This window comes from Paenibacillus xylanexedens (genome assembly GCF_017874615.1).
Lineage (GTDB): Bacteria > Bacillota > Bacilli > Paenibacillales > Paenibacillaceae > Paenibacillus > Paenibacillus xylanexedens.
Window position 1 is genome coordinate 230,686 of record NZ_JAGIKV010000008.1, and the last position, 57,671, is coordinate 288,356.

The 57,671-nt window shown below is 44.9% G+C and carries 53 protein-coding genes and 1 tRNA gene; 7 read left to right on the forward strand and 47 right to left on the reverse strand.

The genetic code is table 11. From position 1 onward, the window contains the following. Positions 1-181: 181 nt before the first annotated feature. Together J2Z28_RS13055 and J2Z28_RS13060 are read right to left on the reverse strand one after the other, a co-directional pair. A complete protein-coding gene (locus tag J2Z28_RS13055; RefSeq protein ID WP_211082837.1) occupies positions 182-727 on the reverse strand; it encodes a 50S ribosomal protein L25 in 546 nt (181 codons plus the stop codon). Positions 728-1,078: 351 nt separating this feature from the next. Beyond that, positions 1,079-3,202, reverse strand: coding sequence for a 5'-nucleotidase C-terminal domain-containing protein (locus J2Z28_RS13060; protein WP_211082838.1), 2,124 nt, complete (start codon positions 3,200-3,202; stop codon positions 1,079-1,081). 516 nt (positions 3,203-3,718) lie between these two features. Here J2Z28_RS13060 and J2Z28_RS13065 point away from each other — a divergent pair. Continuing rightward, positions 3,719-4,345, forward strand: coding sequence for a hypothetical protein (locus J2Z28_RS13065; RefSeq protein ID WP_211082839.1), 627 nt, complete (start codon positions 3,719-3,721; stop codon positions 4,343-4,345). A gap of 244 nt (positions 4,346-4,589) precedes the next feature. Here the strand turns inward: J2Z28_RS13065 and J2Z28_RS13070 are convergent, their stop codons facing one another. Both J2Z28_RS13070 and J2Z28_RS31800 read right to left on the reverse strand, forming a co-directional pair. Continuing rightward, positions 4,590-5,339: an Imm51 family immunity protein gene (locus J2Z28_RS13070; protein WP_211082840.1), complete on the reverse strand. Its 750-nt coding sequence runs from the start codon at positions 5,337-5,339 to the stop codon at positions 4,590-4,592. 96 nt (positions 5,340-5,435) lie between these two features. Further along, positions 5,436-6,029 (reverse strand): DUF5713 family protein, encoded by a 594-nt coding sequence (locus J2Z28_RS31800; RefSeq protein WP_415841501.1) that lies wholly within the window; start codon positions 6,027-6,029, stop codon positions 5,436-5,438. Between the two features lie 650 nt (positions 6,030-6,679). On the opposite strand from J2Z28_RS31800, the gene J2Z28_RS13080 reads away from it, so the two are divergent. Continuing rightward, a complete protein-coding gene (locus J2Z28_RS13080) occupies positions 6,680-7,654 on the forward strand; it encodes a YndJ family transporter (RefSeq protein ID WP_211082841.1) in 975 nt (324 codons plus the stop codon). Positions 7,655-7,745: 91 nt separating this feature from the next. Then, a complete protein-coding gene (locus J2Z28_RS13085) occupies positions 7,746-8,198 on the forward strand; it encodes a HEAT repeat domain-containing protein (RefSeq protein WP_211082842.1) in 453 nt (150 codons plus the stop codon). A gap of 255 nt (positions 8,199-8,453) precedes the next feature. Here J2Z28_RS13085 and J2Z28_RS13090 read toward each other — a convergent pair whose 3' ends face one another. After that, the gene (locus J2Z28_RS13090) at positions 8,454-9,944 is read right to left on the reverse strand and encodes an aldehyde dehydrogenase family protein (RefSeq protein WP_211082843.1); all 1,491 of its coding nucleotides are present in this window, start codon (positions 9,942-9,944) and stop codon (positions 8,454-8,456) included. Between the two features lie 28 nt (positions 9,945-9,972). Further along, complete coding sequence (locus tag J2Z28_RS13095; RefSeq protein ID WP_211082844.1) at positions 9,973-11,058, reverse strand: 5-methyltetrahydropteroyltriglutamate--homocysteine S-methyltransferase; 1,086 nt, start codon at positions 11,056-11,058, stop codon at positions 9,973-9,975. Positions 11,059-11,334: 276 nt separating this feature from the next. Here J2Z28_RS13095 and J2Z28_RS13100 point away from each other — a divergent pair, with 276 nt between their 5' ends. Continuing rightward, positions 11,335-13,359 carry a right-handed parallel beta-helix repeat-containing protein gene (locus J2Z28_RS13100; protein WP_211082845.1) on the forward strand — a complete coding sequence of 675 codons (2,025 nt, stop codon included), beginning with the start codon at positions 11,335-11,337 and terminating at the stop codon, positions 13,357-13,359. A gap of 90 nt (positions 13,360-13,449) precedes the next feature. On the opposite strand, the gene J2Z28_RS13105 is transcribed toward J2Z28_RS13100, so the two are convergent. From J2Z28_RS13105 to J2Z28_RS13125, 5 genes are all read right to left on the reverse strand, one after another. Continuing rightward, the gene (locus J2Z28_RS13105; protein ID WP_211082846.1) at positions 13,450-14,424 is read right to left on the reverse strand and encodes a phosphotransferase enzyme family protein; all 975 of its coding nucleotides are present in this window, start codon (positions 14,422-14,424) and stop codon (positions 13,450-13,452) included. Between the two features lie 312 nt (positions 14,425-14,736). Continuing rightward, entirely contained in the window at positions 14,737-15,216 is a 480-nt protein-coding gene (rlmH, locus tag J2Z28_RS13110) for a 23S rRNA (pseudouridine(1915)-N(3))-methyltransferase RlmH (RefSeq protein WP_017691463.1), read from the reverse strand. 683 nt (positions 15,217-15,899) lie between these two features. Next, a complete protein-coding gene (locus J2Z28_RS13115; RefSeq protein ID WP_017691462.1) occupies positions 15,900-16,067 on the reverse strand; it encodes a CxxH/CxxC protein in 168 nt (55 codons plus the stop codon). Positions 16,068-16,411: 344 nt separating this feature from the next. Beyond that, entirely contained in the window at positions 16,412-16,936 is a 525-nt protein-coding gene (locus J2Z28_RS31190; protein WP_244988266.1) for a hypothetical protein, read from the reverse strand. 300 nt (positions 16,937-17,236) lie between these two features. Beyond that, positions 17,237-18,514, reverse strand: coding sequence for a S1C family serine protease (locus J2Z28_RS13125; protein ID WP_211082847.1), 1,278 nt, complete (start codon positions 18,512-18,514; stop codon positions 17,237-17,239). A 716-nt stretch (positions 18,515-19,230) separates the two neighbouring features. Here J2Z28_RS13125 and J2Z28_RS13130 point away from each other — a divergent pair. After that, a complete protein-coding gene (locus J2Z28_RS13130; protein WP_036611899.1) occupies positions 19,231-19,443 on the forward strand; it encodes a hypothetical protein in 213 nt (70 codons plus the stop codon). Here the strand turns inward: J2Z28_RS13130 and J2Z28_RS13135 are convergent. The 27 genes from J2Z28_RS13135 to rpsF all read right to left on the reverse strand — a co-directional run bounded on the left by J2Z28_RS13135 (position 19,412) and on the right by rpsF (position 49,828). After that, complete coding sequence (locus J2Z28_RS13135; RefSeq protein ID WP_211082848.1) at positions 19,412-20,218, reverse strand: MBL fold metallo-hydrolase; 807 nt, start codon at positions 20,216-20,218, stop codon at positions 19,412-19,414. The two genes, J2Z28_RS13130 and J2Z28_RS13135, sit on opposite strands and share 32 nt — an antisense overlap. Before the next feature lie 6 nt (positions 20,219-20,224). Then, positions 20,225-20,968 carry a two-component system regulatory protein YycI gene (gene yycI, locus J2Z28_RS13140; RefSeq protein ID WP_047841111.1) on the reverse strand — a complete coding sequence of 248 codons (744 nt, stop codon included), beginning with the start codon at positions 20,966-20,968 and terminating at the stop codon, positions 20,225-20,227. Positions 20,969-21,203: 235 nt separating this feature from the next. Further along, on the reverse strand, positions 21,204-22,484 hold the full coding sequence (locus J2Z28_RS13145; RefSeq protein WP_211082849.1) for a YycH family regulatory protein: 1,281 nt from the start codon (positions 22,482-22,484) through the stop codon (positions 21,204-21,206). Then, the gene (walK, locus tag J2Z28_RS13150; protein WP_017691454.1) at positions 22,468-24,318 is read right to left on the reverse strand and encodes a cell wall metabolism sensor histidine kinase WalK; all 1,851 of its coding nucleotides are present in this window, start codon (positions 24,316-24,318) and stop codon (positions 22,468-22,470) included. Before walK ends, J2Z28_RS13145 begins: the two co-directional genes overlap by 17 nt. Next, entirely contained in the window at positions 24,318-25,040 is a 723-nt protein-coding gene (gene yycF, locus J2Z28_RS13155) for a response regulator YycF (RefSeq protein WP_017691453.1), read from the reverse strand. The genes walK and yycF overlap by 1 nt, the downstream gene beginning before the upstream one ends. 247 nt (positions 25,041-25,287) lie before the next feature. Further along, on the reverse strand, positions 25,288-26,820 hold the full coding sequence (locus J2Z28_RS13160; protein ID WP_211082850.1) for a peptidoglycan DD-metalloendopeptidase family protein: 1,533 nt from the start codon (positions 26,818-26,820) through the stop codon (positions 25,288-25,290). 486 nt (positions 26,821-27,306) lie between these two features. Then, positions 27,307-28,116, reverse strand: a complete 810-nt coding sequence (locus J2Z28_RS13165) for a class I SAM-dependent methyltransferase (protein WP_244988267.1) — start codon at positions 28,114-28,116, stop codon at positions 27,307-27,309. Positions 28,117-28,474: 358 nt separating this feature from the next. Next, complete coding sequence (locus J2Z28_RS13170; RefSeq protein WP_211082851.1) at positions 28,475-29,242, reverse strand: hypothetical protein; 768 nt, start codon at positions 29,240-29,242, stop codon at positions 28,475-28,477. Between the two features lie 222 nt (positions 29,243-29,464). Next, complete coding sequence (locus J2Z28_RS13175) at positions 29,465-30,751, reverse strand: adenylosuccinate synthase (RefSeq protein ID WP_211082852.1); 1,287 nt, start codon at positions 30,749-30,751, stop codon at positions 29,465-29,467. A gap of 444 nt (positions 30,752-31,195) precedes the next feature. Further along, positions 31,196-32,557 (reverse strand): replicative DNA helicase, encoded by a 1,362-nt coding sequence (gene dnaB / locus J2Z28_RS13180; RefSeq protein ID WP_047841021.1) that lies wholly within the window; start codon positions 32,555-32,557, stop codon positions 31,196-31,198. Position 32,558: 1 nt separating this feature from the next. After that, entirely contained in the window at positions 32,559-33,002 is a 444-nt protein-coding gene (gene rplI, locus J2Z28_RS13185) for a 50S ribosomal protein L9 (RefSeq protein ID WP_211082853.1), read from the reverse strand. Beyond that, complete coding sequence (locus J2Z28_RS13190; RefSeq protein WP_211082854.1) at positions 32,999-34,990, reverse strand: DHH family phosphoesterase; 1,992 nt, start codon at positions 34,988-34,990, stop codon at positions 32,999-33,001. Before J2Z28_RS13190 ends, rplI begins: the two co-directional genes overlap by 4 nt. An 11-nt stretch (positions 34,991-35,001) precedes the next feature. After that, complete coding sequence (locus tag J2Z28_RS13195; protein WP_211082855.1) at positions 35,002-35,913, reverse strand: DUF2232 domain-containing protein; 912 nt, start codon at positions 35,911-35,913, stop codon at positions 35,002-35,004. Between the two features lie 5 nt (positions 35,914-35,918). Beyond that, on the reverse strand, positions 35,919-36,221 hold the full coding sequence (locus J2Z28_RS13200; RefSeq protein ID WP_017691445.1) for a MazG-like family protein: 303 nt from the start codon (positions 36,219-36,221) through the stop codon (positions 35,919-35,921). A gap of 264 nt (positions 36,222-36,485) precedes the next feature. After that, the gene (locus tag J2Z28_RS13205; protein WP_017691444.1) at positions 36,486-36,911 is read right to left on the reverse strand and encodes a CBS domain-containing protein; all 426 of its coding nucleotides are present in this window, start codon (positions 36,909-36,911) and stop codon (positions 36,486-36,488) included. A gap of 184 nt (positions 36,912-37,095) precedes the next feature. Further along, positions 37,096-38,130 (reverse strand): LCP family protein, encoded by a 1,035-nt coding sequence (locus J2Z28_RS13210; protein ID WP_036671869.1) that lies wholly within the window; start codon positions 38,128-38,130, stop codon positions 37,096-37,098. A gap of 240 nt (positions 38,131-38,370) precedes the next feature. Further along, entirely contained in the window at positions 38,371-39,960 is a 1,590-nt protein-coding gene (locus J2Z28_RS13220; RefSeq protein WP_211082856.1) for an MFS transporter, read from the reverse strand. 344 nt (positions 39,961-40,304) lie between these two features. Then, positions 40,305-41,195 (reverse strand): D-alanyl-D-alanine carboxypeptidase family protein, encoded by an 891-nt coding sequence (locus J2Z28_RS13225; protein ID WP_074092891.1) that lies wholly within the window; start codon positions 41,193-41,195, stop codon positions 40,305-40,307. 254 nt (positions 41,196-41,449) lie between these two features. Next, a complete protein-coding gene (locus J2Z28_RS13230; protein WP_211082857.1) occupies positions 41,450-43,276 on the reverse strand; it encodes an oligopeptide ABC transporter substrate-binding protein in 1,827 nt (608 codons plus the stop codon). A 19-nt stretch (positions 43,277-43,295) separates the two neighbouring features. Further along, positions 43,296-44,201 (reverse strand): ABC transporter permease, encoded by a 906-nt coding sequence (locus J2Z28_RS13235; RefSeq protein WP_211082858.1) that lies wholly within the window; start codon positions 44,199-44,201, stop codon positions 43,296-43,298. Between the two features lie 27 nt (positions 44,202-44,228). After that, positions 44,229-45,191: an oligopeptide ABC transporter permease gene (gene opp4B, locus J2Z28_RS13240; protein WP_211082859.1), complete on the reverse strand. Its 963-nt coding sequence runs from the start codon at positions 45,189-45,191 to the stop codon at positions 44,229-44,231. Positions 45,192-45,198: 7 nt separating this feature from the next. Continuing rightward, positions 45,199-46,131, reverse strand: a complete 933-nt coding sequence (locus J2Z28_RS13245; RefSeq protein ID WP_047841027.1) for an ABC transporter ATP-binding protein — start codon at positions 46,129-46,131, stop codon at positions 45,199-45,201. A 14-nt stretch (positions 46,132-46,145) separates the two neighbouring features. Then, on the reverse strand, positions 46,146-47,135 hold the full coding sequence (locus J2Z28_RS13250) for an ABC transporter ATP-binding protein (protein ID WP_026081379.1): 990 nt from the start codon (positions 47,133-47,135) through the stop codon (positions 46,146-46,148). Between the two features lie 727 nt (positions 47,136-47,862). Beyond that, on the reverse strand, positions 47,863-48,453 hold the full coding sequence (locus tag J2Z28_RS13255; protein WP_211082860.1) for a M15 family metallopeptidase: 591 nt from the start codon (positions 48,451-48,453) through the stop codon (positions 47,863-47,865). 218 nt (positions 48,454-48,671) lie between these two features. Then, positions 48,672-48,944 carry a 30S ribosomal protein S18 gene (gene rpsR / locus J2Z28_RS13260; RefSeq protein ID WP_017691433.1) on the reverse strand — a complete coding sequence of 91 codons (273 nt, stop codon included), beginning with the start codon at positions 48,942-48,944 and terminating at the stop codon, positions 48,672-48,674. A 56-nt stretch (positions 48,945-49,000) separates the two neighbouring features. Beyond that, positions 49,001-49,486 (reverse strand): single-stranded DNA-binding protein, encoded by a 486-nt coding sequence (gene ssb / locus J2Z28_RS13265; protein ID WP_017691432.1) that lies wholly within the window; start codon positions 49,484-49,486, stop codon positions 49,001-49,003. A 48-nt stretch (positions 49,487-49,534) separates the two neighbouring features. Then, on the reverse strand, positions 49,535-49,828 hold the full coding sequence (gene rpsF, locus J2Z28_RS13270; protein WP_211082861.1) for a 30S ribosomal protein S6: 294 nt from the start codon (positions 49,826-49,828) through the stop codon (positions 49,535-49,537). A gap of 202 nt (positions 49,829-50,030) precedes the next feature. Here rpsF and J2Z28_RS13275 point away from each other — a divergent pair, with 202 nt between their 5' ends. Continuing rightward, positions 50,031-50,225 carry a YjzC family protein gene (locus J2Z28_RS13275; protein ID WP_105406420.1) on the forward strand — a complete coding sequence of 65 codons (195 nt, stop codon included), beginning with the start codon at positions 50,031-50,033 and terminating at the stop codon, positions 50,223-50,225. A gap of 438 nt (positions 50,226-50,663) precedes the next feature. Here the strand turns inward: J2Z28_RS13275 and J2Z28_RS13280 are convergent. The 4 genes from J2Z28_RS13280 to J2Z28_RS13295 form a co-directional block, all read right to left on the reverse strand. Further along, positions 50,664-50,754: transfer RNA gene (locus J2Z28_RS13280), tRNA-Ser, on the reverse strand. A 103-nt stretch (positions 50,755-50,857) separates the two neighbouring features. Beyond that, on the reverse strand, positions 50,858-51,067 hold the full coding sequence (locus J2Z28_RS13285) for a DUF951 domain-containing protein (protein ID WP_211082862.1): 210 nt from the start codon (positions 51,065-51,067) through the stop codon (positions 50,858-50,860). After that, the gene (locus J2Z28_RS13290; protein ID WP_211082863.1) at positions 51,057-51,995 is read right to left on the reverse strand and encodes a mechanosensitive ion channel family protein; all 939 of its coding nucleotides are present in this window, start codon (positions 51,993-51,995) and stop codon (positions 51,057-51,059) included. The genes J2Z28_RS13285 and J2Z28_RS13290 overlap by 11 nt, the downstream gene beginning before the upstream one ends. A 14-nt stretch (positions 51,996-52,009) precedes the next feature. Then, positions 52,010-52,273 carry a putative Se/S carrier protein gene (locus tag J2Z28_RS13295; RefSeq protein ID WP_211082864.1) on the reverse strand — a complete coding sequence of 88 codons (264 nt, stop codon included), beginning with the start codon at positions 52,271-52,273 and terminating at the stop codon, positions 52,010-52,012. A 117-nt stretch (positions 52,274-52,390) separates the two neighbouring features. Between J2Z28_RS13295 and yyaC the strand changes: the two genes are divergently transcribed. Beyond that, the gene (yyaC, locus tag J2Z28_RS13300) at positions 52,391-52,996 is read left to right on the forward strand and encodes a spore protease YyaC (RefSeq protein WP_211082865.1); all 606 of its coding nucleotides are present in this window, start codon (positions 52,391-52,393) and stop codon (positions 52,994-52,996) included. Here the strand turns inward: yyaC and J2Z28_RS13305 are convergent. The 5 genes from J2Z28_RS13305 to noc form a co-directional block, all read right to left on the reverse strand. After that, positions 52,971-53,471 (reverse strand): DUF4446 family protein, encoded by a 501-nt coding sequence (locus tag J2Z28_RS13305; protein ID WP_036611960.1) that lies wholly within the window; start codon positions 53,469-53,471, stop codon positions 52,971-52,973. The genes yyaC and J2Z28_RS13305 overlap by 26 nt on opposite strands. A 140-nt stretch (positions 53,472-53,611) precedes the next feature. Next, complete coding sequence (locus J2Z28_RS13310; RefSeq protein WP_211082866.1) at positions 53,612-54,766, reverse strand: aminotransferase class V-fold PLP-dependent enzyme; 1,155 nt, start codon at positions 54,764-54,766, stop codon at positions 53,612-53,614. Between the two features lie 161 nt (positions 54,767-54,927). Next, complete coding sequence (locus J2Z28_RS13315; protein ID WP_036611964.1) at positions 54,928-55,773, reverse strand: ParB/RepB/Spo0J family partition protein; 846 nt, start codon at positions 55,771-55,773, stop codon at positions 54,928-54,930. Beyond that, positions 55,766-56,527, reverse strand: coding sequence for a ParA family protein (locus tag J2Z28_RS13320; protein WP_036611966.1), 762 nt, complete (start codon positions 56,525-56,527; stop codon positions 55,766-55,768). Before J2Z28_RS13320 ends, J2Z28_RS13315 begins: the two co-directional genes overlap by 8 nt. Before the next feature lie 189 nt (positions 56,528-56,716). After that, positions 56,717-57,535, reverse strand: a complete 819-nt coding sequence (gene noc / locus J2Z28_RS13325) for a nucleoid occlusion protein (protein WP_211082867.1) — start codon at positions 57,533-57,535, stop codon at positions 56,717-56,719. Positions 57,536-57,671: the final 136 nt, after the last annotated feature.

Below are 57,671 nucleotides of genomic sequence, written 5' to 3' on the forward strand. Positions count from 1 at the left end.
GCGAAATATCAGGATCATTGCGCCTGTACGCGAGCAAAAGACATACGTGAGGTGAATTCCAGACTACTCGCCTTGTAAGGATGGGAGCACGGCAACATCTCATAATCAGCAAAAATTAGCCGTACGGATTATCACCCGTACGGCTAATTTTGACTTATTCAGCTTTGCGAATTTGGAATTGTTAAGGTTTAACTACAGAGAGAAGAGACTCATTCCCCTCAGAGATCACCGTCACATCTGGTGTAAACGTTGCATCACTTACATGTAGCGTTTCTCCAAGTTCCATAGTACTAATGTCAAATTCAATCGACGTTGGCAAGTGTCTCGGCAATGCCTCCACTTCAATAGAAGATAATTGAACTTGCACGACTCCGCCCTGTTTTGTACCGATCGGTGTGCCGTTGAACTTCACAGGAATTTTAGTACGCAGGATCTCATTGGTCTGCACCTGCTGAAAATCCACATGAAGTAAATCCCGTGTAACTGGATCACGCTGGAGATCTTCCAACAATACCGTCAATGAGTCTTTCTCTTCAAACTGCAGTTCGATAAAACCAGACGTACCCTGCTTCAACCATTTTTGAAATTGTATTGTTGGAATATGAATCATTTCATTCTCCGTATTTTTGCCAAAAACAATACCTGGCAAACGCCCGGATTTACGTAAATCCCTAAGCCGGGATGTATTTAATGGAATGCGGTTCTCCGCTTGAAAACTAGTAGTCATGCTATGTTCGCTCCTCTTTATTAAATGATATTTTCACATTTTTCATACTCATCCAACCATCCCCTGTTGGGGCTAAAGAGAGAAACATAGCATCACCACCTCCATATACGATCCAATTGATTTTAAAATACATTTAATGTAAGCACCCATAATATACATGAAGGCACTCTACTCCGAAGAGTAGAATGCCTATGGGATGCTTCAACCCTATCATAGAAACATAGATTTGTCGATTTAACCCGAAGTAAATGACAGAACATCGTCTATCACGTCTACACTCCATATGGCAGAAAGGGCCCTTCCTTTGTCAGGAAGAGCCCCTATTAATATAAAATTTGAATAAGTTCTACATTATGAAGCTTTTGCTGCAACAGCTTTTTCAATTAATGCTTTTGCAGCGTTAGTAGTCAGACCTTGTTTAGGTTGAAGTGATTTTTTATCTGTTCCAGCAAAAATACCTTTGTCAATCAGTTTTGCCATAGGTTTAATTGCATAGGCAGACACGGATTTACCATCTTCGAAACTAGCAATAATCGTAGCAGCGTCTTTATCAGTCGCTTGATCTTTTACCAATTTAGCAAGAATGGTAGCAGCTTCTTCACGCGTGATATCCCGATCAGGATAGAAGTTTCCACCATAACCTTGGATGAATCCAGCATGCGTAGCTTCAGCAATCGCATCTGCATATGCAGCATTAGCCGCAACATCCTTGAATGCAGGTGCTGTAGCTACTTCGTTAAGTTTCAACATGTCGACCAGAGCACTTACAAATTCAGCACGAGAAATGACTTCTGTTGTTACAGGTGTTTCTGTTGGCTCGGTAGATGCAGCCAGGTTTGTGATACGTCCTTCATTTTTAGCTACGATGCTACCGCCTTTATACGTATCTACGATGTACTGGTAGAATACATCCAGATCGATAGGACCTGCCAGGGATGATTTAGCATCGAGCAGCACTTTATAGTTATCTCCACCTGCAGCCATAAAGTTGTTAACTACAGCCGTATATGTTTTTGCAGGATCAATCGTTGTGCCATCTTCCAGACTAAGACCCGTAACACGTTCTGCGACCGGCTTATTAAAATCTGCAGTGTATTTCAAACCAGAGATTTGGAGTGTTTTGGTATTAGGTGTACCGTCAGCATTGGTACCCCATTGCTGCTGTAACAAGGTTTTAACCTGTTCGCCAGTCAGCTCAAGTTTTACTAGAGTATTACCAAACGGTTGGATTTTGGCAAGATCAGCAAAGGTCACATCGCCTTGTGGCAGATCCGCACGAATACCGCCTGGATTCATAAATGCAAAGTCAGCAGCACTTGCCTTATCCCCAAAGTCTGCTTCACGCATTGAATCTGCAATGAGATTGCCCAGAGGGGCTTCGTTATTATAAGCATCTGTACGGGTAACAGAACCATCCGTTGTACCTACTGGCTTCGTCAGCTCAGGATGCTTGTCTAATGATTTTTTAATAATCGCTAGAGATTCAGGGTCTTCTTTTACACCCTCTTGGAAAGTCGTTGTAACAGTCGCTGATTTTTCAGTTACATCCCCGGTAGCAGGGTCAATCATCAGCTTGATATCTTCAAAAGCCGTACCATAGGAATAAGCTTGAACGATCAACTTTCCATTCACTTCACCGTTAGCCAAAGCATGATTGTCACCTGCAACGATAACGTCAACAGGGGAATCTGCTGGCAAAGCTTTTGCCAAATCAGCCGCTTCTCCAGTGGTTACGCCTTCTTTGGTTGATGCTGGATCATGCGCCAAAACAATGATCGTTTCTACACCTTGGTCTTGCAATTCTTTGGCATATTTATTAACGGCTTCCACTTCTTCTGCTGCGCTTAAGAAACGTACGCCAGCTGTCCCTGATGGAGATACTTTGGCAGGTGTGGATTTCGTCACTAGTCCGATAAATCCAATTTTGACTCCGCCCACTTCTTTAACCACATACGGCTTAATCAATGTTTTTCCTGTGGCAGTCTCAATGACGTTTGCATTGACGTAATCAAATTTTGCACCGGCATGCGTTACCTTACCTTCTTTTGGATCAAGGCCACCAAAGATCTGTGCCTTTAAAGCAGCGACACCTTGGTCAAATTCATGATTCCCTAAGGACCCTACATCAAAGCCCATCATATTCATCCATTCCATGGTAGGCTCGTCACGATCCAGAGATGAGGCTGGAGCAGAAGCACCAACAGAGTCTCCATTATGGAAGAGTAGGGAATGTTCATATTTGGCTTGAGCTTCTTTGAGATAGGTTGCTAGAATTGGAGCTGATCCTGCCTTCTTATCACCCACGATTGATGTCGTATCTAACTGACCGTGGAAATCATTGATTCCAATCAAGTGTACTTCTACATCGTTACCTGCGGCAGAGACAGAACCTGCTGCGCCCAATAGTTGCGTGAGTAATAGTGCAGCGGTAGCTACACGCAGTGTGCTTTTACCCAAAACTTTTTTCCAAAACATGAATGAAAAAACCCCTCTCCAATTTTAGATCCTGAGATATTTTACCATAGTTCAATTCATAAAAATCATAAAATATATAAAATGGATGTAAAAATTTTGGAAGATTGATAGAGGAAATGAAAAACTGCATCTCGAGCTACGCCAAAATTAGTATTTAGCTTCAAATTATTCAAGCGAATAATAGTTTTTTTCTAACTCAGGAGACGAGAGGTTATGACGCATTGGACATAAGTGATAGATTCAGAATTTCATATAGAAAAATATGGCTTTTACATTTTTCGGTTGCTATAATGGAAAATAAAGTATGTATTTTCGCCTGATGATGCTACTCCTCTACTAAAGAACACTTAGCTTCCATCTCCTAAAAAACACACATCCCATTACATAATATGTATCAAAGATTTTCACACTTTCTATTAAAGGAGGTGACCGTTGGGAGCATTTTAGATCTTAGTTCCCGTTTTACACCAATTGAGGCTAGCTTTAACCATTATAAGAAAAATAGGAGCGTGTCCAATGAACAAACGACTTTTTCCCAGATCTTTTCGAATTCTTATGGCTTGCTTGTTGATTCTTGCATTTGCCGTACCAGCAACAGCTTCTGCTGGCTATCTTGGAGATAAGCTCACGATCGGCCAAAACATGGCGAAGGGTGATTATCTCACCTCCCAAGATGGCAGGTTCTCAGCCATTTGGCAGAATGACGGGAATTTTGTTATCTATCAAAACGGTTCTTCTCTCTGGAGTAGCGGTACCAGTAACAGTGGAGCTCTTTCGTTCAAATTTGAACCACAATACGGGAAACCTGTCATCTATAAATACGGCATGAAATATCAAGATGTATACCAATATGCTAATCGTTTTGGATTCAACCCCGCCACAGGTAAATTCGAATTTTATACAGGTTGGGGATGGGATAAAGTTTTGATGATTGATACTTCTGTACAGGTAGCTGCCTGGTCTCCCAATACCACCTCATGGATTCCAGGTCATCACGGGAGCAGCTTACCGGCTAACACAACGGGTGATACACTGGTCATGCAAAGTGATGGAAATTTAGTTCTCTATAACACAACCCTGACCAATGACTATTATCCGAATAGCTGGATTCCTGTCTGGGCTTCGAATACAGGCGGGCGTTAAAATTAGATCGAGAGCCGCAGGATGCGCGGCTCTTTTTTTGTTTCCCTAGGAAGATAAATTCATCCGTTATCTAAAAGAGGCCAACCGATGATAATCGGCTGACCTCTTTTAGATAACGGAGTACGGTACAAGATCCCTCATATCATCGGTCGGAATAAACTTGGCTAAATCGTAGGACAGTGGAATGCGAGAAAACTTTTTCAATTCTTCATGCAACAGAGAATTATTGTACCTTGATTTCCAATCAATCTAATTCAGCTCGCGAGAATAGGTCTTTTATTAAAAAATCATCTTCACATGCGCCCTTAAAGGCTGTTGCAAAACTAAGTATTGCTTCTCTATCGTCCGAATAGGCAGCGAACATATCAGCTTCAGGATCAAACCGCACGATATGAACTAAATGTGGCATTCGTTCTTTAAGAAACACTGCTGCTAATGAACCCCAATCATAGCCATTGCCCTCAAACCCCTCTTGGGATCGTGTTTGGAAAATTTCATGCTTATATTCGCCAACACCTAAAATCATGGATATGCTTCCATTATTATGTGAAACTAGCCCGAATGGATTTATTTCTTCATTAGCTTCTAACAAACCCTCATCCTGTTCAACGCTAGCGATATGAACCATTTCATTTCCTGCCCTGCCAGCGGCGTTGCGGCTCATTTCTAAAAACCTCCTGCCATGCGCATCTTCAGGGTCTAGTGCTACAACTTGTTCAAAAGTAGCTATCGCTTCCTTATACTGTTTAAGGTAATAATAAGCGTATCCTAATCGAAAATGCCAAAGAGGATCATGCTGGCCTTGCTTTTGCACAGATAAAAAATATTTGATTGCTTCCTTATAATTTTCTTGATTATTCAATGCTCTTGCCAAAAGGCAAACTAAGTCATAGTCCTTGTCTGCTTCGGGTATCTCCATAATTTTGTTAATGATTTTGTCGTGCTGGTTTTTGTTATGCCACAGAGTGAGTTGTTTCAATAGATCCTTATCCATCTTTGCATTCTCTCCTCTAACTTTAATCAGGTAATGATTTTAATTTGTAATTCGGTATGCTCATAGGTTTCAGACGCCAAGGAATCCCAATCGTGACTACCAGTCCCGTTCTTGAATGGCTACTTCTGTATCTATTTCGATACAATAAAAGGCTAAAATATCTTCGACAGTTTGTGCAATTGATTCTCTCGCAGCTGTTTCAATTTCGCTATCATTTTCATCAAATTCTTCTGCAATATCATTGATTGCGTTAATGGCGAAATTAAGCTTTGCTTGGATTTCTTCGATATCTTGGTTTCCTTGCTCCAAAAATTCAACAACTTTAACTAGTTCAGCTTTGACTTTATCTACAAGAAAATCAGGGTAATATTTATCAATATACATATCTTTTAAGTATTCCAGTGACGCACTATTATTATCTTGAACGGTGAGCAAAAATGGTTTAAAACTGTCTGCAACATTTACTACAACTTCCATGGGAACATCCCTTGCTTCGTTGAAAGTAGTTTCTTCGTTTATACCTTTCGATGTAGTAGATTGCTTAAGCTTCATTTTCTTTTGGGCGACTTTACCTCGGCTCCAATCTAATAATGTCAAAGTAGATTTATCACCTGGATCTAGCTTATCTGTAATTTCAAATTCTCTTAATGCTTCATCATATTGTTTAAGGTAGTAGTAAGAGTAGCCCACACGAAAGTGCCAAAGAGGGTCATCCTCACCTAGTACTGACCGTATTATAGTCTCTATCTGATTGAGGAATTTCCATAATTCTATCTACTATTTTTTCATGTTCATCTTCTTGATGCCAAATAATAAGTTGTGCGAAAGGGTCTTTTTCCATCGCTCTACCACTCTGCCTCTCTTCGTTAATGCATCCCTATCAAGTAAAACCGGAATTGTGTTTTTCCAATTATAACCTAGGGCAAGTGCAGGTGATAGATCCACTATTGAATTAATCTTCCGATTAGCATACCGTTACGTTTTCCACTTTTATGGCCCCCGTCGGAATGGGCATCCGTTAGCGAGGACAACATACAAAAAACGGATTTAATGATGATTTCTCATTCATAAATATCATAGAGCAAATCTTTAATTACGATGGAAGGATGAGCGAATGCAATCCATAAAGAGATTTTTCGTTTTCTTGGGGAAAATCATAGTACTGATCTGACTGATATTCTCCCATATCGATCCTTCTCGCAGTAAGATAAGCTTATTTTCATATATCGACAAATAAATGTGTTAGACTACTAAAAGAAGAATCGCCGATCTATATTAAAGACGCTACACAACTGGATGCAGACAGTTATTACGATAAACGTAGTTAGAAAGGAAACCCCATGGATAGTTCCTTGAAACAAATAATGAAATCATTATTAGCACCCGTGTTTCCCGGTGGAATCATAGCCATTCTGATATTTTATCTTGATTACTTCCAATTCGAACTTGTTGAGAAATTTCTACTTTATGCGGCTTTTGTCATTGTACCTCTTGTGATTTTACTTTTAAACCATGATGAAAAGAATAAACATCAACGAATGATTTATGCTGCTATGAAATGGCTTCAATTTCCCGCTGCGCTTCTTACCCTGGCCTCGGTAATGAGTAATAAGATGTGGGGGTTAGAAAGTACGGAAATCCCAGGAATTCTGTCTCTTGGATGGCTACTGTTCACACTGCTGCTTGGCATCTATGGCTTGACCACGATTGTAATCTCTAAAGGAAAAGCAGCTGAAATAGCGATTGGTGCGGGGCTCGTTTATTTTTTTATCGGGGGCATTTGGTTTACCTTATATCAATATCAATTGAACCTGTTCCAAGCTAATCCTTCAACGCACGCGTTAAGCTCGCTCCACTTTCATTTCTCATCTGCAATCGTTCCAATTTTTATTGGTGCACTGGGACGCATCATGAAGAAGAAAAGCTGGTATCCCTGGGTTGTTGCCATCGATATCATCGGACCAATCTTGATTGCTATTGGTATGATTTTCTCCAAGCCGATTGAATACATTGGTGTCAGTTTGTTCGCCTGCAATATTGTGGTTTACACCGCTTATCTCCTTGCTTACTTGAGGAAAAATGCTTTGGATATTAAGGCAGCCTTCTTCTTAGGCCTTTCTTGTCTAGCCTTTTACACGGTTGTTGTCATTTCCATCTTCTATCCATTACTGAAAAATATGTACTCCTTAACCATACTCGAATTTATTCCCATATACGGATCTCTGCATGCGTTTGGTTTTGTCTTATGTGGACTAATTGGTTGGGTGTATATGGTGGACTTCATTAAGGAAAAGGCTAACCAATCGGCTTCATAGGAGTAGTTTAGTCAGGTTCGTGCTATAATAGTGATCACATAAATAACATTCATCATTCTGCCGAGATGGCGATGATTAAGGAGATTGAATTTTGACGAACAACCATGATATTGGAGCAGTTAACGAACTACCGGAGAACTTTGAAGAGCTCAAACGAGCGGCTAACCGGACGTCAAGCTGGAGAGAAAGACTAAATGCGGTGAACGAATTGGGGAACTGGAATACAGCCCCTACCATTAAATTGTTGCAGCATGTTTTGAAAAATGATCAAGTGCTTCAAGTGCGCGAAGCCGCATATCACAAGCTCAAGCAGTTGGATGAAGATGTACAAATGCCTGCCAAAAACAAAGGTGAGCTGTTTAAAGGTACTAACAAAATTTTGCTACGGATTAAAAAAAGCCTTCCTGAAGGTCACACATTCGAGCAATTCAAGGAAAAACTGCAAAAGACACGTCTGGATATTTATGATACTTACGAGGGCGACAAAGATGCTGAGTTCGATTCCTGGCTCCATGGAATTTGGGAGACACTAGGTAGAAAATAGCCGACGTTCACCGTATAATAGCTGAGTATCAAGCCACTCCATCAATGGAGTGGCTTCTTTATTTTTTCAGCGTCACCTCCATCAGATGTGGGGGTATTTTCTCTCTAAAAAAGTCACCACTGTCAAACTGATCTGACAAAAAAATGCCCTGTCTACTGATTCTTAAAAATCAGTAAACAAAGCGCAAAGTTAGAGCCTACATTCAATTTCACATGTACATTCCCCTGTACGATGCGAAGTTGTGTGCTATAAGATTTATTCTGGTATATAAGGAAGATCCAGTGTCTTCGGAACGTTGATGACATGCTTTTCTGTATACGTGCGGATACCTTCCGCGCCGTATTCACGGCCAATACCAGATTGCTTGAAGCCACCGAAAGGGAACCTAACGTCGAGCCCCTGAACAGCAGCAGTATTGATCATTGTCGTTCCAGCTTCGAGTTGACGTGCAACGGAGATGGCATCCTCTTCTTTCCCCCACACAGAACTCGTCAATCCATATATGCTTTCATTGTGTAGATGAATAACCTGCTCTTCATCGTCAAATGGAAGAATCGGAACCGTAGGGCCAAACTGTTCCTCCACTACAATCGGATCATGAACATCGCAACCTAAAACAAGCGTAGGTTGTAAGTAGTAACCTTGGTCAAACAGCTTCTGATCCAGAATTTGACCGAGAGGGATGACCTTAGCCCCACGCTTTTGCGCATCTTCAACCAAACCAAGCACATAATTTTTCTGCTTCAGGTTATTAACCGGACCTACTGTCGTATTCGAATCAAATGGATCACCAATTCGAATCCAGCGATTTGCTGCCTCTATATATTTTTCCACAAACTCATCATAAATAGAACGGTGTACATACACACGTTTGGCAATCATACAGATCTGTCCTGCAGTCAAGAAATTAGAAATGACAATCCGGCGCATTGCTCGCTCATCATGAACATCAAAACTTTCCAAGAAGATAGCCGCATCATTACCACCAAGCTCAAGCGTCATATCCTTAATCGTTTCCGAAGCTGCTTTAATAATATGCTTAGCGGTCGCGGTTCCACCTGTAAAGGCGATTTTAGTAACAAGAGGATTACTAGTCAGTTCAACGCCCACATCCGCATCACCATGGACCACATTGATCACACCAGCCGGGAACTCACTCGCAATAATCTCTGCTACCTTCGCTGCCGCCAGTGGCGCATATGGGCTTGGTTTAAGCACAATCGTGTTGCCCGCAAGTAAGGCAGGAGCAATCTTAATGGTAGATAATGCAATGGGATAGTTCCATGGACTAATCGCTGCCACCACACCAATTGGATCATAGGAAAGAATCGTTTTACCATTCTCATGCTCTTTGATCTCTTCCTGTAGAGCCGATTTGGCTTCATTACAAGCAAACTCCATCCACATTAAGGAAACATAAATTTCACCGTGTGCATCATACAGGGGCTTGCCATGCTCTCTAGACAGCAAATGTACAATTTCATTCTCAGCTGCTCTAATCTTCTCGATCGCCTTGCGCATCATCGTAATGCGTTCATCAATGGAGGTCTGCTTCCATGTTTTAAAAGCCCCTGCCGCAGCTTCAATCGCTTCAACGGCTTGTTCTTTCGTAGTGACAGGGAAATAACCTACGATCTCAGTTGGGTTTGTCGGATTCTCTTTTGCTACCTGCGAAAGGGATTTTACATTCTGACCATTAATGAACGCTTCAACTATAATTGTCTCTTGGTCTGCTTGGATCGTCATTTTGAATCCCCTCCGTTATTTAGATGGATTAATTCCAAACTTCTTCTGCAATTTCCTTAACATAACGAAGTTTACGCCATTGTTGTTCTTCCGTTAAAATATTGCCTTCTTCTGTAGACGAAAAACCACATTGTGGACTCAAACATAGTTGCTCAAGTGGAACATAGGTTGCCGCCTCTGCAATCCGAGCTTTAATGTGTTCTTTATCCTCTAACTCGCCTGTTTTTGATGTGAGTAAACCAAGCACGATTTTCAAATCTTTTCGATTCACATATTTTAATGGCTCGAAACCACCTGAGCGCTCATCATCAAACTCTAAAAATAATCCATCTACGTTTAATCCTCCAAAGATAACTTCAGAAGCGTAATCATAACCACCCGTTGAGAAATAGTTCGATTTATAGTTACCACGACAAATATGCATCGTCACCACTAAATCTGCCGGTTTATGAGACAAGGATTCATTAATCATGCGCTGCATCGTTTTCAACTCTTCTGCCGGTTCCAGACCTTTGGCACGCAGCTTATCATGACCAGCTTCTGAGAATAGGTCTGCCCAAGCGGTATCATCTAATTGCAGGTAACGACATCCCCCATCATAGAAAGCTTGAATTGCTTTTTGATACGCCGCAATCGTATCCTGAAGGAATTGCTCTCGGTCCGTATAGATATTAGCGTCATTTTCCAATCGATATAGAAGCATGTTGGGACTTGGAATGGTCTGTTTCGCCACTGCATCACCTGCATGCTTTTTCAAAAATTCAAAATCCTTAACAAAAGGATGACTCGAAAAATCAACTTTACCCACAACACGAATCCCGCCCTTGCGAGTCTGCATGTTATGGAATTGAGGTCCATCGATTTCCTCATACAGCTCTACGCCATCCAAGCCGCCCAGAAAATCAAAATGCCACCAGCTTCTGCGGAACTCACCATCCGTAACGGCAAATACACCATTTTCCTTTTGCTTTTCAATGATTCGAATAATCTCTTGATCTTCCACAACTCTTAATTCTTCATATGTGATGTTGCCTGATTTATATTGTTCACGTGCCTGACTTAAATCTGCAGGACGTAGAAAGCTACCTACATGATCATTACGAAATGGTATCATATTTATTTCTCCTTCTAACTTTTTAGTCTAATGAGTATAGCATGATGAAAAGGAATGCTTGTTATATGAAAAAAGCATGGCTAGTCATAGCTTTTAACAATAGCTAAAAGACTTTAATACGCAAAAATCCACAACTTCACAGGGTAGTGGTTGTGGTTTTACCTTTTATCAATATCAATTCAGGCTAACATACACCTTCCTATCTCTGCCATTATAATTATTTTCTAGTATAATAACGGGATACAACAAACATTTTAAAATAGAAGGAGAGTTGTTATGGAATATCATGTATCCAACCATGGGAATGATCAAGGAAAAGGAACAGCGGATCAGCCCCTTCGTACCATATCACGCGCTGCGGCTCATGCCATGGCCGGTGATACAGTTATTGTTCATGCGGGAGTATACAGGGAATGGGTTAACCCGGCTAATGGAGGAACAGCGGAGCATAGAATCGTATATCGATCCGCAGGAGACGGGGAAGTCGTGATTACAGGAGCTGAACGGATTACCAACTGGAATTCTGAAGGAAACCATGTCTGGAGCACAGAAGTGCCCAATTCCCTCTTTTCCGTTCGCAATCCCTATGAGGTAGAGCTCAGTGGAGACTGGTTGTTTGACGGGCCCTTCCCAATTCATCTCGGCGATGTCTATTTGGATGGCAAATCATTGTATGAATGCGATAATATTGAAAGCGTTCACAACCCTGAAATTTGGCCCGAAGCCAAGTATCCTAAGGATTCATTGTTAAAATGGTATGCCGAGGTTGGTTCTACAACAACAAAAATTTGGGCCACCTTTGGTGGAAAAGATCCTCGTACGGAAAATGTAGAAATTAATGTACGTCCTTATTGCTTCTGGCCTGTGAAACCGGGAATTAACTACATCACCGTAAGCGGTTTCACTCTGCGTCAAGCCTCCCCCCAATGGGCACCGCCTACAGACTACCAGGAAGGTTTAATTGGACCTCACTGGAGCAAGGGCTGGATTATTGAAAACAATATAATCAGTGAATCCAAATGCGTTGGTATTAGCCTGGGTACCGAAATCGGTACAGGGCACACCAAGTCTTTGGAGAAGCATAGTAAAGGTGGTACTCAACGTGAGCAGGAGGTTATTTTACGAGCATTACGCTCCGGCTGGCATAAGGATAATATCGGCAGTCACATTGTTCGAGGTAATGTAATTCATGATTGTGAACAGGCAGGTATTGTGGGTCATATGGGAGCAGCCTTCAGCCACATATATCAGAACCGTATTTATAATATTCACCACAAACGACTCAGACACGGTGCCGAAGTAGCGGGAATTAAACTGCATGCTTCCCTGGATACTCAAATTAGCGAAAATATAATGTATAGCTGTTACCGTGCGCTTTGGCTGGACTGGCAGGCACAGGGCACTCGCATCAGCCGTAATGTATTTTTTGACAATCTTTCGGAGGACCTCTTCGTTGAGGTTTGCCATGGTCCATATATGGTCGATCATAATCTATTCCTCTCTCCCATGAATTTCAGAAATATGGCTCAGGGCGGGGCATTTGCTCATAATTTGTTTGCAGGGAGATTTGTCGTTCGTTCTGAAATTACTCGTATTACGCCATATCACTTCCCTCACGAGACGGCCATGGCGGGATACTCCAATATCACTGGAGGCGATGACAGGTACTACAACAATATCTTTATAGGTGACAATGACCCTAATAGGGAGCCTGTGCCCATCACCTTTTTTGAGCATCTTCCACTTAAACCAAGGGATGAAGTTGGAGAGGACGGGAAGACCGTCATGGATGGTGTTCCGGACAATTCCATATGTTATCTGCATGCTGTGGGACTGGGCGGCTACGATCAACATCCGGATGTGAAAGATAAGAAATGGTGGGAATACACCAAAGAGGAGCTTATGGAGCTTGGCGATGCGGCGAAGGATTTCTTTATAGGCAATGCCGTTCTTCCGGTAGCTATGGGTGGCAATGTATTTCTTAACGATGCGGTTCCAAGTCGTCACGAATCGGATGCGAAGATCTATTCACAGAAGGGTATAAACGTTGAAATTGATCCTGCACTAGGCAAAGTGCACATTCAGATCCATGATCCCGAATTGCTTCGGGGAACCTCTGCAATGTTAGTTACCACGGATCTGCTTGGAAAGACTTATCACGCCAATATGAAGTATGAGGAACCAGACAGCACTCCCTATCATTTTGACTCCGATTTCTTCGGAACAAAGAGACCCGATGCAGATGTCACAGCTGGTCCCTTTGAATTAACCGAAACGGGTACTCTTGATTTTGAAATTTAAGTTTATGATTGAGGGTCCAGTCATTTCAGGTGATTGGATCTTTTTTGTGTGTAAAGCCTCTACTCCGCTAATTGTGACAGGGTTCACCGGTTAACTCAAAAAGTCCATATCAATATAAGGCCTGTTATTTAATAAATTTTCATAGTAGAAGCGTCGGGCTTGCTCATACCATTCAGTCCAATCAGGAGCGTTAAAGTCTCTGCTTCTATAGAGCGCAGCTAAAACTCTGGCTTGCCTTAAATTTATAAATAGTGGAACTTTATTTAACTGGCTTTGGCTTACAGTGTATTCCTTGCAATAACCATTTAAGAAGTTGCAATAGTAGCGTTTTGCAATCTCCTTCCTCACATCTCCAGACACAACCCAAGGAATTGGGATTTCATAAAATAATGGTGTAGCAATATCAGAAACAAACCAGCTATATTCCACCTCATCATAGTCAATAATAAAGGCTTTGTCCCCATCATTAAGATAGTTGCCTGGGCTGATATCCCCATGAATAAGACCGTATGTATTTTTTTCCTTGGGCAGGGCACTAATTTCATTAATTAAACGATCATAGTTACTGTGTAATTCTAACGGACAATACTTCTTAAAAGATTCTAATAGAGTATTACCACTCCATTCATGGCGTGAATTTTGGGACGAGTAATTAAGCGATATCTTATGTATTTTCCCGACCATTTGTCCAATATTTTCATAAAACGTATTGCTCTCCTCGGCGATTACTGCATTTCTACCTGGTGCTTTCTCAAAAGCTGTCACAATAAAGGACCTGTCAATGATATGAATAAGATCCCCTGATAAAGATTGAATAGGCCTTGCTACTTTCATTCCGCGATCAGCCAGAAACATGATGAAATCTAGTTCCGCTCTTGTTAATAATTCATTTCGATGGGTGACATGCGTAATTCTTAAAATGACTTCTCTATTTCCAACGACACCGGAATAAACGAAATTTTGAAACCCATTTAATTCGATAATGGAGTTCTCACGTATTCCAAAACATTGTGCAGACTCTTTCAATATATCTTTAGTGAATAGTAGTCTAATCTTTTTATCCATATAATTTCTCCCCTTTACTTCTATGGTAACAAGAGGTGTCAAATGAGATATATGCAGAATTTGATTAGAATCAACTTTTACACAACAAGTCACATCGGAAAGCACGATGTGACTTACAAATAAATCTATGTTCTTGAGTAAATGATTCTTCAATACTTTCGTAGGAAAGACCTAATTCATTCGAGAGTTCATCGATCCATTTTCCATTGAAATAAGGTGGCGGTTAGAAGTAGCTATTCTCTACTCCCCAACTATTTTCCCACTATGCAATTTTTCAGGGGTAGGGACATGAGTATGCGAACGTGAGTGTTCTTACTTGTGGTACGGTTCCCCCCGATTTATCTTAACCGCACGATAAATCTGCTCCACCAGCACCAGCCGCATAAGCTGATGCGGCAGGGTCATGCGCCCGAAGCTCAAGCGTTGCTTCGCGCGGCGCAATACCTCATCGGAGAGCCCGTGGCTTCCTCCGATGACAAACACGACATGGCTCGTCCCATACGTGCCGAGCTTGTCGATCTCCAATGCCAGCTCCTCGGAACTCCAGAGCTGGCCATCCAACGCGAGCGCGACAACATGCGCCTCGCTCTTCACATGCGCGAGGATACGTTCGCCCTCGCGCTCTTTTACTGCCCGAACCTCAGCTTCGCTCAGGGTATCGGGCGCCTTTTCGTCTGCGACCTCGATCATCTGAAACTTAATGTACGGGGCGAGCCGCTTGGCATATTCTTGAATGCCCAGCGTGAGATATTTTTCCTTCAATTTGCCTACGCCAATAATCTGAATAAACATAACAACCCATTCCTCCTAAATTGTCTTGCGAGATATTCTATAAGTAAGATGCTTCATCGCATCGTTCGTTCCAACTGTATTATACCTATACTACACATTTCTCCAAATTCTAACGAATCCTACACACCTTATTCAGCCCCATTTCGGCTCCTTTAAAATCTAACGAATCTGAAACACGTTATCCCAGTCAAATCGAGCTTTCCCCACCACTTTCGAGGCCATTTCAGCAATATAACGTGTCTACGATTCGTTAGATTTCAACCAGGCGGTATTTGCCCCGAATAAAGTCCGTCAGGTTCTTTAGAGTTACTCCGCCCCGCCACACCCACGTCACTACCCACATCGCTGTTACCCAACGTCACTTTCCCCCATGCCCCAGCGGCTTCCATTTCTATTACCTACAACAACTTGCACCTTTACTACAACCTAGCTCACTCCCAACTCGGAACTCGGCACCTACCTACCTTAATCTTCTCTTACTCTCGCCTACTCCCACGTTAACCCCTACGACCCCCGCCCAGCTCCACGCTGCCTAACAACCACCACCAATTCCCCACACAAAGACAAAAAGAGCGCTCATCACGCTCTCCTTGGCTTCTTGCTGTGATGTTCATACCGGATGGAAAGTCAGCCCAAAGCGCCACCTTAAGTCACGCCTCCGGCCATCTAAGTCCTACAGTACGCTAAACGACGAGGAATTCCGCGTGCTGTTCGCACTCGGCGCATTTCGCAGGCGGGTCCCAGTCGGCAAATTCCGTCTCCTTCAGATCAACGATATCTGGAGCGTCCTCATATTCATCGACAAACATATCGATGGCAATGTCCACGTGTTCTTTGCATACAACGTACATCCGTTAAGCATCCTTTCTGTAACCAGCTATGTTCCCGATTCACAACCGCTTATCCCATTACAGGATAGCCACTTCTCAGTTCTATCACACCTGCCACTGAAAAGAAACCCCTAGCCCTAATTTATCGTCCCCAACATCCACCAAACCTCTCCATACGCCGTAAAAGAACACAAAAAGCATCCCTTCCAGATACCTCTACGGTACCTGAAAAGAATGCTCCTGTAACAGTAACAATCCAATTCACATAGCGAATGAATCTTGCTCCTGCGCCTGAATTACGAATACAGAGTTACTTATTGCCCTGTTCCATTCCAATCTATGAATTGTTTCTATCCCAAATTCTTTTAATTCAATCCCGACTGCGCCTTCGTCAACAGCTTCCCACCTTGAAAAGCAATAACCGCATTAGCACCATTGCCGGCTGTGCCTTTATAGTTGTAAACCACCATATTCTCCGCTTCACTCAATGCTTCACCTTCACCACCGAGGATCTCGATGACATCTCCCACCGACATGCCAACCTCAAGCTTCTCATACTGGGCAAAGGTAATCAGCACCCCATCGCCTTTCCCAGCCGATCCGTTGTTTCCCGATGTTACAGGCGTTTGACCACCAGCTTCACCTACCGCAATCACACTTGTACTCAACTCATTCAACTTGGTCTCAAGTGCTGCGATCTTTTGCTCCTGCTCAACGCTCTTGGCTCCCTGCTCCACCAGTTTCTTCTCAAGCCCTGCAATCTTCTCTTGTAGAGCACTCGTATCCACGGATGCTCCTGTCGTAGCTACCTCAGATCCACAGGCCGACAGCACAAACAGTGACAGCGCCAAGCTCGTTCCCCCGAGCATCTTTTTCTTCAAATGTTTCATCAAAAATACCCCTTCCATTCTGAAATAAAAATATGATCGACAAACAGATGTTATTGCATCAGCGACCGTCTCCAACATATTGACAACAGTTTACCACAGCCCTAGTCTTATGTATCTGCTCCTTTGGCTCCGGGTCTAACTGATCATGAGAATATAAAAATGGTTGATCTACTCATTTACTGTCGAACGAGCACATCCACCCATAATAACTAAAAAAGAGTGGTCAGTTGATCTGATCACTCTTCTAGCATTCCCCTATTACAATCCAAACAACAGCATAAGCTCCGTTCGAAACTTCCCTTACTCCGGTTTATCCGTCAGCTTCACTGATACTTTCTCCGCTTTGCCATCCCGGTAGAAGGTCACTTCAATGGTATCTCCAATCTTCTTCTCATCGTACAGATATTTCCGCAGATCCAGCGTGGAGGTAATTTTTTGCCCGTCAAATTCCGTAATGACATCATTCAGCTTCATACCTGCTTCGGATGCCGGACCGGATGCTTCCAGCACAACCACACCGCTGTCCACATGAGATGGCAGCTTCAGATCCTTACGTTGCTCGTCATCCAGTGGTGCATAAGGGTTGCTCAGATCGACCGTGTACACGCCGAGGTATGGACGAGATACTTTACCGTTCAGTAGCAGGGAATCTACCGTTTTCATCACTTCGTTCATCGGAATTGCGAAGCCAAGACCTTCAACGCCCGTATCCGAGATCTTCATCGTGTTGATGCCGACCACTTTGCCGTTCAAATCGACCAAAGCACCGCCGCTATTACCTTCATTAATCGCCGCATCCGTCTGGATCACGTTTTGCTCCCAGTCGTACACTCCGTCCTGATTAATCGATACAGGTAGAATACGATCCGTGTAACTGACAATTCCGGATGTCAGCGTGCCGCCCAGACCAAGCGGGTTCCCAATCGCCAGCACCGTTTGACCGCGCTGAAGTTTGCTGGAATCGCCAATCTCCGCGACTGCTCCCAGCCCTTTATCTTCTGCGGATAGTACAGCAATGTCACTTACACGGTCTTTACCGACCAGCTTTGCCTTATGTGTCTCCCCATCTACGGTCACAATCTCCAGATCACTCGCACCCTCCACAACGTGGTGGTTGGTCATAATATATGCCTTGCCATCTTCCTTCTTGAAAATGACCCCTGAGCCCAGCGCCGAATCTTCCATCGATAGACTACTACCCGTTTTATGGTTCACAATGCTCACCACGGAAGGACGAACGTGGGCTGCTGCCTGGATAATCCGATCGTATGGATCAGCTACCTGCGCTGTCTGTGCGCCGCCTCCACCACCATTACCTGTAGCATTAGCCAGCGGTAATGATGTGGGCTGTGTGATGAAGCTAAACAGCATGACGGTCACGATGGAGCTGATCACCGAGCTAATCACAGCTACCTTCACTGTGGAACTGATTCCCGTACGCGATCTGCGCGGATTGCTCCAGCGGTCACGTCCACGTGCTCTGCCTCCAGGGCGGATGATCTGAAGTTTGCCTTTCTGTTCAGGTTCGGCGCGTCTTGATACTTTGGTTGAATAAAAATCGTCTCCAAACAATCCCATCGTGATCCTCTCCCCTTCGTTGTCACGCATCAAGACCCTGACTGCCGCCTAAGTTGTCGCATGGATCAACGATGGAGTTCTCACATACACCACTCCGCCAACAGACGAACCTTCCGATCGCTGTTACTCACAAATTTTTTTGATCCCCTCTTCCAAGGTAAAAATTTGTTCCTAAAGGCGAACACTCTGTTTCTTCAGGTTTCTTCTGTCGTCTTCGTTACGTGAAGACTCCAACGTTTTCCCATGCTTTTTTGCAATTTTAAAAAATGGTCTTGCATATCGCCGCATCCCGGCATCAAATCAAGATACAGCGTCTATGTACAACAGAACGGACACGCCATTCTGTCAGTGACTCTATCAATCATGCTCTCGCATTCTATGACATGCCATTTCACACGCAAAACAGCCAAAATCACAATGCTCCTCATATACTAAACACGTCAAATCACAAAAAGTTGCATATTTACGAAAATTAAAGCAAATTTCCGCTATAACGCGCTTAACAATAAAGGTCCATAGTATCTATCACCACAAAATCCGGTCCGCGAAGCGCCATTTTGGCAAATTTGAAGAACTTTTTCACCCCTGCATAGTCACAGGTTCAGCATACACGCCTTATCACACAAATGTTAGCGGCAAAAAGAGGAATGTTTTCCATCAAGCCTGACTACAATAATAGTAAAAGACAATTCGAAGCTTCATAGAGGAGGATATATATGGATCGCACGCGTACACTCACAGCCATGGATGAAGTTCATATGGCGGCCAAGCTGGCCGATCTCAAGGAAGAACACTATCGCAATACCCTTGCACTCAGCACCATCATTGAACTGCTTATTGATAAAGGCATCCTAACCCGCGAGGAAGTCGAGCGCAAAGCCGCCGAACTGGACAGCTTTATGGCTCACCCACCCTATCCCATGGCGTAGGACGGTCGTAATACGTATCACAGAGCTTGAACTCATGGTCCTGATAAAAGCAACCACGGCTCTCCATCGCGTCGCGCACCGACATTTTTGCCAAGTCCATCATATTATGATCCCGGCTAAGATGTGCCAGATACGTGCGCTTGATGCGTCCGTTCATCAGTTCACTAAGCGCTGCCCCTGCAGCTTCGTTCGACAAATGCCCAATGTCGCTCAAAATTCGGCGCTTGGTGTTCCACGGATAACGCCCCATACGCAGCAATTCGACATCATGATTCGCCTCCAGCACCAGCACGTCAGAATCAGAGATGGCATCGCGAACCTTGTCGCTCATGTACCCAAGATCGGTTGCAACAGACAGCTTCTCCGTACCATCATCGAATGTGTAGCCTACCGGCTCAGCTGCATCATGCGAGATCCCGAAGGATTCCACGCGCAGTGACCCAAAATCATGCTTTTCACCCGTCTCAAATACCCTCCGGTTTTCCTCTGGAATCGCCCCAACCGACTTCTCCAGTGCCGCCCACGTATTCAGATTCGCGTAGATTGGTAAATTATATTTCCGAGACATCGCGCCTAGTCCTTTAATGTGATCGGAATGTTCATGTGTAACCAGAATCCCGTCCAATTCTGCCCCAGAAATCTCCCTTTCCTGAAACAATGCATCCAATCGCTTCGCACTAAGACCCGCGTCAATCATGAGAGAGGTACCCCCATGCTGTATGACTGTGGCATTACCTGTCGAACCGCTGGATAACACGGTAAAATATATCCCCATAACGCATTACTCCCCTGGTTTGTCTGTCTTGGGACTGAATACATCCCCACTGATGCCCTGCACATACAACACTTCGCCACTTTCCAGCACGAACCGCCATGCCGGCATCGCTACCTGTATATCTGAATTGAACAACTGGCCGTAATAGCCCAGCTGAATATCTTTGACGATTGCATCATTTGGCAAAAAGTTCTCGATCAGCGTTCCCAGCGCCTTCGACGCCGGAAGTACCTGCTGATCACTCTCCTCTGCGGTCGTAATCCGCACTGGAGTTTGACGGTAACCCGTTATTTTCTGGTCGCTGTAGAATAGCTCCAGACTCACATTGAAGAGCGGCCATTTGCCATCGACCAGTGGGTGAAGCACAAAAGCCCCATCCTCGGCCATCAACTGATCCAGCCGGTATGTCCCGATCTGTGGAATCTCACGCTCTAATGCATCTTCCAGCTCACTCTGCGAGAAGATAAGCTTGCTATCTACAGGCTGTTCCAGTTCCATATCCACGCCAGCCCTGTCCTCTTCAATGAACTCATAGGACAACTTTGGCAGCTTTGGCGTTTCATTTGGAATCGGAGCCAGCACCTGAATGCCCTTCTCTTCCATCGCCTGCTGTGTATTATCTGCCAGTGAGGTGAAGTCCAGATTGGCTCCGGCCGTCTCTCGCGCATCCATCCAGATCTGGTATCCCAGCACCAGATTGAGCAGCAGAAAGGCATAGATCAACACATTTTTCGCCCGTCCCCAATCCAAAACATTCACCTCCGTCCATTTGATAAAAGCAACTAATATCACACTGGCCCACTCCGCGGTCAGAACAACCTTCCGATCGCTGTTATCCCCAGATTTCTTGATTCCCTTTTCCTAAGGGAGAAATCCGGCGATAAAGGCGAACGCTTCGCTTCTCCAGCTTTTTTCTGCCCTCTCCGTTATCGTGTGACCTTACACCTCGCTCGGATATCGAATGACTCCATTACCCTACAACCCATCAAGAAACGGTGGTTTCCTCCCCGTTTCCAAAGCGGATCACCCATACCGGGATCAGCTTTAGTCCGTCCTCAATCGAAGAAGGACGATATGCCGGGTACACGTCCACGACCTGGCGATTCTCACCTGCGACCTTTTTAATAAGAGCCTTGAGCTTGTCTCCGCCGGGCAACTTTACCGATTTCTTTGTCTCTGCACCTTCGTTCAGGTATTCCAGCGATCGTTCATAACTGGATACCGTCTCCTGCTGCATCTCCATGCTGATCGTGCCGAAGCGGAATTGCATGGAATCCATAATTGGATAGCTGCCATAATACTGCTGGAATTCAAGCTGCGTCTTGCTGTCGGCGGTCTCCAGCATCATGCGTGACCGGCCTTTCCAGCCACCATGCTGATTCACAAAATCAACTGCAGACAGCGCATCCTTCGCGGGATCGATCTGTCCCGCAGGCGGTGCCGCCGGATCGGTGTAACTGATCCAGCGCTGTTCCTGTTTTACCTGTAGACTACGTTTACTGTCCGTGTAGATCTCCGATCCATCTTTTTCCCGGATATTCCGGGTCATGCTTGGATCGAAAAACAGACTACGCTGCATTTGCTCAACCGTGAACTGCCCTGTCGGCACATCTGCGTCAATCGTCTCCAACGCTTCCGCAGGGATATAATACCCACCATCCATCAGCGTATATGGCGTCCAGTTCGTACCGAAGTCAACATGCTGCTGCACGTCTTGTACTGTCAGGTCCGCCTGCGTTGCTTCGTATACCACGTCTCCCTTGGCGCTGAAGAACAGCGCATGGGCCTTCGTTTCATTTTTGGACGTATAGATCGAGATTCGGTTAATGGTCTCCCCTTGGAACAAGGAATCCGTCCCAAGCCTTATCACCCGCTGTAACAATGCTACGGGAATACCTGCTTTGAACGATAGCTCAAACCCAGGGTTCTCCTTGCGAATCTGATCCCAGTTCACCGATTGCACACTGCGGCGCTGAAAATCATCGAACGCCCGCCCCTGTAACCGTGAATAGATCAACTGGTAGAATGTATTGCCAGGGTAAAACACCGTATGTTTATCCTCACCCAGATGAATAATCATCTGATCGGGGAAGATCAATTCTTCAATATTGCGTTCCTGACCCATATTCTCCGTCTTCACATAATTCGTTTCTGACGTCACAATGGAATCCCCGCCTCCGGGCAAACGGTAGATCAGGAAATAACTCTGAACCAGACTGGCTACAACAAGGGCAGCAAGCACCAAGGATTTAATCCGTTCCTTCACGGTGCTCACCCCCTTTCTCACGCATCGGCAGAGTGAACGTTACTGTCGTTCCCACGTCTACCTCAGACTCCAGAGAGATGCTGCCATCATGTGCCTTCACAATTTCCCGGGCAATGGACAGTCCTAGCCCTGTGCCTCCCATACTGCGGGAACGAGCCTTGTCCACCCGATAAAACCGCTCAAAAATGCGATCCAGATCACGCTGTGGGATACCCATTCCGGTATCCGATACCGAGATGGCAAGTGCATGTTCATCACTGCGTCTAGCCGCAATCGTAATGGTGCCGCCTTCCAATGTATATTTCAGCGCATTGGACACGACATTATCCAGCACCTGATCAATCTGATCACGATCCAGCGGAACAGCCGGAATATCATTCTCCACAGATAACACAGGCTGAATATCCTTCTGATGCATCTGGAACGAGAATCGATCCGTAACTTCCTCCAGCATTTCCAGAATGTCTGTTGGCTGTTTCCGTAGCATGGCCTCTTTGGAATCAAGCCGTGATAAATGCAGCAGATCCGTAACCAGTCGTATCATTCGCTCCGTCTCGTTCTGAATAACACCCACGAAACGACCGGCAAGCTGCGGATCTTCCAGTGCACCGTCATCCAGTGCTTCCGCGTAACTCTTGATCGTAGTCAGTGGTGTACGCAGTTCATGGGATACATTGGCCACGAATTCACGCCGCGATGCCTCAAGCTCTTCCTGCTCGGTAACATCCTGAAGTACGGCAATCGTTCCCGTAATCCCCCGTTCACGCCGATGAACCGGTGTGAACGTCATCCGAATGACCACAGGCTCTTCTTGTCCAGCGGGTGCAATCTGCAGCAATGTTGAACCTGTGAAACCACTCGCAAGGGCTTCCGCATCCTCCGGATCAATGCCGAGTAATATGGCAAAGTGTCTTCCTTCAATATCCGCAGGATGCATACCCAGAATGCTGCTGGCACGACGGTTTACGAGAATGACTTTACCGTACTCATCTGTAGCCACCACACCATCACTCATATTGGTCAGAATGGAGGTCAACTTCTCCTTCTCCTCTTCATTCAGTGAAAGTGCATCCCGAAGCCTACTGGTCATATAGTTAAAAGCCCGACTGAGCTGACCAATCTCATCCGTGCCAAATACAGGTGTCTGCTGATCAAAGTTACCTTCTGCGACCGCTGTCGCCCTCCGAGTCACTTCCTTAATCGGCTGTGTTATCGTATGGGACAGGATCACGCCAAGCACCGCTGTTAACACCAAAGCAATCAGAATGCCGGAGATAAAAATTTTGTTGATTCCCTCCATCGTGGAATACAGCTCGTTCATGGATGCCGCGATGTAGACCGCGCCAATGATCTTGCCGCCGGACAGCACCGGCTTGGCGACGACCTTTTTGCGAACATTATCCTCGTCCACGATATATTCCTCATTGTCCCGAATGCCTTGCAGCGCACGGCTGACAACGGTCTGGGTATTTTTGCGCCCCACATAGTCCGAATGTGAACTTAGCGAGGTTGTCAGTACTTTGCCGCTGGCATCCAGCACCTGAATCTCGGCACCGTTAATGTTGAATAGATTGTTCACCAGTACACGCAGATTTTCCGTTTTGTCCTCGCCAGCTTCTGCTTCTCCACCCGCCATCGTCTCCCCCACGAGAACCGATAGCATCTCCGCACGAGCTTGTAGATCTTCCGTAAAGTTGCTCGTAAGCGAGTTCTTCATCGCGCTCACAAAATAAACGCCGATTAATTGCATCGCAATCAGAATCAGCAGTACATAGATAATGATCAATTTCGCCTGAATCGTTCGGAAGAACGAGAATCGCGCGAATCGGCCCATTATATCCCCACGCTTTTGGCACTGCGCACGAGATAACCGAGCCCGCGGCGTGTCAGAATCGTTTCCGGTTTGCTCGGATTCTCCTCAATCTTCTCACGCAGACGACGAATCGTAACATCCACGGTACGTACATCGCCGAAATATTCATATCCCCACACCGCTTGCAGCAGATGTTCCCGTGTCATAACCTTGCCGGAATGCTTCGCCATATAATAGAGAAGTTCGTACTCACGGTGAGTCAGATCAAGCGGTTCCCCGCCTTTATAAGCTGTATACATGTCCATATCAAAAGCCAAATCAAACAGACGCATGACCTGCTTCTCTTCGTCTTCGTGCGCTTCTGCCGTAATCGCAAGCTTTTGCCTTCTGCGCATCTGTGCCTTCACCCGTGCAAGCAGCTCACGCGTACTGAATGGCTTCGTCACGTAATCATCCGCACCCAATTCTAGCCCGAGCACCTTGTCAATCTCGCCATCTTTGGCGGTAAGCATAATGATCGGCATCTCCAGATGAGCGCGCACCTCACGACATACATCCATACCGTCCTTGCCCGGGAGCATCAGATCCAGCAGCATCAGATCCGGTTTCTCGGATAACGCCAGTTCAACCGCACGAATGCCATCAAATGCACAGATGACCTCGTACCCCTCTTTTTCCAAATTAAACTTCAGAATGTCCGCGATGGGCTGTTCATCGTCCACCACCAAAATCTTCCCCTGCATCGGCTAAGTTCACCCCTATATCCTGCTTAATCCGCGTTAGCGTCTATATCTCTCTTCTATGTTTAGCCTGTACCAAGCCTGCTTGATTTGTTTCTCTAGTTTGTTGTTTATACTCTCTAGTTTAACATACCTGAAGCACCGTCACATCCCGATCAGAGGCTTGAAAGGTCTTTCATCTGAAAATTTTTTACAGCAGCAAAAAACAAGGCCAGCATTATAGCCAACCTTGCTCTCCTTAAGCTCTATATTAGTTCAAATACGTTAACGGATTTTCTACCGTTCCATTCTTAATAATCTCAAAATGCAGATGTGTTCCGGTCGAACGACCTGTGTTGCCCATAACGCCGATACTCTCACCTTTTTCAACCACTTGTCCAACCTTAACGCCAATGCTGTTCAAATGACCATACAGTGTTTCGTATCCGTTACGGTGGTTAATAATGATGACATTACCATACCCGCTTTTCTGTCCTGCAAAAGTAATTACACCCTCATCAGACGCTTTCACATCGCGGTTACCTACCAGATCGACACCTTTGTGCTGGCGACCCCAGCGTTGTCCATAGCTGCTGCTCATCGTTGCATTCGATACCGGCCAAGCAAATTCACCTGTACCCTCACCAACAACTTTCGTTCCGCTAAGGACAACTTCGGTAACGGCGACCTTGATCACTTCCTGACCAAGCCACTCTTCCTGAACCACTTCACCATTTTCTTTCGTAATACGGTATTGCATGCTTTTCAGACCGCTTTGGCCTGGACGTACGACTTTTGTTGTACCTGCCTTCAGGTCAGCACTTTTGCGCACTTCCACTTGCGGTTTGATCTCAATCTGTTCAACTACCTGCTCAACCGATTTAACGGTTACTGCTGGTTTCGGAACGGTCAAGGTCAATTCGTCTCCGATTTGAAGCGACGTTTCCTTGATGCCCGGATTATGCTGGCGAATCTCGCTTTGTGTAATTTCATACTTGGCAGCGATCGAAGAGATCGTATCTCCTTCACGAACCACATAAGTTACAGGCGCGTCTTTACCAACGGTTAAAGCCTTAACCGCCTCGGACACATCCCATATTTTGTTTGGATCAGCCTTCACCACATCTGTCACTACATCTTCCTTGATGCCTACAGACTTCAGGGTTGTGCTTGGTCCCTCGTCTTTCTTCGAGGAGTTAGCCGATACCGACTTCGTCTTCAGCGAACTTCGCACCGCCGATGCCGATATGTATTTGTTCTGCACTTGTTCCAGGATTGCATCTGCTGTTGCCTGATCCTTCACAATGCCAATGACTTCACCGTCTACCTTGAGCTCCACACCTTGGGCGTAGGCTGTCAGCATGTCACCCAGTTTGTCCAGCGTCTCGTCACTGTTCACTTCAGGTTTGTACGCTCTTACCGTTTCGGTTGTGATGCCATCCGTGTTCAGCACCATCTCTGCATCCGGATATTTATGTTGATATTCCTCAGTTTTGTCTGTAAATAGTTGTTGTAATTGTGCCTCATCTGCAATGGTACCAATCTCGCTACCTTTAACCATTACTTTATAATACGGTACGGTGTTTGCAGTAACATATTGTTTGCCTGCGAACCCGAGCGATGCTGCGATGAATACACCACAAGCTGCTGTAATGATCCATTTGCGCGAGGCCAGAACGCGCTTCTTATTCACACTGAAGGTGGACATGCTCATGTTGTTTTTGTCTTCGGCCGTCCGGTGTTCCCCGGATTGTTCGTGTACCCGGTCTTTGCCCGGTTGGCGTATGCCTCTGAAACCTTTCATGATTCTCTCCTTTTCAGCACTTCTCAGTTCGCATTTCTGTCAAGACATCACCCATCGTGTCTGTCCCATGCTCGTTGATACTTGTATTGGTTGTCCGCAAAATCAGGACTTTAGCTGCGCTCGTAAAAGTGTCAAAATTTTAACCTTTTATCACACCCGTATACTTTAACACAGGTTTTACACTCATTTCAACTCTATACGTCACACCGCAAAGCCACGCCCCGCTTGCTTTCCCTGAATTATCCATAAGATAGTACGGCTGGTCCATCACCCATTATGCCTCAACATCCGCTGTACTATGTACTTTTGCTTGTAATTTAAGACTAGGTTCTAAGACCCAGTGAAATATACTTTATTTTTCATAAAAATACAAATAAAATCCCTCACCAGATCAACTCTGATAAGGGATTACGTAAACAACCTGTTTGTGGTTTATCTTAAACTGGATTTCATCTCATGCCACAATAGAAATTAACTTTCATGTCTCTATTCTTTGACTGCAAGAATTACAAATCGCTTCTGTTGTACTTCCCAGAATCCATTGTGCTCCATCTCCATATGAATATCCATTAACGGCTGACGGAACTGTTCCACTTTGAAATCAGGTACTTGCCACGGGATGGTCTTCAGATAATAGACCAGTGCGCCTATATCATAGAAACGCTGCGCGGGATTTGCTTCCCGTTGCTCCAGAATACGGAATCCACACTGCTCCAGCTGAAGAACAGCACGATCCAGCTCCCATCCAGCGTAATCCGCTGGCATAGGAATGCCGAGCCGATCATTGATCTCCCTGCAATCTGACCAACCTACCTGTTGGGTTAGAAACAGTCCCCCTACCGCTAGAATCCGCCTAACTTCCTGCTCATCATACGACTCATGCCGATTAAGAATCAGATCAAATTCCCCATCTGCGAAAGGAAGTTGCGAATCATCAGTCACTGGAAGCACCTTCACTCCCAACGGCTGTAAACGTTCCTCTGCAATCGGTATATTCGGGAGATAGCCTTCGGTCGCACATGTGTATGGAGGAAGGGGACGGAGCCTGGACAGCATTTCTCCTCCACCAGTCCCCATGTCGAGCATTCGTTCTGTTTGATCCAATAATCGGCGCGCCATCGTTCCATAGGACCAAGGCAATATTCCGCTCTGGAGTCGCCCACTCCCTGTTACATAGCTGAAATCCCAGCCACTAAACGGTTGGTCCACCTCTTGCAGTCCTTGCTCGTATCGCTCTTTCGTCGCCTCGGCAAACTTTTTTACTGATGCTTCTGAATTAGAATGATATAAGTTCATGTTCAATACAACCTCCAATTAGTGTATTCATAAACACAAGTCCATCGGATCTCTTGAATGCACCTATGAACGGAGGTCCACGAATTGGACTGGAGGTTTCTGCAATGTTGCCTGAACGTTTTTATATGTCGTGTTCTTTACTTTTATATTTCATACACTGTTCCCTCCTATAGACTAATAAAATAAACGTAAGCACTCATTGCTCCAAAACTCGAATGCTACAACATCAGATTCTTTAATCATACAATTTCCATTATTTATTTAAATAAATTATATTCAATCATCCTCGACAAGTCCATTACATTATGAATCAGGCGATACCCGTCTATGAGCACGCCTGCTTTCTCTGTCTATCATCCTACTCTGTCTGCAGTACTTCCATCAGGTTGTCATACTCTTCACTGGTCAGGTACTTCGAGATCACCTGTTCAATTTCACGCAGTTCCTGTTCCGTTAGGCCACCTTCCATGGCGCCTGAGATCTGCTGCATTTCTTTCTGCGGCAGCTTGTTCATGAGCAGGCTGAAGATTTTTTCTTTCTCCTCTGCTGGCAGCTTGTCCTTCGCTCCGGTGATGTCATCCGGCGATACGACAATGGCGTCATTGCCTGAAGAAGCACCACCGCTAGTCGATCCGGTTCCGTTCCCCGAAGCTGAACCACTACCCTGATCTGTTCCTGATTCGCTCCCTTTGCCTGTATCCGTCCCATTGCCTGCATTTGTGCCTGAGTTTGATCCTCCAGTCGTATCTGTACCTGAACCTTCCCCTGTGCCCTCGTTTGAGCCGCTCCCTTGGGACGCATTGTTGCCCGCATCTACGCCAGATGGACCGTTCTCCGTCCCATTCCCCATAACTGAAACAGCATCTTCCGGAACCTGCTCTTCGTCCGCTCCTGTCGGCTGATCTGTCGTCCCATTTCCCGATTTATTCCCTTCGCTTGTTTTACCGCCCAAGGCACCTTGGAACATGGCGGTTAACCCCATGGGTTGACCTTCCCACTGAATATTGAAACTCGCGAGTAGCGACTTCGCATATGACTGTACAATTAATCCGGTCGTGAGCAGTGTCAGTGAACTGACCAGCAACACCGTTAGCACGATTTTAACAAACCACACAAGCAACTTCATTCCTTTCTCTCCCTCCGATTATCCCACCCGTCTAGCATGCGCATGCTGGGGTCTGTGACTCTACTGTTAACCAGTATTGACGGAAATCTCGGGATTATATCCGAAAAATATACAAAAAACCTCCAGTCATCGCTATAAAAGCAACAACTGAAGGCTTAACATGCCTAAGTCGGCAGACGATTCTATTTTATAATTCAAGATGCAATCTCTCTATTTCTTCGATTACTCGTAGATTGGAAGAACTTGATTCGTTTGCTCACGGTTACGACCTACAGAGAAGATCGCAATTGGAATGTTAGTCAGCTCGGAAACACGTTTTACATAATTCTGTGTGTTCACTGGCAGGTCTTCGAGTTTCTTCGCTCCAGTGATATCTTCGCTCCAACCTGGCATCTCTTCGTATACCGCTTCACATTCTGCCAGCATTTTGAGGCTTGCCGGATAGTGTGTGATGACCTCGCCGCGGAATTTGTATCCTGTGCAGATTTTTACGGTTTCCAGACCTGTCATTACGTCCAGAGAGTTCAGGGACAGACCTGTGATTCCACTGACACGACGCGCGTGGCGAACAACAACACTATCGAACCAACCTACACGACGTGGACGTCCAGTTACCGTACCGTACTCATGTCCAGTCTCACGGATTTGGTCGCCGATTGCATCATGCAATTCCGTAGGGAATGGGCCATCTCCTACACGGGTTGTGTAAGCTTTCGCTACCCCAATGACTTGCTGAATGCGAGCCGGGCCTACGCCAGAACCGATACATACGCCGCCTGCGGACGGATTGGATGATGTAACAAATGGATAAGTTCCTTGATCAAGGTCCAACATAACGCCTTGTGCGCCTTCAAACAATACTTTTTTGTCCTCATCAATATATTCGTTCAGAACAACGGATGTATCACGTACGTAAGGACGCAGAATTTCAGCATATCCGAGGTAATCTTGCAGAATCTCTTCCACATCAACAGGCTGGCCGCCGTAGACTTGCTCGATGACGCGGTTCTTTTCTTTGACCAGATGTCGCAGTTTCAGTTCGAAATCTTCAGCATCTAGCAGGTCAACCATCCGAATACCAATACGAGCTGATTTGTCCATGTAACATGGGCCAATTCCTTTGCCCGTCGTACCGATTTTGTTCGGACCTTTGCTCTCTTCTTCGAGTGCATCCAATACCATGTGATATGGCAGGATGATATGAGCGCGCTCACTGATGGACAGGTTCTTCGTTGTGAAATCATTGTCATGAATATAGTTAATTTCTTCGATGAGTGCCTTCGGGTTGATAACCATTCCGTTACCAATCACACACGCTTTATCCGTGTAGAAAATCCCTGATGGAATCATCGTCAGTTTATATTTTTTGTTATCAATCAGAATTGTATGACCCGCATTGTTACCACCTTGATAACGAGCCACCACATCAGCGCTCTCCGCCAAATAATCCGTGATTTTACCTTTTCCTTCGTCTCCCCATTGCGTTCCCACTACAACTACCGTTGACATAGTTAACATTCCTCCGTGGGTGCCTTGCGCACCTTTGTATTGGTCTGTCCGTCCTCTATCCCGGCAGGCATGTTACGCAATAAACCGACTGAGAAGCGTGCTAACGGACAGTAAAAATGTCCTTCCGTTACATTCAAGGGAAGGTTTGCGCTGCTTTAACGCAGCAATATTAGTGTACCAGTACCCTTTTTCAAAGTCAAATCAAATGGCGAACAATTATATATAGTACAACTATAATGTTCGGGATTTACCCCTTATTTCGACACAAAAAACCGGAGACTTCAGTCCAATCATGCTTGACTGCTATCACCGGTTCAAGGATACCCATTTCAATGTGAATCTATATCTGGTATTTATAACACATGTTTAAGTCCAGTTATGCTAATGGTTGATGTTCGGGACAGACGGATTTGCTTCCTGATCGAAGCTGTCAGCACCTGCCCGTTACATCGCGAAGGCGTCATTGTGCGCCCTCTCGTAATTGACGAATTTATTAAAGTTTTTCAGGAAGACCAGTTCCACCGTACCTACCGGACCATTACGCTGTTTGGCGATAATGATCTCGATAATATTTTTCTTCTCGGTCTCCTGGTTATAGTAGTCATCCCGGTACAGGAACGCTACGATGTCGGCATCTTGCTCGATCGAACCCGATTCCCGCAAGTCACTCATCATCGGACGTTTGTCCTGACGTTGCTCTACACCCCGGCTCAGCTGGGACAAGGCAATAACCGGAACTTCCAGTTCCCGGCCAATCTGTTTCAGTGTACGTGAGATCTCGGATACCTCTTGTTGACGGTTCTCCCCTGCTTTACCACGTCCACTAATCAGTTGAAGATAGTCGATCAGGATCATGCCAAGGCCTTTCTCTTTCTTCAGACGACGGCATTTGGCACGAATATCCGCAACGGTAATCCCTGGCGTATCATCTATGAAGATGTTGGCTTCTGACAAAGCTGCAATACCCATCGTCAGCTTCTGCCAGTCTTCATCACCCTTGAAGTCACCCATACGCATCACGCTGGCATCCAGGTTGGCTTCCGCACAGATCATACGTTGCACCAGCTGGGCAGCTGACATCTCCAGACTGAAGATGGCTACCGTCTCCTGTGCCCGAATGGCAACGTTCTGAGCGATATTCAGGGCAAAGGCCGTCTTACCTACGGAAGGACGGGCCGCTACAATGATCAAGTCACTGCGCTGGAATCCGGCAGTCATCTTGTCCAGATCGATAAACCCGGACGGAATACCTGTTGTTGTACCCTTATTCTGATGAAGTGTTTCCACACGATCGAATACTTCCATCAGTACGTCCTGGATCGCTATAAAACCACTACTGGAGCGACGGTTGGAGATCTCCAGAATGCGACGTTCAGCTTCTCCGAGCATCGCTGCAACATCTTCGCCACCTGTATATCCTTCGCTCACGATCTGGGTTGCCGTACGAATCAGGCGACGCAGCATCGATTTCTCTTCGATAATCTGAGCGTAATAGTCTACGTTCGCGGCTGTAGGTACACCATGAGCCAGCTTTGCTAGATAACTAACGCCACCAATGTCCTCCAGCTCACCTTTATCCTTTAGAAGCGAAGTCAGTGTCACGAGGTCAATCGGTTGATTTCCCTCGCCAAGCTGGATCATCGCTTCGAAGATTAATTGATGGGGTTTATCATAGAAATCCTCGGTTTGCACCCGTTCCATCGCTGTAATCAGGGCTTCACCCTGCAACAGGATTGCACCCAGCACGGCCTGTTCGGCTTCCAGGTTCTGCGGGGGAATCCGGTCGAATGACATTTCGCCGCCCATCTTACTCTTCCGTTACCTGTACCTTCAAGGTTGCCTTCACTTCAGGGTGAATCTTGACAGTTACTTGCGTTACGCCGAGTGTACGAATAGGCTCGTCCAGCTCAATTTTGCGTTTGTCCACTTTCAAACCCTTTTTAGACAACGCTTCTGCGATCTGTTTGCTGGTAATTGCGCCGAACAGACGACCGCCTTCGCCGGACTTGGCTTTCAGTTCGGTTACTTCAGCTTCCAGCTTCGTCGCGAGTGCTTCCGCTTCCGCTTTCTCTTCCTGTTTGATTCTTTCTTCAGCCGCCTTCTGGTTGTCCAGTGTCTTCATGTTGCCATCTGTTGCTGGACGTGCGATTCCCCGTGGCAGCAGGAAGTTCTGTGCGTAGCCCTCAGACACTTCTTTCACTTGCCCTTTCTTACCTTGACCCTTCATATCTTTTATAAAAATGACTTTCATTCGAACAGCCCCTCTTCCTTTTCGATTTCAGCCAGTACGTTCGTCAGCCGTTTTTCTGCCTCTCCAAGCGTTCCTTCAAGCTGCACGGCAGCATTCGTCAAATGTCCGCCACCGCCCAGTCGTTCCATGACAACCTGAACATTCATGCGCCCCAGCGATCTCGCGCTGATGCCAATCAGTCCATCCGGACGCTCACTAATCACAAATGAAGCGACCACGTCAGTCATGTTCAGCAATGTGTCCGCCACCTGGGCAATCATCATCTGTGGAATCTTGTTACCAGGGTCTGTGACCGCCAGCGCAATGTTCCCGTATACCATTTTAGCATGCTTTATGATTTCTGCCTTAGCAATATATTCTGACAGATCCTCTTTCATCAACCGCTGGATCATAATGGTGTCCGCACCGCTACGGCGCAAGAAGCCTGCCGCTTCGAATGTTCTGGACCCCGTGTGCAGTGCAAAATGCTTCGTATCCACCGTAATCCCGGCAAGTAGAGCCGTAGCTTCTAGCGGAGTGAATTGTACCTTATCATGAATGTATTGCAAGAGTTCGGTTACCAATTCGGCAGCAGAGGATGCATAAGGTTCCAGATAGATCAACACTGCGTCATTGATGAACTCTTCGCCCCGGCGATGGTGATCCACAACGACGACACGGGTAGCAGACTGTACCAGTTTTGGCTCCATGGTCATGGAGGCCTTATGGGTATCCACTACCACCAGCAACGTGTGCTCGGTCATCATCTGGGTTGCCTGTTCCGGTGATACAAATGCTTTGGACAACTTCTCGTCCTTGTTCACTTGCTCCATCATGCGTTCAATCGATGGATTAATTCCATCCAGAACAATCCGTGCTTCCACATTGTACAGACTGGCCGCTTTCCATACCCCGATGGATGCGCCGATCGCGTCCATATCCGGAATTTTGTGCCCCATGATGAGCACCCGATCGCTCTCCTGCATCAGATCACGCAGCGCGTGCGCAATAACGCGTGCTCTTACCCGTGTCCGTTTCTCCACTGCGTTAGACTTACCGCCGTAGAAAGACAGGCGTTGTCCGGACTTCACGGCAGCCTGATCACCACCACGTCCAAGCGCCATGTCTAGACTGGACTGTGCCAGCTCTCCCATCTCGCTGATGCTATCCGATCCAAACGCCAGTCCAACACTGAGTGTCATTGGCACTTTGAGGTCAGCAGTCATCTCCCGAACTTCATCCAAAATGACAAATCGGCTCTGCTCCAGTTCCTGCAAAGACTTATGATTCAGCATCAACAGATAACGATCAGAAGACAGACGGCGCAGGTACACTTCGTACCGCTTGGCCCAAGACGTAATTTCGCTGGTCACTCGGGCAATCAGTGCTGTACGCTGTTGATCGTCCATGCCTTGGGCAGCTTCGTCCAGATTATCCAAAACGAGAATTCCCAATGCAAGGCGTTCATTTTCATATTTATCACGAAGAATGGCTAGCTCCGTAATCTCGTATACATATACATACCGCTCCTGCGGGTTATGAATAACTCCATAATGCCGATCATCCAACTGGAATTCGTCATGGAACTCCTTGGATGAATGTTCCTTCGTCCCATCCTTCTTCTCTTTAGGCTGAGGAAGTTTGGGAAACAAATTAAGTAGCGGATTACCCACCATTGTCTTCTCCTGGAACATCTCCGCGACAAAGCGGTTATGCCACTCTACCGTACGATCTTCGCTGTACAGCACAATTCCGAATGGAAGCATGCTGACCGCTTCCCCCTCCATCCGTTTGATCCGAATAGATAGGCCATTAATGTAGTCGTTAAGCTCACGGCGGAACGCGAGCTCCGCCTTAATCATGACGATTCCCAGCGCCGAAGCCAGTATCAGACTAATCAAACCAAGCGTCCAGTTATAAATGGTAACGAACATAACGAGCAACAGCAGCAGTATGAACGCCCATACGGTATAGTAGCCGTGCCAGCGTTTCTTCAGAAATTTAGGCATGACTCATCACCCTATCGTTTTGATTTCGATATTGCCTCACGAAGCGGGAACGCCAGATCGATAATTCCGATAATCCGAAGCGGACCAATGAAGAAGACCGCAGCCGCCAGGAAATATGGTATAACCGGATTCCATTTCTTTGTATGTGAGAGAAAGAAGAAGAAGCCGATCGCTTGAATCATGAAGCCCAGATTGATTAACGGCGACAGATTCATGGCAATCATGGTCCAGTATGTTCCATCACTTTGTCTGGAGATCACTTCGATCAACAATGCGAGGAAATAATACCAGATCAACGCACGCGGCATACGCCATTCTCTCGCTGGTGGAAGTTTCGATACCACCAAACCCATCACGTTCAGAATCGGACGAGCAATGGCGTGTGTAATAAAGGCCATTACCATCGACGTGACAACGAGAGCAAACGGAATCATAAGCTGCGTTTGTTTGGCAACATCCTCGGTCATCTCAGGTGTCCATGCAAAACCGTTAATCATCTGATTCGATGAATTGGTTAACGGTTCAATGGTCAATTTGACCACATCTTCAATATAACTGGACAGGTCGAATTGGAAAATGACACTGCCGACCAAGAGCAACAACAAGTATTCTGCCAACATCATGCCACTTCCCGCCATCAGGGCGAACAGGGCCGATTTGCGTGTTTTATACGCGTGACCCATAACGATCGCAGGCAGGGTAAAGATGAGCAATAGTAACAGATAGATGGGGTGGAATACGACCAAAATAACGGCTACGGGCACGAGATGCCATATAAATGATTTTAAAGATAATGAAGCATACAAAATAACTCCCGGAATCATCATAAAAAATATGGCAAGTACCGATAAAGGAGTTAACAGCGAAAGTAGCAAGAGCAGATAGACTGCGCTCCAAACAGCTGATTTAAAGCTAAATTTCAACAAATTCACCTCTTACGCATATGATCTTCTAGCGCGGAAATATCCTGGTACCAGTCTTCAAGCTGGTGACCTTCCTGTTTATGCTTTTTCAACTTCTCAACTAGCAGTGCATCCAGATCCTTGAAAGGAATACCGAGCCTGCGGCCCAATATGTAACTACTCATAATCAAACTGGCAAGACTGTCCCCGATTCGAGTTGTACTGCCTTCCCATAACGCCTTGAATAATCGGGATACCTGATCAAGCACTTCGGTTTTCAGCCATTCAATCACTTTAGCGCGTTTGGCTACATCCAGTTCTTTAGGCATTTGGCGAAAGTCACTCTCCCCCGAAAAAGCTTTATTCTCGATTATAGCATAAAAAGAGGGCCCGCAAAATTACCCCAAAAAGCGGAGAAGTTCTCCGAAACTGATGTCAGGTACTTATGCGGAGTCCTCCGTACATCCTATCGACCTATATATTAGTAAAAAACTTCGAATGCGCCCCTGGTTCAGGACTTCTTAAGTTTAACATGATACCGGACGGCTGTGATTATCCCTAATGACACAATAATGTTTAAATTCGTAACAGACTTACTTAGCCTTGATCGATTCTTTGGCTACAATGCCCTCGCAGTACTCAATAATCTGACTCCGTCTGACAATACCAATGAACCGATCCATATCATCGACCACAGGAACAAAGTTCTGAACTTTAGCCAGATTAATCAGGTCCTCCATGTTGGCGTTAATGGATACAGGTTTAATATCCAAGCGAAGGGGAACATCCTTGAGCAAGAACTTTGAAGCGTTTTCAAATGAAATCTTTCCCTCGGCATTCTTCATATACCACAGTAAGTCGCCTTCGGTAACCGTACCAATATATTTGCCCTCTTTATTCAAAATGGGTACCGCCGTAAAACGATGATATTCCATCCGTTCCAACGTTTGCCGCAGCGTAGAATCCGACGTCACGCACGTAACCTCTTGTTTGGGTAGCAAAAAAAATGCGATGTTCATACCCTTGTGTATCCTCCTTGTGAATTTCTTCGTTCAACTTATCTCGCTCAACTTATATTATACGGATCAGAACGCAGGATGTTCCAAAAGGATAATAGTTCTCAATACAAAGAAAAAAAACAGCAGCCCGCGAATAAACGTACTGCTGATTGTGGTCTACAACACATCATTGGTATGGAATTGGTTATTCAATCTTTTGCCGGTCAGGGATCATTACTTCACCGGCTGGGGTCGATTGATCCATCCAGTTGTTAATCAGTTCCTTGGCATATTGGACATCTTTCTCATCAGCCTGACCATAATAGATACCGTCTTTTTTCATCCCCTCACCCAGAATGGTGAAGCTTGAAATCTGAGGTTTCTCCTGAGTAAGCACCTGTTTAGCCAGATCAATAATGAAAGAAGCTCGCATATCCGTCTGGAAGCTGTCTCCCATGATCTGAATCAATTCCGGAATTTTGGCGATTTGATTCAAATTCAGCATCTCATTCGCCATCGCGTTCAGGAAAATCTGCTGCCGCTTGGTACGATTAAAATCGCTATCCTCACGGTATCTTACATAATACAATGCTTCCTGCCCGTCATAGATCGGCTTACCGCCTTCAATCGTGAATTGAACATGATCCGGGTTCTTGTTCACAATGTCCTCATCAATTGGCAGTTTTACACCACCAAGCGCATCAACCACTTTTTTGATTCCGTCGAAGTTGATCGTTGCATAGTAACCCACATCAGCATCAAGAAATTTCTCCACGGTATTGATGGACATATTCTCCCCACCAAAAGCATAGGCATGCGCCAGCTTATCATAATCATCTTCGCCGTCCTTGTTGGCATCCCGTCCTACAATCTGCACATACGTATCACGTGGAATGGATACCAGAAGTACACGGGATTCCTTCGGACGTACTACAGCATAGATGACGGTATCCGAACGTCCTCGCGTTTTCTCATAGGCGCGTTTGTCCGAACCGAGCAGTAATACGGAGAAAGGTTCCTTACGGTATACCGTTGGATCAGGCGTGTTGTTGCCTTCTTGCGGTACATAAGAGCGGGATAGCTGATCTTCTACCGAACCGGCGAGAAACAGATCAAATGCCGCTACAGCCAGTTGCTGACGGAACAAATAACCTCCAATTAACAAGACAACAAGTGAAACGAGCGTTATATATAGGCCTTTTCTTCTTTTCTTCTTCTTATCTTTAGTTCTGCTTTTCATCCATTGATTCCTTCTTCACTGTCAAAATGATAATCCATAATACCAATTAAACGTCTGGGATGCCTTGTGACTCGGTGTTCTCTGAAGTTTTCTCTCTCTGGAATCAAGACACCGCTTACGCTCGTTCTATTGTAATCATTGCAGGACCAAGAAAAGTTACAATCCGGTTAAATTGAAAAGAACAGCGACTCCTTTTTAGCTACAAAAGGTGCACTGTTCTCTTCATTTTCACACGCAATCCTATCCGTTTGTGGATACACTTTCCACATGATGACTCTTCTCTTTTTGACGTAGACGTCCCGTTATAAGCGCAGCTACCAGCGTAAGCACACTGAATACCACCGCAGACCAGAAAAGGCCATTGTAACCCTGACCTGTCGTTTGATGCACTGCCTGGAGCAACACATCACGGATACCTTCATCAGGAATCTGGGACAGGCCCTCTGTCAGACTGGATACATCACTCCCTGAAGCTCCACCGGAGGCATATTGCTCTAGCATCTCCGGCGGCACCTGAATTCCTTTGTCAGCGAATCCTGCCTGAATGTTGGACCCCAGATTAATGAAAGAACGTGCCAGGAATCCAGCGAAAATCGTAGGTGCAATAGCCATCGCCATCTGGCGGAATAACGAGCTGGTCGCTACCGCGATGCCTTTGTTGTTCTCCCCCGCCTGTTCCGTGACAAGTACATTAACTGGCGCACCAAGCATCATGCCGAAACCGATACCTACGAGTGTACTCGCGATGACAAATTGCCAGATATGCTCCACCCATAGCGGGAACAGCAGGAATCCAATGGCAGATAGTAGGCCCGCAACCGATAACGTCCAGATTGGCCCTTTGCGGTCAACGAGATATCCACCTCCACCTGCCCCGATGCCGGATGCCAGCGCGAGCGGAGTAAACCAGTACCCGGAAGCTGTATTGGATACGCCGAGATATTGTTCAACAAATCCGGGAATAAAGATCACCGAGGCCAGAATGGCTCCCGAGAAAAAGGCAATCAGCAACGTCCAGCGAAAGGACGCAATGCCCAGAAGCTGTGTCGATACAACAGGTTCACGTTCAGATCCTTCCAGCCTTTTTTCCATGAAGTAAAAGATCACCAGAATGATCACACCTGCCAAGAAAAAGCCGTAGAACATCGGTGATCCCAGGCTTTGAAGCATGTTCACACCGTTCAGATTGCTGAAGCTATACATTAAACTGAGTACACCCAACGTTAGGACAGCAATGCCGCTCCAGTCCACTGCTGCACGATTCAGTTCCTGCTCTTCCTGAATAAATCGAATACCTGCAATGAATAGCAGAATGGCAATAGGTACATTGATCAGGAATAACCAATGCCAATTACCAGTCAGATCCAGTATAAAAGCACCGACATTTGGTCCCAAAATAGCGGCAACACCATTCATACCTCCGAGCAGACCCAAGGCTGTACCTTGTCGCTCCGCCGGGAACTTGCTTAATACGTATGAGCTGGCAATGATAAAAATCCCACCACCGCCCAAAGCTTGAATGACACGAGCAATCAGGAAAAAGGTAAACGATGTGCTCAGCGCGACGAGCAGGGACCCGATCCCAAACAACGCCACCTCTATCAAAAATAGTTTCTTGCGACCATAACGGTCCGACAGTTTGCCCGCAATAGGTACACTCACCGCAAGCCCAAGCGTGTAAAGCGTAATCGTCCATGCTCCCCATGTTGGCGACACACCAAATGATGCATTTAAGGTGGTCAGTGAAGAGGTGATGATCCCATTATCCAGCGCAGCCATAAATACCCCTATGGCAAACAGGATTAGCGGCCATTTCATTTGTTTTTGCATCACATGTTACCTCCTGATCAGATCGTAAATTTAGTATCGTACAGTTGGTTCGGTACATATATATTAAACTGAATTGAATAATAATGACTCACTGGTCATTTTAAAACAAAAGAAAACCATATGTCAATTTAATAATATGGTTATATGGATCAATTTACCTCCAATTCGATAAAATAGAGCTGCCACTGCCACACGTTCAGTCGAACCTGCGGGACAGCCCTCATATCTTATCTAACATACTAACGCTTGCGTAGTGCTTCAATAATCTGGTCTGACTCGGTTTGTATGACAGGTGGATCATTGGCGCCCTGAAGGTCTCCTTGATGATGCCTATGTACGCCCTTTCATTTTGAGCCCGAAAACCCATAGTTGAATAACTTCCGAGTCTCCACAAAACGCCCTTCACGAGTATCTGTTCCAAATACAACTGATATCAGTCTTTTACCATCACGTTCAGCTGTCCCCACAAAATGATATCCGGAATCTTCATCATACCCGGTCTTTAATCCGTCATTCCCATCATAAGCATACGGTCCACCAATAGAGGACAACATCCAGTTCGTGTTACTCATGTACATCCCTTTTTGGTGCATTGATACTTGCATTTGACTGGAGATTCTTAAAATCTCGGGATGGTTATTCAGCAGATATCGCGCAAGCTTGCATGCATCTATAGCCGTCATTAAGGTCTGCCCTTGTATATCCATCGGACGGTTAGGACCAAGCAGTTTTTCACTGAGGCCCGTTGAATTCGTGAATTGTGTATCCTCAGACAGCCCAATCTGAGTTGCTTTTTGATTCATCTGTTGCACAAACTTCTGCTCTGTACCACTGATATGTTCAGCCAGAGCAACCGCTGCATCATTGGCTGAATAGACAGCTACGATCTCGAACAACTCCTGCACGGTGAACTGCTCTCCCTGTTTCAGGGTCAGTTGACTGCCCCCCACGGAGCTGGCATACAGACTCACATTAACAAGATCATTCCAGCCTATATCACCATTGATCACGGCCTCCATTACTAACAGTTCTGTCATCAACTTACTGACGCCTGCCGGAGCAATCTCTTCGGAGCCGTTAAAATCCATTAAGATCTGTTCAGAGTTCATATCCATTAATACCGCAGATTCAGCTTTAATTCCCGGTTTGCCTACCAGCATGTCCGGTTTCACACCCAAATATATAATAAGCAAGAGAGCTAGCAGCATACCTGCCCGTTTCCACCATTTTTTCATAAGATGATCACCTCTTACCTATATAGACGAAGTAAAGAGGCATTTTGTCTGCACTTTTTTGAAAAAAAGTTAAATTTTTTTTATTTTTTGGTTACAAAAAAAACATGAACCCCATACACCCATGCCAGAGTGTACAGAATCCATGTTTTTAAAGACACTTTTTATTCATTTTCCCAGGAGAATTCTTCATTAATAATCTAACAACCGACATCTTAAAGGACCCCAATCCTTACAGTTGCTAATTTAAGAATGTTTTACTGAGCTACAACTGCTTTGTCTGCATTAACTTGCAGGTCGCTCAGGTAAACGCCTGTTCCATCACCAATCGCATAGTTCATTACACGCTTGTTAACTGGTGCTACAACTGCACGATACAGTGTAGGGAATACAGGAACTTCATCTACCATGTATTGCTGCCATTGATTGTAGATCTCTTTACGCTTGTCTACATCGAATGCTTCAGCAGAGATACCTTGTGCCAGCAATTTGTCATTCTCTTCGCTGGAGAATCTGGAGAAGTTGTAGAGTGCATCGCGGCCATACAGACCAGATGGATCTACGTCAATACCAACGCCCCATGCTGCTTGATACACATCAATTTTCGGATCATCTTTACCTGTGTTACCTACACGGTCATAGAAGCTGTTGAACTCAACCATTTCCAGGTTTACTTTCAAACCAATAGCTGCCCATGATTGAACATAATAACGAGCCAATGGTTCAGCTGTGTCGCCACCAGTCATGGATACAAAGTTGATTTCGAGTGGTGTTCCATCCGGATTCGTACGGAATTCACCATCCAATTTATAACCAGCTTCGTCGAGCAATGCTTTCGCTGCTTCTGGATCATATGCTACACCCTTATTGTTGGAATCATGGAATTCTGGGTGAGATGGTGGAATCAAGGTTGTTGCATTCCAACGCAGGCCATTATAGAAACGTTTACCTACTTGATCGTTATCTACAGCCATCCACATGGCTTTACGCAAGTTTTTGTCGCCCATTTTTGCTTCAGCATTGCTTACAACTTTTCCGTTCTCTTCATCCCACGTACCCAGTTTGAAACCGATGTACGTATAAGCACGATCGATTGCGCCCAGGAATTCTACGTTGGACAGGTTAGCATTGTCTTTGTATTGATCTGTCGGGAATGCATCCACAAGATCTACCCCGCCAGATTTCAGTTCTTGAACAACCGTTGTCGGGTTGATAACTTTCAGAGTTACACCATCCAGTTTTGGAGCTCCACGCCAGTAGTCATCGTTTTTAACAAAAGTTACAGACTCACCTGGAGTGATAACATCCACTTTAAATGGACCAAAACCAATTGGTTTTTCACGTACTTCTTTGGAAGAAGACATTTTTGCTACATCCATATCGCCGAAGATATGTTTAGCCAGTGGATACGTCCATACGCCACCTGTCAGCAGGGACGGAGTAGATTCTTTATACGTAATGCTGATTTGTTTGTCGCTCAGCACTTTAATACCAGAGATTGTTTTTGCTTTTCCAGCATGATACTCGTCCATACCTACTATGCTAGTAAAGTTGGAGTCATAACGTGGACCATCATACGCTTTGTTACCAATAACTTCATAAGCAAATTGCAGATCTTCAGCCGTTACCGGCTTGCCATCATGCCAGTTTACGTTGTCACGAATGGTCAGTGTGAACGTTTTTCCATCTTCAGAAGTTTCATATGTTGCTGCACCATCGTTGGTGTACACATAGTCTTTATCCCAAGTCAGCAAACCTTCATCGAACCATTGCAGTACCTGAACATCCGGGTTACCGGAATAGAAGTTATAGTTCAGTGTACCTTCAAAAGCAGTATCCGATACAAGTCCGAATGTAATCGATCCACCCTCGATCGCAGTACCCTCATTCGTTTTGACATTGTTGAAGTCTTCAATGGAGTAAACGCCCTCTTCATTAGCAGGTTTTTCCTCCGTTTTTCCCTCTTCTGTGTTGGAAGCTGGAGCTGGAGTTGCTGCTTCTTTCTCAGAGCACGCTGCGAGCACCAATACAAAGACCAACATCATCGTGAAAAATAGTCCCCGTGAAAATAATCCCTTTTTCATGAACCTTTCCTCCCTTTTTTTAACCTCTTCTTTGTCTTGCATCAGTCGCACGCTTTAGGGCTTGACCGACATTATTTATACTCAACATCAATACCAGAATCAGTACCGATGCGGGTAGCCATATCCACCATCTGGATTCCAGGGTTTGCGGATTACGTGCATAACTTACGAGTGTTCCAAGACTAGGTGTACTTTCGGGAAAACCAAATCCCAGGAAAGATAACCCTGATTCGAGGCCAATGTTGGCAGCGAGATTCAATGTCATCGTTACGATGATAATGGAGCTCAGATTCGGAAGAACCTGTGAGAAAATGATCTTGAGATGCGATGATCCCAATGTTTTTGAAGCTTTTACATATTCAAGTTCTCTCTCCTGCAGTGCCTTAGACCGAATTAATCTAGCAATTCCCATCCATAGGAAGGCAGTCATGATTAGCGAGAACGAAACAATATTATATTTGGGTACCGCTGTAACAAACGCGATAACAATCATCATGAACGGGAGAATCATGAAGAAATCCACGATACGCATGAATATATTGTCAATCAGTCCTCCGAAATAACCAGAAAGTATACCGATTACGATCCCCAAGAAACCTGTCATTACCGTAACTAGAATGGCAATGGATAACGAGTTCCTAGTTCCGATGATTAGTTGTCCAAATACATCACGACCTCCGTAATCTGTTCCTAACCAGTATTGTGCAGAAGGCGGCTCATACAAAGCGAATAGATCCACTTTAACAATTTCATCTTGATCCAGGATCAGAGCAGTTCCATAGACTATTAATAAAACCAGTCCCAAAAATATGAGCGAGATTAGTGCCATCTTATCCCGGACAAGCTCTCTCCATAAGATACTCAAGCTGGAGGGGCTCTTATCAATCTTCTGTGAAGTTACAACGACATCATTGGCCTTGCTCATCTTATTCACCCCGAAATCTTCAAGTTCTTACTTGATCCGTATACGCGGATCTACTAATCCCAGAATAATATCAGATAACAGCGAACCCAGGATTGTAGCTATACCAAATAGCAGGACAAGTGCGGTTACAACACTGAAATCACGAAGAGAGATTGAGGTAAGGAACAGCTGCCCCATGCCTGGGTAACTGAATATACTCTCAATGAAAATAGTACCTCCGATAAGTCCTGTAATCTCATAACCGAAGAATGCGGCAATCGGCAGTAGAGAGTTCCTCAAAATATGTCTGTTGTAAACTCGTGACTCCGAAGCACCCTTGGCTCGCGCAGTAAGAACGAATTCTTTATGCTTGATATCAATAATTTCGCTACGTAAGTATTGAACGGTTGATACCGTAGTAATCAGTGCCATGGATAATGCCGGTAATAACAGATGATAGAACTTGCTTGTAATGTAACTGAATGTTCCTGGTGTAAGTCCAGGTGCCACGCTGCCCCCCGTTGGGAATAACCCAAAGTGGAAACCAAAAATCCATAACATAACCAGTGCAAAAATGAACAACGGTGCTGCGAACCCCAGATAGGTGTAACCCGTAATTAACCGGTCAGACCATGTATCATTATAACGACCACTGATAATACCAAGTGGGATCGCGATCAAATATGTGAAGACAAGTGTTGCAAAAGCCAGCCAAAATGTATTTGCAATTCTTTGACCAATCAGATCAGAAACTGGCATCTTGAATCGGAAAGATTGTCCGAAGTCGCCCTGTGCGGCATTTCTGATCCAGTCCCAATACTGTACATACCATGGATTGTTAAGTCCAAGTCGTTCCCTCTGTTCATCCAAAGCTTTAGGATCAATACTTGGATCGAGCAATCCGGTTAGTGCATCTCCTGGCATGGCTTTGGCCATCAAAAATACCAAAAGACTTAATAAAAAGATTTGAGGGATCATAATCATGATTCTTCGTACTATTATTTTCCACATATGGCCTTCAACCTTTCTGAGGTAGAGCTACTCGGTGAGTATCGGAAATGGATTTGAGCGAGTATGCAAGCCCTTCCTCATCAAAGAAATTTCGGTATGAATGTTCATACTCGGATTTGACCTGTTGACGGAAGGCTACCATTTCCTCTCGTTTGGTTGGGTCCATATCCGGAATGGCTGCAATGAGACGTTTGGTATAGATGTGTTGTGGATTCTCAAAAATATCATTTGTTGTGCCCTGTTCCACATATCGACCTTTATACATAATTCCAATCTGATCACACATATGACGGATGATGCCCAGATCGTGACTGATGAACAGATAGGTCAGATTTAATTCTTTTTGAATTTCCTGCATGAAGTTGAGTACCTGAGCCTGTACCGATACATCGAGTGCAGATACAGGTTCATCAGCGATAATTAACTTCGGCTTCAGTGCAATAGCCCGTGCAATGCCGATCCGTTGACGCTGCCCCCCTGAGAATTCATGCGGATATTTGTAGATTGATTCCGGACTCAGGCCAACCTTTTCAAGTAATTCTCTTACTTGTCTTTTTTCCTCGGTAGCTGTCAGACGCTCATAGTTACGAAACGGCTCAGCGATAATATCGATAACCCGCTTCTTTGGATTCAGTGATGAATATGGGTCTTGAAAAATCATTTGTACATCCCGCTGGAGCTGCCTGTTCTTACGTCGCTCCGTAGCCAGATTTTTGCCGTTAAACAGGATCTTTCCGTCAGTGACATGGTTTAGCCCAATAATGGCTCTGCCTGTTGTTGTTTTTCCTGAACCTGATTCGCCAACCAGACCATAGGTCTGTCCTTCTTCAATGGAGAAGCTAACATCATCAACAGCCTTTACACTGCCAATTTCCCGTTTAAGCAATCCACCGCGAATCGGAAAGTGTATCTTGAGCCCTTCTACTTCGAGTAATGCCATTATGTTATTCCTCCTCAGCTTTGGTCAGGGAAATGAAAGTGCTGGTAACAGGTACACCGTACAAAGTGACCTGGTGCAATTTCATGCATCTGTGGGTTCTCTTCATGAGCCGATTCACTAATCCATGGAATTCGGGCTTTGAATCTGCACCCTTTGCGAGGAAGATTTTTGAGTGATGGTACAATACCTTGGATGACATGCAATTTGGATCCTTCTTCAGACAGGGTGGGAATAGAGTTCAACAGTGAGCGGGTATATGGATGCTTCGCATCGTTCATCAATGTGAAGATATCTGCGATTTCAACAATTTCGCCTGCATACATAACTGCAACGCGATCAGCCATCTCAGCTACGACACCCAGATCATGTGTAATCAGAATAATGCCTGCGTTAATTTCATTCTTCAGATCACGGATTAGCTCCAGGATCTGTAGTTGAATCGTAACGTCAAGCGCTGTCGTTGGTTCATCGGCTATGAGTAATTCCGGTTTGTTGGCAATCGCAATGGCAATAACAATTCTCTGTCTCATACCACCAGATAGTTCGTGAGGATACTGCTTGTATATTTGTTCGGGACGTGGAATCCCTACTTGATTCAATAAGTGAATGACCTTTTCTCTCTTCTCTCTGGAAGACAGCTTGGACTGATGAAGTGTGAGAATCTCTTCAATCTGTTCACCAATAATCATTAGAGGGTTTAGTGCGGACAATGGGTCCTGAAAAATCATGCCCATTTCTTTGCCGCGTAGCTTGTTTAACTTGCTTGGGGAGATGTTGGCAATATCTTGTCCTTTATAGAGGATCTGGCCTTCGATCTTTGCTTTGTTATGCAAACCCATAAGAGAGAATGCAAAAGCACTTTTACCTGACCCGGATTCACCTACAATTGCCAACACTTCATTTTTCTTCACCGTAAGGTTAACGTGATCCACTGCTGCATAATAGTCATCTTCTATTCTGAATGATGTTGTTAGATTTCTGACTTCCAATAGCTCTGTATTCAAATCAATCACCCTAACCCCATAATTTCCGTAGATTGTATTCGTGTGTAGAGAAATGCATCCACTGTATATTTCCAAGTTCTTGAAGATAACGAACACTAGCTTATACAAAATACCAAATTGTTAGGAGAAACAAGTTTAAGAGACTTATATTTAGACCATTGGTCAATTAATGTTGATAATTCCTAGCGGAATTATATATCAAAATAATTAATGTAATCATACGTGTAATTTTAGCTAACGTCAATGCTTATTTTGAGATTTTTGGCATAAATGTTTTCTATACTACAGATTTGGATATTATTAATATAATAAAGGCATATAGTAGGGAATTTGAGAGGTGTTATCATGTTTTTGGCTGTGAGGTGTACATAGGCAATTAGTCAATTTAACATATACATAACATAGCAGTTACATCTAGTGTATGTGTACGTTTTGATTTAAGTAGACATTCTTAATTTTGCGTGAGGTAAATGTTACATATATGAGTGGTGATTATTTCTCGATCTATAGCTGAATTTTATTGAATCGACGCCGTTATGCTTACAATTGAAATAATATGTGCGATCAGAGTAAAAAATCTAGTTAATCTAGTATAGTTTTATTTATTTGCTAATGTAAAGACCAAATTGTAATCTTTTATCATTTATTTTACAAAAGAAAGAAAAAAGCCCTGCAAAATGCAGAGCTTATCTAATATTTATTCATTTAAGTGTATATATAATACCCTTTACTGAGAATCAGGAGGTCTTTTACCACGTTTTAACTCATTGATATTCAAGCCGAAATCCATCTGCAAGTGAGGATAGTCCGGAAAGTTTGCCCAGTCTCCACCCCAAGTGAAACCTAACTCTTTGGCAAGATCCACAATTTCCATCCAGTCTGCCTCGCCATTGCCGTTATCATCACGTTCCATATCCCACACCACATCACCCCCAGGCGTCCTCAGTGCAAAATCAATTGCCAATCCGTAGTTATGATATGACTCACCACCACGTGCATTAGTAACGATATTGCCTGCGCTTGAGCGTCCTTGGTTAAATAGTGCATCTTGCTCCTCGGAACTTCGGTAGCCGTGGGTGATAACAATCTCTATTCCACGTCTCGCTGCCTTACGTACCAATAATTTCTCATTTTCTGCTACCACAGGATGCAGGCCGGTGATTGGCACAGCTTCTTGGATTGTTGTCCCGGGCCACATGTTATCTATATCACCTTTTTGCTGTAACCACACATATATAATGGAAAGTAAAAGAGTAGCTATAATCCAAGTTTTCAGACTCTTTTTTCTCTGTTTGCCTTTACGTTTTGATGTATTCATATCCACTCCTGGTGTTTATTCTGAAATAAACAGCTATTCCTGCTGCCTGAACCTTTTCAGTAGATTAGACTCTATTATAATTCATTTAAGCCGTGAATGCTTCTATCACCATAGTATTGAATTGTTCCATTTGTTAGAGTGGATCTGTTACTTCTATTGATATATACAAAAAAGCAGTCGGCTATAAGCCGACTGCTTCGTATGCAAGCTGAGTAAAACTACTCAGTTGTGTATGGCAATAATGCGATTTGACGGGAGCGTTTGATTGCAATCGTCAGCATGCGTTGATATTTAGCGCTAGTACCTGTTACACGGCGTGGCAAAATTTTTCCACGTTCGCTGATAAATTTACGAAGCAAGTCCGTATCTTTATAATCGATGTGAGTAATTTTGTTAGCTGTGAAGAAGCACACTTTACGACGTTTATTACGGCCGCCACGACGTGCCGGTCTTTTATCGTTGTCTCCGCCTTCTCTTTGCTTGAAGCCCATGCTTTTCAGTCCTTTCCTATCATGTAACCCATATCTCCTAAGAGTATCAGCTCATGTTAAAATGGCAAATCATCATCCGATATATCAATCGGTTTTCCGTCATCGGAAAAAGGATCCTGATTGTTGCTACGCGAATTATTGTTATTGTTCGCGCGTCCGCCGCCTCCATAAGAAGGCTCTTCACGCATTGGTTGCCCACCGCCGCCACCGCTATTATCACGGTTAGCTGACTCCAAGAAACGGACATTATCGGCAATGACTTCGGTCACGTATACACGTTTTCCTTCGTTATTCTCGTAGTTCCGTACTTGAATGCGTCCTTCGACTGCAGCCAGGCGTCCTTTGCGCAAGTAGTTCGCACAGGTCTCGGCAAGCTGTCTCCAGGTTACGACCGGAATGAAATCGGCTTCCTTTTCTCCCCCTTGGCTTGTAAACGGTCTGTCCACTGCCAAAGTAAATTGCGTAACTGCTACTCCTGCTGGAGTGTAACGCAACTCAGGATCCCGGGTTAACCGGCCGATCAGAATGACACGGTTCAACAATGTAATCCCCTCCTTCAGAGCGTATTGGTGCGTTAATCACGAGTTGTCTTAAGCAGACTTAACGTCGTTGGTAATGAGATAACGAATTACTTCGTCAGAAATCTTCATGAGACGCTCAAGTTCAGTTACAACTGCTGGTTCAGCAGTGAAATGTACCAGAACATAAAAACCATCACGGAATTTCTTGATCTCATACGCAAGACGGCGTTTACCCATAACGTCGTGAGCTGTAACTTCACCACCGCCGTTGGAGATGATGCCTTGGAATTTATCGGCTGTAGCTTGAACAACTTCTTGCTCAATGTCAGGACGAATAATGTACATCACTTCATATTTGCGCATAATTTTCACCTCCTTATGGACTCTGGCCCTCAATCTAGGTTGAGAGCAAGGAACGAGCACAAACTCGAACTATATTAATATAACAAATACCGAGTCAAAGTGCAAGCAAACGTTCCCTGTACATATTGGCACATGATCACCCGGGCTATGGAGCACACTACAGAGGCAACAATGTAACATATTCTGCAGAGGAGGTTTTATCATGGGTGAAAAAACCGAGTTTGAACCAGGAGACAAAGCCCCAAACGATGGAGAATACACGGAAGTTGGGGAAAAAAGCTTTGTCTCGGAAATTCAGAACCCGAAGCGGGTAACACTGCAAAAAGGTGAAGCTTTTCCCGAAACAAGCAATCATAATCGCAAGTGGAAGAAGCTGACCAAAGCCCGCGTCCATTAATCGCAATACTTTTTGACGATCCATGTATATAAAACGAAATAAAGCACATAATACAATCAGGCGGTGCACGAGAGAGGTGTGGTTCCGTTGGACAACGAAGCCGATCATTCGCTGTTGGAGATTCATCACGTAATTTAAGAAGCAAGTGGTTATGTGTAGTAAGGCCCTTCGTCTGAAGCACGCGTATTGCTACGTGCAGTACACCAAGTGTCTGATTGTTACGACCGATTGTTTCCTAACAAACAAATGCACCGCCGGATAAAGAGCCCTTCGGGGCTCTTTATTTTTCGTTTTAGTCATTAATGATGCATCTGATATGGATACGTGTTCAATACATATTCGATGAAACCTTATACAAAAAAAGACTTTCCTAATGGAAAGTCTTCTTATCGATCTTTTTATTAAACTCAATGTGTATTGAGTAAATTACAATTGAAGTGGCGGAAAGGGTGGGATTCGAACCCACGCACGCTGTGACACGCCTAACTGATTTCGAGTCAGCCCCCTTGGGCCTCTTGGGTACCTTTCCGCAGCAATATTGATTATAGCATGATCATTTACAGAACGCAACACTCATACGGAGCCTGCATGTAAACGCTATTTTGACTACCAAATCCCGAATGTTTGCAAGATCAGGATTCAGTAGAATCTTCTGCTGAACGCAGTACCTTCTTCATGTTTTTCTCGAATTTCGCTCTTGGAATCAACACGCTATGTTTACATCCGACACACTTGATTCGAATATCCATACCCATACGAATGATCTCCATCTCATTGCTGCCACAGGGATGCTGCTTCTTCATCTGCACTGTATCCCCAAGCTGGAAACTTTTACGCTCCACCTGTGCCATCCCCCTCATCTTTCTCCAAAGCTACTGCCTGTTCCAATGCGGCTTGATGACTCATTTCATGATACTCCAGCGTTTTTTTCACATCGCCCTGAATCTGACGTTCCACCGAAGCACGAGAGTTAGGTATACATTCAGCCACAATTCGCACCACATACTCAGATGTAGACATAGACTGTATACCGAGCACATCCGGCACCTTCACAATATTTAGGTCACGCTCTTCAATCCCAACCAAAGACTTCTTCACCAGATGTACAGACTCATCGAGACTTAAGTCCGCCTTCATCGGAATATCCACTACAGCCAGCGAATTCGACATGGAGTAGTTCGTTACACTTGCAATCACCCCGTTTGGGATAATGTGCACCTCACCTTGCCAGCTGACCAGTTTGGTTGTTCTAAGTCCGATCACTTCAACCGTTCCCTTGTAGGTTCCCGTCTGAATAACATCCCCCACAGCGAATTGGTCCTCCAATATAATGAAGAAACCGGTAATAACATCCTTGACCAACCCCTGTGCACCAAAACCAATGGCAAGCCCAAGCACACCGGCACTCGCGAGGAGCGGCCCAACTTGAATATTGATCTCAGATAACAGTAGCAGAATCATAATAAAATTACATGTTATGGAGATCGCATTTTTCAACAGTTCCCCTACGGTTACGAATCTGCGCGGATTCACGCGAATCCTGCCTTCCTGCTTACGTTCCATGGAACGATCTATAATTCGATATACGACCTTAATGACAATACGGGTAATGATAAAAATAATGATGATCCGGATTGAGCTGAACATAATGTTAAGCCACATATCGGGATCTGCAATTTTGTTCCAGACTTTATCCGTCCAACGAAGGGCTTCATTTACAGCACCAGCGGCACCACTATTATCCACTTGAGCAAACTGAAATGACAACATTCATCATCTCTCCTCTACATCGGTATGTTATCATAGCTTTCTTCTGTTTTGAAATAGAGGCCTCGGATCTCTACGAACTCGTTACGAATGATCTTCTGCACTCGCTCCAGATCCTCTTTTGGAAACTGAATACATAACGCACACCCTGCTGTAATTTCTTTTGGTGTAGGGAACAAATCAATCTCTATCTCGGCAAACTCCAGCAGCATTTCAGCACGCAATGCCTGCTGGGTTGAATCAAACGCAATCAGCATCCAATCGTTAATCCATTCGTCCATGTCCGGCTCCTTTCGCCATACGTCCAACCCTAGAGAAAAAGCTTGTCCTCGTGAAGTATAAAACGCTCTACCTTTCCATATACTGTTACTACTATTCCAAGGGAAAGGATAGATCCTATGAATCCTACTTCGCGTTCCTTTTCATCACAAGACATGACCAGTTTGAAAATCCCCCACACCGATCCAGGCATTCACTTGGCCATTACCCATCGTTTAATGTTTCACCTCTATAAAGCCCATTCTCTGCAAAATGTAGTGATTGTCTGCATCGGCACAGATCGCTCAACAGGCGACTGCCTTGGTCCTCTGGTCGGATCAGCCCTTTCCAAGTGGGACAGCCCTTTATTCCATCTATATGGTACCTTGGATGAACCAGTCCATGCGATGAACCTGCAAGATACACTCCACAACATACAGAAAACACACCATAACCCTTATGTGATTGGCATTGACGCCTGTCTCGGACAATCATCCAGTGTGGGATGCATTCAAGTTGTGAATGGTCCACTCAAGCCGGGTGCGGGGGTAAATAAAGAATTACCGCCGGTCGGCGATATCCATCTGACAGGTATCGTTAACGTCGGCGGCTTTATGGAATACTTTGTTCTACAGAACACACGGCTCAGTCTTGTTATGCGCATGTCCGAGATTATATCCAGCAGTCTATACTCGGCCATCCGGGAATGGCATACACGTTCTACTCTGCTTGCTGTGCCAGAGTAATAGCTTCCTTTTCCTCTGGGGACAGAGTATACGTGGACTCTCCCCCTTTAAGAGGTTTGGCATATACGTAAGAACCGTCACGGTTATATATCCCCGTAAGGATCATGCCATCCTGGCTATCGTTAATCATAGCCATTGAGAAGCTCAGATCACTGCCACGCTCTCCATACGCATTGTATCTTTTCACGCCAACTTTACCTTGAATGCGGGTCAGCTTTTGCATGACAACTTGCAGCTGATTCGTTTGCAGTTTGTGTTCATCCTCAATGCTGTCCATCTGAATTTTCAGATTAACCAGCAACGATTCCAGGTCCTCTACTCCACTGCCAGCCATCATGGCTTCATATTTACGTTTAAACTTTCGTAACTTTGCCCCTTGAACAATACTCACAATCAGCAAGATCACCGTAAGTAATGCCATTCCGCCAATAATCCATAACAGCTGTTCCAGAATCAGCTCGTTTAATTCAGCCATGTAATTGCAACTACCCCTCTATATTTTTGATCAGATTAACGTCTGTCCTGTAATATTATCATTCATTATAAATCAACCCGATATCCATAAGCTTAATCAAGCAACCCTGTATCAAATGAGTTCATCATTTCAACTCTAATCTAGTCTGTCCCAGTCAATTCCAACACTGCCTTAACGAGTGATTCCACATGTTCTCTAGTTGAATTGTATCCCACACTGGCCCTTACTGCTCCGGTAGCGGTTGTACCAGCAGATTCGTGTGCAAGCGGTGTGCAATGAAAACCGGACCGAACTGCAATCCCATAATTCCGATCTAATCGGAAGGCGAGTTGTGCCGAATCATATCCATCCACAGTAAAAGATACTAATCCGGTGCGTGGCTGTCCAATCTCTGGACCAAGCATTCGAATGCCCTTAACGGATGACAGCCCATCCATTATATGTTGGGTCAGTTCCCACTCATGCTGGTAGATGACCGCTGGTGTCAGCTCAAGTACATGCTTCACACCCGCATTCAGTCCTGCGATCCCGACAGTATTCGGCGTCCCCGCTTCATACCGATCAGGACGTACCTTTGGCTGCTCCAAAGCCTCTGACTGACTTCCTGTCCCTCCATGAAGTAAAGGCTCTATATCGAGCCCTGGAGCAATGTACAAGCCCCCTGTACCCTGAGGACCAAGCAGTCCCTTATGCCCTGGAAAAGCCAACATATCAATGCCCAGTTGTTGTACATTCACAGGCATAACCCCAGCACTCTGCGCCGTATCTACCAATAAGATCGCCCGATGTTTACGACACAGGAGCGAAATTTCTCCAATAGGAAGAATACTGCCAAGCAGATTGGAACTATGTGTACATACCACTAATCTGGTATTCGAACGAAACATACGTTCCATTTGCATCAGATCAATAGCTCCCGCAGCATTAACAGGTACATAATCAATCTCAACATTTCGAAGTCTTCGCAAGTACTCCAGTGGTCGTCTGACTGAGTTATGTTCAGCCATGGTGGCAATCACATGGTCGCCCTCTCTGAGCGAGCCTTGAATAGCTAGATTTAGCGCTTCTGTCGTATTTGATCCGAATGCAATATCATTCGCATTTTTGATTCCAAAGATATTGGATATGGATTTTCTCGCCTCGAACAATACGCGACTTGCCTGAACAGCCATACGGTGACTTCCTCTGCCAGGATTAGCTCCGGCAATCTCCAATGCACTCAACATCGCATCACCGACAGCAGGTGGTTTGGGCCAAGATGTTGCTGCATGATCTAGATAGATAACTCCCTCCACCTTACAACCACCTCTGTCCCATAAATTAATAATTCGCCTGCACATATTGCACATATAACCCTATAAACAAAGAATGACATATCGTTTCTCCATGGTACAGAGGCGATATGTCATGACATGAGTAAGCCCCGCATGTTGTTAATGAATCATAGACCCGACTGTTATTGTAACAATTCCAATAGCCGTTCTAGATCCTGTTGACTGTAGTAGTTGAGCTCAATTTTACCTTTATCTTTATTGTGCTTGATTTTCACTGTTGTTTTGAAACGTTCACGAAGAGATTCTTCCAATGTATCAATGAATGGATCTTTCTTTTTTAACTTCGATTTGGCTTTAGCCTCACCTGTTTTGGAGCGATCCAATTGTTGAACAGCTTCCTCCAACTCACGTACACTCCATTGCTGATCAATGGTCTGTTTCGCAAGTTGCTTCACTATAACCTCGTCTTTCACACCCACGATTGCACGTGCATGTCCCATCGATAATGTTCCACGTGAAACATGGTCTTTTACTTCTTCGGGCAATGATAACAGACGCAAGAAGTTAGCAATGTGAGAACGTGATTTACCTACTTTTACAGACAACTCTTCCTGAGTCAACGCGAATTGATCCATTAACCCCTGATAAGCAACTGCAACTTCCATGGCGTTCAGATTCTCCCGTTGCAGATTCTCAATCAACGCAATCTCCATTACCTGCTGATCACTGAAGTTGCGGACTACAGCCGGTACCGTGGCATTACCACAATATTGCGAAGCTCTGAACCGTCGTTCTCCGGCGATAATCTCATAACCTCGTAATACAGGACGAACAATAATGGGTTGTATGACACCATGCTGACGAATGGACTCAGCCAGTTCATGTATTGCGCCCTCATCAAATACTTTACGTGGTTGATAGGGGTTAGCCCGCAGTTGACTAATCGGGATTTCTACGACTTTATCATCGTCATTAATTGAAAGCGAAGGAATGAGGGCATCAAGACCTTTTCCAAGCCGCTTACTCATAAGAAATCACTTCCTTTGCGAGCTCTAAATACACTTCCGCCCCTCTTGAACGAGGGTCATACGTAATAATGGATTGACCATGAGATGGTGCTTCACTAAGCCGTACGTTACGCGGAATAATCGTTTGATATACTTTTTGTTGAAAATACTTTTTCACTTCTTCAATAACCTGAATCCCCAGATTGGTCCGCGCATCAAACATCGTCAGCAATACCCCTTCAATCTGCAGGGATGTATTCAGATGTTTCTGTACCAGACGAACCGTATTGAGCAACTGACTTAATCCTTCAAGTGCATAATACTCACACTGAATCGGAATGATCACCGAATCGGAAGCAGTCAACGAATTGATCGTTAACATACCAAGAGATGGTGGACAATCGATCAGTATGTAATCATAGTTTTTTTTCACCATGGCGAGTGATTTTTTCAGGCGAACTTCCCGTGATATCGTGGACACCAATTCGATCTCGGCTCCGGCAAGCTGAATCGTTGCAGGTATGATATGAAGGCCTTCAATCTGAGTCTCCAAAATCGCTTCTTGAGGAGGAACCTCATTAATAATGACATCATATATACAATTAGCCACATCTGCTTTATTGATTCCGACTCCGCTGGTTGTATTCCCCTGAGGGTCAATATCGACAAGCAATACTCTTTTCCCGAGTGAAGCCAGTCCTGCACCCAAGTTAACAGATGTCGTCGTTTTCCCCACACCGCCCTTTTGATTAGCTACGGCCATAATCTTAGACAATTACTTCACCTCAAATAAAATAGGAGTCTTTTCTGTAGGTTGTGAGATATTGTTAACAAAAAGCAGGCGGCTATCGTCCACACAAACAACAACTACCGTTCCATCAATATACCGACCGTTCTTTAAACATGTCAGACCTAACTTGCTTTATAGACATAAAAAGCGGCCCATTGCCGCCATAAGCTTCAATTATTTGCGTTTTGGAATATGGATAACGATCTCATAATGATCCTCATGGTCTGCTTCTTTTGTTTTGATGTCCAGACCAGAGCCAGTTACCATATCAATGGATTGGCGAATCGTATTAAGTGCAAGCCTTACATCCTTGGTAAAGGAAACACGTCTAGATTTTTTAATCTTGGAAGATTCCTTGTAGAAGGCAACACGTGCCTCTGTCTGTTTCACATTCAATTCTTTTTCGATAATCTCACCGAGCAACTTCATCTGCAGTTCTTCCGTATCCAGAGAAAGTAATGCTCTTGCATGCCGTTCAGAAATTTTGCGTTCCATCAGTGCCATCTTGATTCCATCCGGAAGATTTAACAACCGAATTTTGTTCGCGATGGTAGACTGGCTTTTACCTAATCGTTGTGCAAGGCTCTCCTGTGTCAGTTGATGCAAATCTATCAATTTCTGATAAGCAACTGCTTCTTCAATGGAGGTCAATCCTTCACGCTGCAAGTTCTCAATCAGTGCAATGGATGCGGCCTGAGAGTCGTTGAATTCACGCACAATAGCCGGAATCGTATCCAAACCCAATTTTCGAACTGCACGCCAGCGACGTTCCCCGGCAATAATCTCATATGATCCATTTCGCACGCGAACGACAATAGGCTGAATTACACCATGTGTTTTGATCGTCTGCAACAACTCATCAATTTTATCATCATCAAAAATAGTACGGGGTTGATATGGGCTGCTCACAATTTCATTAACCGGAATTTGTTTGATCTCATCTCCGTTATTGCGCTCCGCCAAACCAAACAACTTCGAAAATTGTTCTTTCATTCCGCAGATTACCACCTAGTTTCGTAATAGCTCCCACAGTCTTTGCAGGTGCTTCTTATTCAATAAGCGACCCTTCACATGCATCGTTCTTGGAATAAGTTTTGCCTTTCATAACGCTTCCTGTCATGCAACATCG

Excerpts from the sequence above, each read along its gene's own strand:
- J2Z28_RS13055 (WP_211082837.1), bottom strand. The coding sequence starts at position 727 with ATGACTACTAGTTTTCAAGCGGAGAACCGCATTCCATTAAATACATCC.
- J2Z28_RS13060 (WP_211082838.1), bottom strand. The coding sequence starts at position 3,202 with ATGTTTTGGAAAAAAGTTTTGGGTAAAAGCACACTGCGTGTAGCTACC.
- J2Z28_RS13065 (WP_211082839.1), top strand. The coding sequence starts at position 3,719 with ATGAACAAACGACTTTTTCCCAGATCTTTTCGAATTCTTATGGCTTGC.
- J2Z28_RS13070 (WP_211082840.1), bottom strand. The coding sequence starts at position 5,339 with ATGGATAAGGATCTATTGAAACAACTCACTCTGTGGCATAACAAAAAC.
- J2Z28_RS13080 (WP_211082841.1), top strand. The coding sequence starts at position 6,680 with ATGGATAGTTCCTTGAAACAAATAATGAAATCATTATTAGCACCCGTG.
- J2Z28_RS13090 (WP_211082843.1), bottom strand. The coding sequence starts at position 9,944 with ATGACGATCCAAGCAGACCAAGAGACAATTATAGTTGAAGCGTTCATT.
- J2Z28_RS13095 (WP_211082844.1), bottom strand. The coding sequence starts at position 11,058 with ATGATACCATTTCGTAATGATCATGTAGGTAGCTTTCTACGTCCTGCA.
- J2Z28_RS13100 (WP_211082845.1), top strand. The coding sequence starts at position 11,335 with ATGGAATATCATGTATCCAACCATGGGAATGATCAAGGAAAAGGAACA.
- J2Z28_RS13105 (WP_211082846.1), bottom strand. The coding sequence starts at position 14,424 with ATGGATAAAAAGATTAGACTACTATTCACTAAAGATATATTGAAAGAG.
- rlmH (WP_017691463.1), bottom strand. The coding sequence starts at position 15,216 with ATGTTTATTCAGATTATTGGCGTAGGCAAATTGAAGGAAAAATATCTC.
- J2Z28_RS13115 (WP_017691462.1), bottom strand. The coding sequence starts at position 16,067 with ATGTACGTTGTATGCAAAGAACACGTGGACATTGCCATCGATATGTTT.
- J2Z28_RS31190 (WP_244988266.1), bottom strand. The coding sequence starts at position 16,936 with ATGAAACATTTGAAGAAAAAGATGCTCGGGGGAACGAGCTTGGCGCTG.
- J2Z28_RS13125 (WP_211082847.1), bottom strand. The coding sequence starts at position 18,514 with ATGGGATTGTTTGGAGACGATTTTTATTCAACCAAAGTATCAAGACGC.
- J2Z28_RS13130 (WP_036611899.1), top strand. The coding sequence starts at position 19,231 with ATGGATCGCACGCGTACACTCACAGCCATGGATGAAGTTCATATGGCG.
- J2Z28_RS13135 (WP_211082848.1), bottom strand. The coding sequence starts at position 20,218 with ATGGGGATATATTTTACCGTGTTATCCAGCGGTTCGACAGGTAATGCC.
- walK (WP_017691454.1), bottom strand. The coding sequence starts at position 24,318 with ATGGGCCGATTCGCGCGATTCTCGTTCTTCCGAACGATTCAGGCGAAA.
- yycF (WP_017691453.1), bottom strand. The coding sequence starts at position 25,040 with ATGCAGGGGAAGATTTTGGTGGTGGACGATGAACAGCCCATCGCGGAC.
- J2Z28_RS13160 (WP_211082850.1), bottom strand. The coding sequence starts at position 26,820 with ATGAAAGGTTTCAGAGGCATACGCCAACCGGGCAAAGACCGGGTACAC.
- J2Z28_RS13165 (WP_244988267.1), bottom strand. The coding sequence starts at position 28,116 with ATGAACTTATATCATTCTAATTCAGAAGCATCAGTAAAAAAGTTTGCC.
- J2Z28_RS13170 (WP_211082851.1), bottom strand. The coding sequence starts at position 29,242 with ATGAAGTTGCTTGTGTGGTTTGTTAAAATCGTGCTAACGGTGTTGCTG.
- J2Z28_RS13175 (WP_211082852.1), bottom strand. The coding sequence starts at position 30,751 with ATGTCAACGGTAGTTGTAGTGGGAACGCAATGGGGAGACGAAGGAAAA.
- dnaB (WP_047841021.1), bottom strand. The coding sequence starts at position 32,557 with ATGGGCGGCGAAATGTCATTCGACCGGATTCCCCCGCAGAACCTGGAA.
- rplI (WP_211082853.1), bottom strand. The coding sequence starts at position 33,002 with ATGAAAGTCATTTTTATAAAAGATATGAAGGGTCAAGGTAAGAAAGGG.
- J2Z28_RS13190 (WP_211082854.1), bottom strand. The coding sequence starts at position 34,990 with ATGCCTAAATTTCTGAAGAAACGCTGGCACGGCTACTATACCGTATGG.
- J2Z28_RS13200 (WP_017691445.1), bottom strand. The coding sequence starts at position 36,221 with ATGCCTAAAGAACTGGATGTAGCCAAACGCGCTAAAGTGATTGAATGG.
- J2Z28_RS13205 (WP_017691444.1), bottom strand. The coding sequence starts at position 36,911 with ATGAACATCGCATTTTTTTTGCTACCCAAACAAGAGGTTACGTGCGTG.
- J2Z28_RS13210 (WP_036671869.1), bottom strand. The coding sequence starts at position 38,130 with ATGAAAAGCAGAACTAAAGATAAGAAGAAGAAAAGAAGAAAAGGCCTA.
- J2Z28_RS13220 (WP_211082856.1), bottom strand. The coding sequence starts at position 39,960 with ATGCAAAAACAAATGAAATGGCCGCTAATCCTGTTTGCCATAGGGGTA.
- J2Z28_RS13225 (WP_074092891.1), bottom strand. The coding sequence starts at position 41,195 with ATGAAAAAATGGTGGAAACGGGCAGGTATGCTGCTAGCTCTCTTGCTT.
- J2Z28_RS13230 (WP_211082857.1), bottom strand. The coding sequence starts at position 43,276 with ATGAAAAAGGGATTATTTTCACGGGGACTATTTTTCACGATGATGTTG.
- J2Z28_RS13235 (WP_211082858.1), bottom strand. The coding sequence starts at position 44,201 with ATGAGCAAGGCCAATGATGTCGTTGTAACTTCACAGAAGATTGATAAG.
- opp4B (WP_211082859.1), bottom strand. The coding sequence starts at position 45,191 with ATGTGGAAAATAATAGTACGAAGAATCATGATTATGATCCCTCAAATC.
- J2Z28_RS13245 (WP_047841027.1), bottom strand. The coding sequence starts at position 46,131 with ATGGCATTACTCGAAGTAGAAGGGCTCAAGATACACTTTCCGATTCGC.
- J2Z28_RS13255 (WP_211082860.1), bottom strand. The coding sequence starts at position 48,453 with ATGAATACATCAAAACGTAAAGGCAAACAGAGAAAAAAGAGTCTGAAA.
- rpsR (WP_017691433.1), bottom strand. The coding sequence starts at position 48,944 with ATGGGCTTCAAGCAAAGAGAAGGCGGAGACAACGATAAAAGACCGGCA.
- rpsF (WP_211082861.1), bottom strand. The coding sequence starts at position 49,828 with ATGCGCAAATATGAAGTGATGTACATTATTCGTCCTGACATTGAGCAA.
- J2Z28_RS13275 (WP_105406420.1), top strand. The coding sequence starts at position 50,031 with ATGGGTGAAAAAACCGAGTTTGAACCAGGAGACAAAGCCCCAAACGAT.
- J2Z28_RS13290 (WP_211082863.1), bottom strand. The coding sequence starts at position 51,995 with ATGTTGTCATTTCAGTTTGCTCAAGTGGATAATAGTGGTGCCGCTGGT.
- J2Z28_RS13295 (WP_211082864.1), bottom strand. The coding sequence starts at position 52,273 with ATGGACGAATGGATTAACGATTGGATGCTGATTGCGTTTGATTCAACC.
- yyaC (WP_211082865.1), top strand. The coding sequence starts at position 52,391 with ATGAATCCTACTTCGCGTTCCTTTTCATCACAAGACATGACCAGTTTG.
- J2Z28_RS13305 (WP_036611960.1), bottom strand. The coding sequence starts at position 53,471 with ATGGCTGAATTAAACGAGCTGATTCTGGAACAGCTGTTATGGATTATT.
- J2Z28_RS13315 (WP_036611964.1), bottom strand. The coding sequence starts at position 55,773 with ATGAGTAAGCGGCTTGGAAAAGGTCTTGATGCCCTCATTCCTTCGCTT.
- noc (WP_211082867.1), bottom strand. The coding sequence starts at position 57,535 with ATGAAAGAACAATTTTCGAAGTTGTTTGGTTTGGCGGAGCGCAATAAC.